Source organism: Pararhizobium sp. (assembly GCF_035497515.1).
Taxonomy (GTDB): Bacteria; Pseudomonadota; Alphaproteobacteria; order Rhizobiales; family Rhizobiaceae; genus Pararhizobium.
Genome location: NZ_DATJDJ010000120.1, coordinates 1 through 47,389, shown reverse-complemented (window position 1 = coordinate 47,389; position 47,389 = coordinate 1). Strand labels below are relative to the sequence as shown.

General features: G+C 62.1%; 39 protein-coding genes, 1 tRNA gene and 1 other annotated feature. Of the genes, 14 read left to right on the top strand and 26 right to left on the bottom strand.

Annotation, left to right across the window (positions count from 1 at the left end; genetic code table 11):
- Positions 1-473: 473 nt before the first annotated feature.
- Entirely contained in the window at positions 474-2,444 is a 1,971-nt protein-coding gene (locus VL202_RS12935; protein ID WP_325464520.1) for a M23 family metallopeptidase, read from the top strand.
- 37 nt (positions 2,445-2,481) lie between these two features.
- Here the strand turns inward: VL202_RS12935 and VL202_RS25965 are convergent, their stop codons facing one another.
- Together VL202_RS25965 and clpB are read right to left on the bottom strand one after the other, a co-directional pair.
- Positions 2,482-2,721, bottom strand: coding sequence for a hypothetical protein (locus VL202_RS25965; protein ID WP_414692851.1), 240 nt, complete (start codon positions 2,719-2,721; stop codon positions 2,482-2,484).
- A gap of 126 nt (positions 2,722-2,847) precedes the next feature.
- Entirely contained in the window at positions 2,848-5,454 is a 2,607-nt protein-coding gene (clpB, locus tag VL202_RS12930) for an ATP-dependent chaperone ClpB (protein ID WP_325464519.1), read from the bottom strand.
- Positions 5,455-5,714: 260 nt separating this feature from the next.
- Positions 5,715-5,770: a sequence feature (sul1 is cis-regulatory element that is thought to sense ions involved in sulfur or methionine metabolism; They are found in Alphaproteobacteria), on the top strand.
- 67 nt (positions 5,771-5,837) lie between these two features.
- Here clpB and VL202_RS12925 point away from each other — a divergent pair.
- The gene (locus VL202_RS12925; RefSeq protein ID WP_325464518.1) at positions 5,838-7,304 is read left to right on the top strand and encodes a SulP family inorganic anion transporter; all 1,467 of its coding nucleotides are present in this window, start codon (positions 5,838-5,840) and stop codon (positions 7,302-7,304) included.
- Positions 7,305-7,538: 234 nt separating this feature from the next.
- On the opposite strand, the gene VL202_RS12920 is transcribed toward VL202_RS12925, so the two are convergent.
- The 6 genes from VL202_RS12920 to VL202_RS12895 form a co-directional block, all read right to left on the bottom strand.
- Positions 7,539-8,927: an MATE family efflux transporter gene (locus tag VL202_RS12920; RefSeq protein WP_325464517.1), complete on the bottom strand. Its 1,389-nt coding sequence runs from the start codon at positions 8,925-8,927 to the stop codon at positions 7,539-7,541.
- 269 nt (positions 8,928-9,196) lie between these two features.
- The gene (locus VL202_RS12915) at positions 9,197-10,093 is read right to left on the bottom strand and encodes a DUF4167 domain-containing protein (RefSeq protein WP_325464516.1); all 897 of its coding nucleotides are present in this window, start codon (positions 10,091-10,093) and stop codon (positions 9,197-9,199) included.
- Positions 10,094-10,446: 353 nt separating this feature from the next.
- Entirely contained in the window at positions 10,447-11,310 is an 864-nt protein-coding gene (prmC, locus tag VL202_RS12910; protein ID WP_325464515.1) for a peptide chain release factor N(5)-glutamine methyltransferase, read from the bottom strand.
- Positions 11,307-12,389 (bottom strand): peptide chain release factor 1, encoded by a 1,083-nt coding sequence (gene prfA / locus VL202_RS12905; protein ID WP_325464514.1) that lies wholly within the window; start codon positions 12,387-12,389, stop codon positions 11,307-11,309. Before prfA ends, prmC begins: the two co-directional genes overlap by 4 nt.
- Before the next feature lie 232 nt (positions 12,390-12,621).
- Entirely contained in the window at positions 12,622-14,889 is a 2,268-nt protein-coding gene (gene ptsP, locus VL202_RS12900) for a phosphoenolpyruvate--protein phosphotransferase (RefSeq protein WP_325464513.1), read from the bottom strand.
- A 90-nt stretch (positions 14,890-14,979) separates the two neighbouring features.
- Positions 14,980-16,233: an aspartate kinase gene (locus VL202_RS12895; protein WP_325464512.1), complete on the bottom strand. Its 1,254-nt coding sequence runs from the start codon at positions 16,231-16,233 to the stop codon at positions 14,980-14,982.
- 393 nt (positions 16,234-16,626) lie between these two features.
- Between VL202_RS12895 and ppk2 the strand changes: the two genes are divergently transcribed.
- On the top strand, positions 16,627-17,529 hold the full coding sequence (gene ppk2 / locus VL202_RS12890) for a polyphosphate kinase 2 (RefSeq protein ID WP_325464511.1): 903 nt from the start codon (positions 16,627-16,629) through the stop codon (positions 17,527-17,529).
- A gap of 184 nt (positions 17,530-17,713) precedes the next feature.
- Here ppk2 and VL202_RS12885 read toward each other — a convergent pair whose 3' ends face one another.
- Positions 17,714-18,220 carry a helix-turn-helix domain-containing protein gene (locus VL202_RS12885; RefSeq protein WP_325464510.1) on the bottom strand — a complete coding sequence of 169 codons (507 nt, stop codon included), beginning with the start codon at positions 18,218-18,220 and terminating at the stop codon, positions 17,714-17,716.
- A gap of 90 nt (positions 18,221-18,310) precedes the next feature.
- On the opposite strand from VL202_RS12885, the gene VL202_RS12880 reads away from it, so the two are divergent.
- Together VL202_RS12880 and VL202_RS12875 are read left to right on the top strand one after the other, a co-directional pair.
- Positions 18,311-18,970, top strand: coding sequence for a glutathione S-transferase family protein (locus VL202_RS12880; protein WP_325464509.1), 660 nt, complete (start codon positions 18,311-18,313; stop codon positions 18,968-18,970).
- A 448-nt stretch (positions 18,971-19,418) separates the two neighbouring features.
- Complete coding sequence (locus VL202_RS12875) at positions 19,419-19,625, top strand: hypothetical protein (protein WP_325464508.1); 207 nt, start codon at positions 19,419-19,421, stop codon at positions 19,623-19,625.
- A 185-nt stretch (positions 19,626-19,810) separates the two neighbouring features.
- Here the strand turns inward: VL202_RS12875 and VL202_RS12870 are convergent, their stop codons facing one another.
- The 3 genes from VL202_RS12870 to VL202_RS12860 all read right to left on the bottom strand — a co-directional run bounded on the left by VL202_RS12870 (position 19,811) and on the right by VL202_RS12860 (position 23,592).
- Positions 19,811-21,130, bottom strand: a complete 1,320-nt coding sequence (locus VL202_RS12870) for a HAMP domain-containing sensor histidine kinase (protein ID WP_325464507.1) — start codon at positions 21,128-21,130, stop codon at positions 19,811-19,813.
- A 26-nt stretch (positions 21,131-21,156) separates the two neighbouring features.
- A complete protein-coding gene (locus VL202_RS12865; protein ID WP_325464522.1) occupies positions 21,157-21,819 on the bottom strand; it encodes a response regulator transcription factor in 663 nt (220 codons plus the stop codon).
- Positions 21,820-21,948: 129 nt separating this feature from the next.
- Entirely contained in the window at positions 21,949-23,592 is a 1,644-nt protein-coding gene (locus VL202_RS12860; protein ID WP_325464506.1) for a phosphoethanolamine--lipid A transferase, read from the bottom strand.
- A 243-nt stretch (positions 23,593-23,835) separates the two neighbouring features.
- Between VL202_RS12860 and VL202_RS12855 the strand changes: the two genes are divergently transcribed.
- The 3 genes from VL202_RS12855 (at position 23,836) to ubiG (ending at position 25,857) form a co-directional block, all read left to right on the top strand.
- Positions 23,836-23,997 carry a hypothetical protein gene (locus tag VL202_RS12855; protein WP_325464505.1) on the top strand — a complete coding sequence of 54 codons (162 nt, stop codon included), beginning with the start codon at positions 23,836-23,838 and terminating at the stop codon, positions 23,995-23,997.
- Between the two features lie 123 nt (positions 23,998-24,120).
- Positions 24,121-24,891, top strand: coding sequence for an SDR family oxidoreductase (locus VL202_RS12850; protein ID WP_325464504.1), 771 nt, complete (start codon positions 24,121-24,123; stop codon positions 24,889-24,891).
- A gap of 219 nt (positions 24,892-25,110) precedes the next feature.
- A complete protein-coding gene (gene ubiG, locus VL202_RS12845) occupies positions 25,111-25,857 on the top strand; it encodes a bifunctional 2-polyprenyl-6-hydroxyphenol methylase/3-demethylubiquinol 3-O-methyltransferase UbiG (RefSeq protein ID WP_325464503.1) in 747 nt (248 codons plus the stop codon).
- Positions 25,858-26,127: 270 nt separating this feature from the next.
- On the opposite strand, the gene VL202_RS12840 is transcribed toward ubiG, so the two are convergent.
- Genes VL202_RS12840 through VL202_RS12825 form a run of 4 tightly spaced genes read right to left on the bottom strand, consistent with a single transcriptional unit; the run spans position 26,128 to position 28,516 of the window.
- The gene (locus tag VL202_RS12840; protein WP_325464502.1) at positions 26,128-26,556 is read right to left on the bottom strand and encodes a DUF1178 family protein; all 429 of its coding nucleotides are present in this window, start codon (positions 26,554-26,556) and stop codon (positions 26,128-26,130) included.
- A complete protein-coding gene (locus VL202_RS12835; RefSeq protein WP_325464501.1) occupies positions 26,553-27,410 on the bottom strand; it encodes a carbon-nitrogen hydrolase family protein in 858 nt (285 codons plus the stop codon). The genes VL202_RS12840 and VL202_RS12835 overlap by 4 nt, the downstream gene beginning before the upstream one ends.
- Before the next feature lie 11 nt (positions 27,411-27,421).
- Positions 27,422-27,679, bottom strand: a complete 258-nt coding sequence (grxC, locus tag VL202_RS12830; RefSeq protein ID WP_325464500.1) for a glutaredoxin 3 — start codon at positions 27,677-27,679, stop codon at positions 27,422-27,424.
- Between the two features lie 48 nt (positions 27,680-27,727).
- Positions 27,728-28,516, bottom strand: coding sequence for a ComF family protein (locus VL202_RS12825; RefSeq protein WP_325464499.1), 789 nt, complete (start codon positions 28,514-28,516; stop codon positions 27,728-27,730).
- Positions 28,517-28,590: 74 nt separating this feature from the next.
- On the opposite strand from VL202_RS12825, the gene VL202_RS12820 reads away from it, so the two are divergent.
- Positions 28,591-29,481, top strand: a complete 891-nt coding sequence (locus VL202_RS12820; protein ID WP_325464498.1) for a methyltransferase domain-containing protein — start codon at positions 28,591-28,593, stop codon at positions 29,479-29,481.
- 4 nt (positions 29,482-29,485) lie between these two features.
- On the opposite strand, the gene VL202_RS12815 is transcribed toward VL202_RS12820, so the two are convergent.
- The 6 genes from VL202_RS12815 to VL202_RS12790 form a co-directional block, all read right to left on the bottom strand.
- Complete coding sequence (locus tag VL202_RS12815; protein WP_325464497.1) at positions 29,486-29,659, bottom strand: Flp family type IVb pilin; 174 nt, start codon at positions 29,657-29,659, stop codon at positions 29,486-29,488.
- Between the two features lie 108 nt (positions 29,660-29,767).
- A complete protein-coding gene (locus VL202_RS12810) occupies positions 29,768-30,088 on the bottom strand; it encodes a hypothetical protein (protein WP_325464496.1) in 321 nt (106 codons plus the stop codon).
- A 199-nt stretch (positions 30,089-30,287) separates the two neighbouring features.
- Positions 30,288-30,701, bottom strand: a complete 414-nt coding sequence (mutT, locus tag VL202_RS12805) for an 8-oxo-dGTP diphosphatase MutT (RefSeq protein WP_325464521.1) — start codon at positions 30,699-30,701, stop codon at positions 30,288-30,290.
- A 2-nt stretch (positions 30,702-30,703) separates the two neighbouring features.
- Positions 30,704-31,480, bottom strand: coding sequence for a GNAT family N-acetyltransferase (locus VL202_RS12800; protein WP_325464495.1), 777 nt, complete (start codon positions 31,478-31,480; stop codon positions 30,704-30,706).
- A 1-nt stretch (position 31,481) separates the two neighbouring features.
- Complete coding sequence (gene argJ, locus VL202_RS12795; RefSeq protein WP_325464494.1) at positions 31,482-32,723, bottom strand: bifunctional glutamate N-acetyltransferase/amino-acid acetyltransferase ArgJ; 1,242 nt, start codon at positions 32,721-32,723, stop codon at positions 31,482-31,484.
- 275 nt (positions 32,724-32,998) lie between these two features.
- Complete coding sequence (locus VL202_RS12790; RefSeq protein WP_325464493.1) at positions 32,999-33,865, bottom strand: peptidylprolyl isomerase; 867 nt, start codon at positions 33,863-33,865, stop codon at positions 32,999-33,001.
- 232 nt (positions 33,866-34,097) lie between these two features.
- On the opposite strand from VL202_RS12790, the gene secA reads away from it, so the two are divergent.
- The 3 genes from secA to VL202_RS12775 all read left to right on the top strand — a co-directional run bounded on the left by secA (position 34,098) and on the right by VL202_RS12775 (position 39,946).
- On the top strand, positions 34,098-36,809 hold the full coding sequence (gene secA / locus VL202_RS12785; RefSeq protein WP_325464492.1) for a preprotein translocase subunit SecA: 2,712 nt from the start codon (positions 34,098-34,100) through the stop codon (positions 36,807-36,809).
- Positions 36,810-37,244: 435 nt separating this feature from the next.
- Complete coding sequence (locus VL202_RS12780; RefSeq protein ID WP_325464491.1) at positions 37,245-38,666, top strand: lipopolysaccharide biosynthesis protein; 1,422 nt, start codon at positions 37,245-37,247, stop codon at positions 38,664-38,666.
- On the top strand, positions 38,663-39,946 hold the full coding sequence (locus VL202_RS12775) for a GNAT family N-acetyltransferase (protein WP_325464490.1): 1,284 nt from the start codon (positions 38,663-38,665) through the stop codon (positions 39,944-39,946). Before VL202_RS12780 ends, VL202_RS12775 begins: the two co-directional genes overlap by 4 nt.
- On the opposite strand, the gene VL202_RS12770 is transcribed toward VL202_RS12775, so the two are convergent.
- The 3 genes from VL202_RS12770 to VL202_RS12760 form a co-directional block, all read right to left on the bottom strand.
- A complete protein-coding gene (locus tag VL202_RS12770) occupies positions 39,915-41,576 on the bottom strand; it encodes an AMP-binding protein (RefSeq protein WP_325464489.1) in 1,662 nt (553 codons plus the stop codon). The genes VL202_RS12775 and VL202_RS12770 overlap by 32 nt on opposite strands.
- Positions 41,577-41,677: 101 nt before the next feature.
- Positions 41,678-41,902, bottom strand: a complete 225-nt coding sequence (locus VL202_RS12765; protein ID WP_325464488.1) for a hypothetical protein — start codon at positions 41,900-41,902, stop codon at positions 41,678-41,680.
- Positions 41,903-42,153: 251 nt separating this feature from the next.
- Positions 42,154-42,402: a hypothetical protein gene (locus tag VL202_RS12760; protein WP_325464487.1), complete on the bottom strand. Its 249-nt coding sequence runs from the start codon at positions 42,400-42,402 to the stop codon at positions 42,154-42,156.
- Between the two features lie 544 nt (positions 42,403-42,946).
- On the opposite strand from VL202_RS12760, the gene VL202_RS12755 reads away from it, so the two are divergent.
- Positions 42,947-44,080, top strand: a complete 1,134-nt coding sequence (locus tag VL202_RS12755; protein WP_325464486.1) for an efflux RND transporter periplasmic adaptor subunit — start codon at positions 42,947-42,949, stop codon at positions 44,078-44,080.
- Between the two features lie 3 nt (positions 44,081-44,083).
- Positions 44,084-47,227 carry a multidrug efflux RND transporter permease subunit gene (locus VL202_RS12750; protein WP_325464485.1) on the top strand — a complete coding sequence of 1,048 codons (3,144 nt, stop codon included), beginning with the start codon at positions 44,084-44,086 and terminating at the stop codon, positions 47,225-47,227.
- Positions 47,228-47,262: 35 nt separating this feature from the next.
- Here VL202_RS12750 and VL202_RS12745 read toward each other — a convergent pair.
- A tRNA-Leu gene (locus VL202_RS12745) sits at positions 47,263-47,347 on the bottom strand.
- Between the last annotated feature and the right edge of the window lie 42 nt (positions 47,348-47,389).

Genomic DNA, 47,389 nt, shown 5'->3' with positions numbered 1-47,389 from the left:
GAGCCCGAAGCGTTCCCGCCTGAAACCCAAATTCACCCTCAAGTCTCTTATGAAACTCCAGAGCGAGTTCGTTGGTCGCCAGCAGCGCCGCCGCCCTCGTTGGTGAGCGGTTTATAGTCCCACCCCTCAGCCATAGTCAACGGCTTTTTTTAAAAAAATGACAGTTTTTTGACAAGGCCTTGTGCCGCAAGGCTTTGCTGCATTGCGACAATCGCATTCGGCTGCCGATAAGCCCTTGTATGAAGAGGAAATCACGACTTCGCCCTCACTTCTTCACATTCGGCGCCCTAAACAGGCCGTCGCAGATGTGTTGCCGGTGCTTCGCTGGCGCTCTTGAGGTCTATATAGAGGGGCGCGGCCACAGCCGGTCCGTTCTGTTTGACTCAAGGGCATGAAAGATGCACATCTTCGCACAATATACCGAGGCCACAATAAGAAACGGCGCTTAACCTAGGGACTCCGCTCGAATTGGCATGATCACGGACAAGACCATGATACGGTCGCTCGGCAACGAGCCCCCGATCCTTGCGGATGGACGCAGGGCACCCGATCGGCGCGAGATTTCCTTGCGCTGGCTTTCGGGCACGTTCCTTACCGGCATCACCTCCAGCCTTCTGATGGGGGTGGCGCTGTTTGCGGCCCTCGACGGGCGCCAGCAGCTGGCCATTCCGGCGGAAGCCTATGCGGCGGTGATGGATCCGTCCGCCCGCGGAAGCCAGCCGACCGCCGCGGCCAAGCGCGGCAACCGTGTCCTGACGCCGAACATCGTCGCCAAGCCATCCGATCGCACCATTCTCGAGGTCTCGACGATGACCCGGGACGGCGACAAGGAAGTGGTGCGCCGCCAGCCCTTCGCCCATGTGAAGATGACGCTTGCCGCCAACCACCAGGCGGCCGAGAAATATCCCTCCTTCGATCCGCTGGCGATCTTTTCCAGCGACGAGGCGCAGGCCACACCGCCGGTCAGCCGCACCGGCACGATCTACGGTTCCGACGTCGAATCCGAGGTGGCCCTGAAGACGGTGGATTTCCCCCTGAAGGGATCGACGCTGAAGTTCGCCCCCTCCATGTCGATGGACGAAGTCGAGGAGAATGTCCGCACCAACGGTTCCGTTCTGACCGACGGCAATACCCAGCTCGCCTCGCTCTTCTATGTCGATCCGCGCCGCTTTGCCTCCGATGCCTCCGATCTTGATCTGATCCAGGGGCTGTCGGCCCGCGTCGTCGAAGAGAACATGACGGTCTCGGCCTTCGAGAACACCACCGGCCAGACGGCGGAATATGCCGACGATGTCATCCCCGTGCGCCGGGCGACGCCGATCGCCGCCGTGCTGATCAATGCCGGTTACGGCAAGGCCCAGGCCGAAAATCTCGCCGGTTACCTGCGGCCGGCGCTCGATGCGACGGAATTGGAAGAAGGCGACGTCCTGCGCATCGGCATCATCCAGAAGGGCGAGAACGAGAAAGCCAAGGTCGTGCGCGCCAGCGTCTATTCGCGCGGCGCCCATGTCTTCACCATGGCGCTCGACGACGGCGGCAATTTCGTCAAGGGCTACGAGCCGGCACCGCTTGCCGCCGTTGCCAGCGCCTTCGACGATACCGGCACGCCGGCGATCAATGCGGGTCGCGACCTGCCGCGTGTCTATGACGGCGTCTATCGGGCCGCCCTGTCCTACGGCATGAATTCCACCATGGTGGCGCAGATCATCAAGCTTCTGGCCAGCAATGTCGATTTCCAGGCGCAACTGAAGCCGACCGACAACCTGGAGGCCTTCTTCTCGGTCGCCGACGAGAGCGGCAACGCGACGGACGACAGCGAATTGCTCTATGTCAACGCCAAATTCGGCGATGCCCAGACGAAGTTCTATCGTTTTCAGGACCCGGAAGACAATTCGATCGATTATTACAACGAGCAGGGCAAGAGCATTCGTCAGTTCCTGCTGCGCAATCCCGTGCCGAACGGCACGTTCCGTTCCGGCTTCGGCATGCGTCGCCATCCGATCCTCGGCTTCTCGCGCATGCACACCGGCGTCGACTGGGCGGCTCCGCGCGGCACGCCGATCATTGCGGCCGGCAATGGAACCGTCGAAAAGGCCGGCTGGGATAGTGGCGGCTACGGCAACCAGACGCTGATCCGTCATGCCAACGGCTATGTCTCGTCCTACAATCACCAGAGCACCATTGCCAAAGGCGTCACCGTCGGCGCCAAGGTCGTCCAGGGCCAGGTGATCGGCTGGGTCGGCACCACCGGCCTGTCGACCGGGCCGCATCTGCATTACGAACTGATCGTCAACGGCAACCGCGTCGATCCGCTGCGCATCCGCCTGCCCGGCGGAAAATCCCTTGATGGCCCGGCTTTGGCGCAGTTCGAGGAAGAACGAACCCGCATCGACGAATTGCTGGCCAAGGACAACGGCACCGCGGAAGTGGCCGCGGCGCAGTAGCCGGCACGCACATCCACCTATGCACCCGGCTTTCCGCTCAATATCGGGCAGTCAACATTCCCCAATCGCATCGAGTTCGGTCATGCTCCCCGATTGGCAGGCTCATCGGACTTTCTCCGTGACCAATCCGGCAACCGCCCGGCACCGGGACGCCCAACGCATCAAGATGACTCTGCACCATGTCGGTGATCACCCGGCCGGGTGACGGCTCCACCATCACGAACTGCCTGACCGCAACGGCTGCAATTCCATCGAGGTGGCCGGCCTTACGCACCATGGGCAGCGCCCGATCGACACGCCCCGGGTAACAATCTGTCGCTTCCAGAAGAGAATTGCTCCAGTCATACCAGGCAGGACATAACAAAAGGCCGCCCCGAAGGACGGCCTCTCTGTGTGCCACTGATCAAGCGGCCACCTTCTCCGCCCCACCCCGCAGCTTGAAGTTCAGCCGGTCGGAACCGGAGAAAGCCTTGATGGTCGAGCCGTCGGGGAAATTGCCCTGAAGGATCTGCTCGGCCAGCGGGTCCTGGACGTATTTCTGCACGGCCCGCTTCAGCGGACGTGCGCCATAGGCCGGATCGTAGCCCTTGTCGGCGAGGAAGGCGCGGGCCTCGTCGTCGAGTTCGAGCGTGATCTTGCGGTCGGCAAGCAGTTGCTTCAGGCGTTCCAGCTGGATGTCGACGATCGCCCCCATCTCTGCGCGCTTCAGGCGGTGGAACAGGATGATCTCGTCGACGCGGTTGAGGAATTCGGGGCGGAAATGACCGCGCACGACATCCATCACCTGATCACGCACCTGGTCGCTGTCATCGTTTTCGCCAAGCTGGGACAGATATTCAGCCCCGAGATTGGAGGTCATGATGATCATCGTGTTGCGGAAATCGACGGTACGGCCCTGGCCATCGGTCAGGCGGCCATCGTCGAGAACCTGCAGGAGCACGTTGAACACGTCCGGATGCGCCTTCTCGATCTCGTCGAACAGCACGACCTGATAGGGCTTGCGCCGCACCGCTTCGGTCAGCGCGCCGCCTTCCTCGTAACCGACATAGCCGGGAGGTGCACCGATCAGTCGGGATACGGAGTGCTTCTCCATATATTCCGACATGTCCATGCGCACGAGTGCCGTGTCGTCGTCGAACAGGAAGCGTGCCAAGGCCTTGGTCAGTTCGGTCTTGCCCACGCCGGTCGGCCCGAGGAAGATGAACGAGCCGATCGGACGGTTCGGATCCTGCAGACCGGCACGCGAGCGGCGAACCGCGCGCGAAACGGCCTGAACCGCATCACCCTGGCCGACGACCCATTTGCCGAGTTCGTCTTCCATCCTGAGCAGCTTGTCACGCTGGCCTTCGAGCATCTTTTCCACCGGAATGCCGGTCCAGCGGGAAACGACGTGGGCGATGTTGTCGGGGGTCACGACCTCCTGCACCATCGGGTTCAGCGTGGAATTGTCCTGGCTTTCGGATGCTTCCAGCTCCTTTTCCAGCTTCGGGATCATCCCATAGGCAAGTTCCCCTGCCCGCTGGAACTCGCCCTTGCGCTGGGCAATGGCCAGTTCGTTGCGCGCTTCGTCAAGCTGCTTCTTTAGATCGGCTGCAAGGCCAAGCTTGGACTTTTCCGCCTGCCAGCGCGCCGTCAGCGCATCGGCCTGTTCTTCCAAGCCGGTCAGGTCGAGTTCGAGCTTTTCCAGCCGGTCCTTCGAAGCGCGGTCGGTTTCCTTCTTCAGGGCCTCGCGCTCGATCTTCAACTGCATGATGCGCCGGTCGAGTTCGTCCAATTCCTCGGGCTTGCTGTCCACCTGCATGCGCAGCCGCGAAGCGGCTTCGTCCATCAGGTCGATCGCCTTGTCCGGCAGGAACCGGTCGGTGATGTAGCGGTTGGACAGCGTCGCAGCCGCCACCAGCGCGGAATCGGAGATCCGCACCTTGTGGTGCTGCTCGTATTTTTCCTTCAGGCCGCGCAGGATCGAGATCGTGTCCTCGACATTCGGCTCGTTGACCATCACCGGCTGGAATCGGCGGGCAAGGGCCGCGTCCTTTTCGACGTGCTTGCGATACTCGTCGAGCGTGGTCGCGCCGACGCAATGCAGTTCGCCGCGTGCGAGCGCAGGCTTCAGCAGGTTGGACGCATCCATGGCGCCATCCGCCTTGCCGGCGCCAACCAGCGTGTGCATCTCGTCGATGAACAGGATAATTTCGCCCGATTCCGCTTGTACTTCGGACAGGATCGCCTTGAGCCGCTCCTCGAATTCGCCGCGAAACTTCGCGCCTGCAATCAGCGCGCCCATGTCGAGCGCCATCAGCTTCTTGTCCTTGAGGCTTTCGGGCACGTCGCCATTGACGATACGCGCAGCCAGGCCCTCGGCGATCGCCGTCTTGCCGACGCCGGGTTCACCGATCAGGACCGGATTGTTCTTGGTGCGGCGCGACAGGACCTGGATCGTGCGGCGGATTTCATCGTCGCGACCGATCACCGGATCAAGCTTGCCGTCGCGGGCATCCGCCGTCAGGTCGCGTGCATATTTCTTCAGCGCGTCAAACCCGGCTTCGGCGTTCGCCCCGTCGGCGGTGCGTCCCTTGCGGATGTCGTTGATGACCTGGTTGAGCTTGGCCGCGGTCACGCCCGCCTTCGACAGGATGCCGGACGTCGCGGCCGACGTTTCAATGATCAGCGCCTGCAGCAGCCGTTCGACCGTGACGAAACTGTCGCCCGCCTTCTTGGCAGCTTCCTCGGCCGTAGTGAACACCTTGGCCAGCGGTTGCGATAGCGAGATCGAGCCATTGCCGCCAGATACTTTCGGAAGCTTGGCAAGCGCGCCGTCATTGGCGAGCTTCGCATCCTTGGCGCTTCCGCCGGCACGTTCGATCAGCGATGCCGCCATGCCCTGGTCGTCGTCGAGCAGGACTTTCAGCAGATGTTCGGGAACGAACTGCGGGTGCCCTTGCGCCAGCGCAAAGGTCTGGGCGGATTGGAGAAAACCGCGCACGCGTTCGGAGTATTTTTCAATATTCATCAGTCTACCTCCGGAAATCGGTCAGCCCGTTCATGGCACTGCCGACGGTTGGATTGAGGCCCCCTGAAAAGGCGGGCCCGTGTCTCGTCGTTACGCTGTCAAAAGACAGCCACGACAACTTGAGAGGAATATGGGTGCAATTTTTTGCAAATTAAAGAGGCGTTTCACCGTCGCAGCGAAATAGAATTCCTCCGGCCCGACCCTTGAAAAATCCCGTGTTGCGTCGCCGCGAAAACCCGGTTTATAAACGACACACTCACCACGGACCCGGTGCAATTCCGGGTGGCTCTTCTGGCCGCCGATCCGCCAGACAACGCACACCGGCATGTCCCGATAAAATCGCGCCACCGAGCGCTTGGCCATGCGTTGCGAGATCTCACTTCATGTATTTTTCATCCATCCGTCGGGATTGGTCCGCCAATCCCATCCGCGAAATGCTCGCCGGCGCGGTTGCGACCTTCGCCCTGATCCCGGAAGTCATTGCCTTCTCCTTCGTCGCCGGCGTCGATCCCGAGGTCGGCCTGTTCGCCTCTTTCGTCATCGGCATCGTCATCGCGTTTACGGGCGGACGCCCCGCGATGATATCCGCCGCCGCCGGCTCGGTGGCGCTGGTCGCCGCCCCGCTCGTCCATGCCCATGGCCTGCAATATCTTCTCGCCGCCGGATTGCTCGCCGGTCTCTTCCAGATCATCTTCGGCCTGCTACGGCTCGGCGTGCTCATGCGGTTCGTGTCCAAATCCGTACGAACCGGCTTCGTCAACGCGCTGGCCATCCTGATCTTTGCGGCGCAATTGCCACATATCATCGGTGGCGACTGGATGTCCTACGCCATGCTGGCTGCCGGCCTCGCGGTCATCTATCTCGCGCCCCGGATCACGACGGCCATCCCCTCGCCGCTGATCTGCATCCTCCTTCTCACCATCGCCGCCGTGACACTGAATCTTCCGGTCTTGACCATTGCCGATCTCGGAAAGCTTCCGGATTCGCTGCCGGTCTTCGGTTGGCCGACCGTTCCCATGACCATCGAGACCCTGAAGATCATCGCCGGTCCGGCGCTTGCCATCGCCATGGTCGGCCTGCTCGAATCGATGATGACGGCCAGCGTCGTCGATGACCTGACGGATACGCCGAGCTCGAAGAACCGGGAATGCACGGGCCTCGGTATCGCCAATACCGCCGCCAGCCTGTTCGGCGGCATTGCCGGTTGCGGCATGATTGGCCAGACGGTCAGCAATGTGAAATATGGCGGGCGGGGACGGCTCTCGACCCTGTTTGCCGGCGCCCTGCTGCTGATCCTGATGGTCCTGCTCAAACCTTGGGTGTCGCAGGTGCCGGTGGCCGCCCTCGTCGCCATCATGGTCATGGTCTCGATCGACACATTCGACTGGTCGTCGCTGCGCGCTCTGGTCGTTCATCCGAGGATGTCGAGCGCCGTCATGCTGGTCACGGTCGTCGTCACGGTGTTCAGCGCCAACCTCGCACTGGGCGTCGCCGTCGGCGTCCTCCTGAGCGGCGTGTTCTTCGCTTTCAAGGTCGCCCGCCTGATGCGGGTGGAGACCCTGCCGGACGCGGCGGCGGCAATGCTGACCTATCGCGTTACCGGCCAGATATTCTTCGCGTCCGCCGACGCGTTCATCGAATCCTTCACCCTCGACGAGGCCGAAGGGATGCGCGTTCTTATCGATGTCTCGCAAGCCCACTTCTGGGATATCACCGCCGTAGCGGCGCTGGAAAAGGTCGTCCACCGCTTCAAGGCCAACAGCATCACCGTCGATGTCGCCGGCCTCAACGAGGCAAGCTCGACCCTGATCGGCAGCCTCGACAATGCGCTGCCATTGAAGGAAGCCTGACCCGCCATCCCCCGGACGCAAAGCTGCTTCCGGGGTCAGACTGCTTACAAGCCCACAAGTCGGTTATTTGACGAAGCGGAATTCCACCCTCCGTCATCCTCGCCCGCGTGGCGGGGATCCAGCGACCCGACGTCCGTCGGGTCAAAAGACTCTTTTTGCCCAAAGGCTTCGGCGGCTGCATTCCTGTGATAAGCACAGGATGAAGAGGATGGCAGTTCCGGGGTTTTCCATCTTTCATCCAACTGGCTCTGACGCCGGTGTACTCCGCCGGCTCCATCCGCCCCGCCCTTTCCACAGGACGATACCCGTCATACCGAGAAGCAGGATTTCCGCCGCCGGCGTGGCGAACCAGATGCCGCTTTCGCCAAATGTCCGGGAGAGGACGATAACCAGCGGCATGGTGAAGAGATAGGGCTTCGACAGTCCGAGAACTGCCGCCCTCCCCGCATCGCCGATCGCCTGGAAATAAGCCCCGACCATCATCAAGGGGCCCGACAGGAGATAGAGCGCCACCATCACCGGCATGATCCGTGCGACCTCGCCGATGACGCTCACATCCCCAACGAAGACGGAGCCGATCGGCCCTGCAAGGCTGATCAGCAGGGTTTCGACAGCGATGCAGTAAACCAGTGCGACAACAACGCCGAGGCGTAATCCCCGACCGGCCCGGCCCCAGTCAGCCGCTCCGGCATTGTTTCCGACAATGGCCTGCATCGCCTGGCTCATGCCGAGCAGCGGTAAATAGGCGAAGGTCATGACGCGGGTGATGATGCCATAGGCCGAAACGATTGAATCGTAGCGGCCGCCTGCCACCAGTTGCAGCGATCCGATGACCGTCGCCGAGACCAGAGCAAGACCGATAAACCCGAGGCTTTGCGGCGCCCCGAGCGCCAGCATCCGGCCCCCCTGGTTGATCAACACGGAAAGCTTCATCACGCCGAACTGCAACGGCGTGCGTCCGAACAGACGGAAAACGCAGATCAAGACGAGCGCCAGAACCTGGGCCAGCGCCGTTCCGCTGGCGGAACCAGCAACGCCCCATTCGAGACCAACGATCAGCAGATAGTTGAACGCCATGTTTGCCAGCGAAACCGCAAGGCTCAGGATCGCCATCAGTCCCGTCTTGCCCTCGCAGCGCAAGGCATCCGCGTTGACGGCCAGAAGGAACTGCATCGGGCAACAAAACACGATGATCGCAATGTAGACATAGGCCATATGCGCAAGGTGTTCGTCGCCATTGGCCACGAGCAAAACCAACGCCTTCCCGAAGGCGGCAAACAGGATCACCGCAACAAGGCTGATCGCCAACGCCAATCCATGCGCCGCCATGAAGGTCTGCTGTGCGTCAGCGAAACGCCCCGCTCCCAGATGGCGGGCCAGCACGCTGGCCATGCCGCTGGCGACCAGTGTCGAGAGCGCCACCAGCAGCATGAACACGGGAAAGACGATCGTCACGGCGCCGACGGCATCCGGGCCGACGTAGATTCCGAGAAAGACAGCATCGACGACGGTCAAAAGACCGTTCATGCTCATCACGAAAATGATCGGCAGCGCCGTGCGGGCAAAAATCGCGCCCAGCGGCGCGGTCAGGTAGGCGTTCTGGCTGAAAACGTCTTTCGACATCCAACTCTCCTCAACATCGCATTTCGCACTGAAGGAGGGGGCTCGCATTGCCCACCACACGAAATGCATTCGAGGGCGAGAGATCGTCAAGGCCGGACTTCACCAGGACTGACGTCCGCGAGCGGCAGGTATCCGGAAACCTGGGGAAGCACCTACAGGCAAGCCCAGGGCGGGTCAAGCCTGATGCAAAAGCAAAAACCCGGCCGCAAGAGCGCGCCGGGTTCGCATAGGATATTCTGGGTCACCACTATCCGGAAACCCGGCTTGGCTTATTCGCCAGCAGCCTCGGCCAGAGCCGACTTGTCGCCGCCCTGATCACCACCTTCTTCACCAGACGCGGCGGCTTCGTCACCACCGTCTTCGCCACGGCGTGGCTGGCGGCGGGGACGCGGTGCGGTACGACGGCGCGTCGGGGCGCGGCCGGTCGGTGCTTCCTCTTCCAGCGAAACCTCGGCGGGCGTGCCTTCGATCACCGGCTGTGGACCGGAACCGTCGATGACGGGCTGCGGTGCCATTTCGGGACGTGGCTGGGCCTGCGCGGGGCGCGGCTGGCGCGGACGGTCCTGTTGGCGCTGGCGCTCCGGGCGCGGCTGGCGTTCCTGATCCGGCTGGCGTTCCTCATCCGGCTGTGTCTGCCGGTCCTGGTCCTGCTGGCGCTCACCCTCCGGCTGGCGGTGCTGCCGCTGCTGGCGCTCTGCCTGTTGATTGTGACGTGGCTGCTGCTCGACCTGCTGGTCCTGGCCGCCCGCGTTTTCCTCGGTGTCGCCCTGATCCATATCGTCGCCGCGCTCGTTGCCGTCGCGATCCTGATAGTCGTTGCGATCGTTATACTCGCCGCCGCGGTCGTCGCGCTGGAAGCGTTCCTGCATCTGCGCCTGGGCGCTCGCAATGATGCGGTTGTAATGCTCGGCGTGCTGGAGATAGTTCTCCGCCACGACCCGGTCACCGGAACTCTGGGCGTCACGGGCAAGGTTGCCATATTTTTCGGCGATGTGCTGTGCGGTACCGCGGATCTTCACGTCCGGACCGGAGCTATCATAGGTCCGGGTCAGCGGGTTCGAGCCCTTCCGGTTATGATTGTTGTTATTGCCACCGCCATTGTTGCTACTGGTGTTGGTATTGTTATTACGCCCACGGCCGCGCTTGTTCTGCTGTCCTGGCCTCATCGTTCACTCACCTGGATTCTCTTGATATTGATGATCTTGTGGCTTCGTGGCCCACCAGAAATTCCTCAAAAGGATTCCGGATCAGGCAGACACGCGCCGCGACCCAACCGCCTCATGGCGGTACCGTCGCTGGTTAAAGTCAAACTAACAGGTACCCGCACCAGGCACTGTCGAACCTTAGCAACTCTTTTGTGAGAGCAATCCCTGCGGCTAGGTCTGACCGGAACGAATCTCTGATCTTAGACCTTTTACCCGGTGCGTGAGGGTGAACCTAGCCCGCTTCCTCTTTGATTCCAAGCCTTTTCTTCATGGTCTCTAAAAAGAACCCGCCATTTTCACCCGGTTTTGCTGGGTTAAAGCAACAGTTCGAACAGGATCGCCCTGTCATTTCCGCCAAGGTCGCGCACACGGTCGATGGCCCGAAAGCCCTTGTCGGCAAAAAGCTGGCCGACGACCTGCATCTGGTCGTAGCCAATCTCGACCCCGACGACACCGCCAGGCGCCAGATGCGCGGCTGCACCGGCTGCGAGCGTGCGATAGGCATCCAGCCCATCGACGCCACCGTCCAGCGCCAAAGCCGGATCGTGATCCTTCACTTCCGGCGCGAGCGACGCGACGACCTCGGTTCTTATATAGGGTGGATTCGACACAATGATGTCGAACGTGCCGTTAATTTGTTCGAACCAGTCGCTTTCGATCCCCGTGAACCGCCCGTCGAGGCCGTTCCGCTCCGCGTTCGCCCGCGCCATCTCCACCGCGCCCACGGCAAGATCGGAGCCGACGCCGGTCGCTTCCGGCACAGCGCTGAGCAGCGCCAGGCAGATCGCCCCCGTCCCTGTGCCGAGATCGATGATCCGGCAGGAACCCTTTTCAGCCAGAATCCCGCGGGCAATCGGGATCAGCCCCTCGACGATCATTTCCGAATCCGGGCGAGGCTCCAGCGTGTCCTTCGACATGCCGAGCGTCAGTCCGTAGAATTCGCGCCAACCGAGGATGCGATAGACCGGCTCATGCGCCGCGCGGCGGGCAATGGCGTCACGGACACGCTGCGCATCCGCGGCAGATACCGGTTCGCTGCCACGCGCCATCAAGGCCACGGCCGGCAGGTCGAGCAGACCGCCGATCAGCACGCGCGCATCGAGCGCCGCCTCGCCGATATGCGCCTGCAGGAACCGGGTTTTCGCCTCGGCAAACAGGCTGTCGAGTGTATCGCTCATCCCTGGATCTCGCCCAACTGCGCCAGCTGGTCCGCCTGGTAGTCCGCGAGCAGCGCGTCCACCACCTCGTCGATCTCACCCATCATCATCCGGTCGATCTTGTAGAGCGTCAGGTTGATGCGGTGATCGGTGACGCGGCCCTGCGGAAAATTATAGGTGCGGATGCGCTCGGACCGGTCGCCGGAGCCGACCTGGCTCTTGCGCGAGGCGGAGCGTTCGCTGTCCGCCTTCTGCCGCTCCATGTCGTAGAGCCGCGAGCGCAAAACCTGCATCGCCTTGGCACGGTTCTGGTGCTGCGATTTTTCCGATGAGGTGACTACGATGCCGGTCGGCAGATGGGTGATGCGCACCGCCGAGTCCGTCGTGTTGACGTGCTGGCCACCAGCACCGGAGGAGCGCATCGTATCGATGCGGATATCCTCGTTGCGGATCTCGATATCGATATCTTCCGCTTCCGGCAAAACCGCGACGGTCGCCGCCGACGTGTGAATACGCCCTTGCGTCTCCGTATCGGGTACGCGCTGCACCCGGTGGACGCCGGATTCGAATTTCAGCTTGGAGAACACGCCGCGCCCGGTCACGGTCGCGATGATTTCCTTGTAGCCGCCGGCATCGCCATCGCTTGCCGACAGCACCTCGACCTTCCAGCCCCTGTCGGAGGCATAGCGCTCGTACATGCGAAACAGGTCGCCGGCAAACAGCGCCGCCTCGGACCCGCCCGTACCCGCCCGGATTTCCAGGATGGCACTCTTCTCGTCGGCCGCGTCCTTCGGCAGGAGCAGTATCTGCATGTCTTTTTCGAGCGTTTCGATGCGCTCCTCGATTTCGGGCTTTTCCATCTCGGCGAGGTCGCGCATCTCGCGATCAGTGGTGCGATCGTTCATCAGCGTGTTGACATCGGCAAGCTCGGCCAGCGCCTTTTCATACAGCCGGATCTTCGTCACCACCGGCTGCAGCTCGGAATATTCCGACGCCAGCTTCACATAGACATCCGCCGCCGGCCCCTCCGACATCCGCGCCTCGATCTCGCCAAACCGGCGCTCCAGCTCGCGCATTTTTTCAACAGGAAGTGTGGCCAATGTCTGCTCCGTCGGGACTTCGGCAGAACAAGCGCCAGTCCGATTCAATTGAGTTTGAGGAAAGTTTATCCCCTCTGTCACTTCGTGACATCTCCCCCACAAGGAGGGAGATCATTCATTTCCCTTATCTCGTCAGGGGCGCAAAGCGGTAGCGGCTTATCTTCCCTCTTGTGGGGGAGATATCACGAAGTGACAGAGGGGGTGAGCCAGCCGCACGCTCCAATGCCTATCCCTAAACCGGCACCCCGTGTTCCGTCGCGAACGCCAGCAGCTTCTCCCGCAGCGGCGTCAGGTCCTTGTGGTCGTCCAGCGCCGCATCCAGCATGGCCGAGAGCTTATCGAGATCGACGGCGAGCAGCATCGCCTTGACCGGGCCGACCGCCGTCGGCGACATCGAGACGGAGCGGTAGCCGAGGCCGAGCAGCGCCATGGCGGACAGCGGCTTGCTCGCCATCTCGCCACAGAGCGTGACGGATGTTTCGTTGCGATCGCCGGCACGGATGATGTCGCGCAGGATGCGCAGGAACGGGCGGCCAAGCACGTCGAAGCGATCCGACACCCGCGCATTGCCGCGATCGACCGCCATCGAGAACTGGAACAGGTCGTTGGAACCGACCGAGACGAAATCGACTTCCTGCATCAGTTCGTCGAGCTGCCAGAGAAGCGCCGGCACTTCCAGCATGGCGCCGAACTGCAGCTTGCGCGGCAATTGCTCGCCAACCTTCGACTGGCGCTGGATTTCCTTCTGCAGCAGTTCGCGCACGGTGCGCAACTCGGCCACTTCCGTCACCATCGGCAGCATGATGCGCAGTTCCTGGCCGGCGGAGGCCCGCAGCATCGCCCGCAACTGGGTGCGCAACAGGCCGGGGCGGTCGAGCGACAGGCGGATCGCCCGCCAGCCGAGCGCCGGATTTTCCTCTTCCGCCGCACGGAAATAGGGCACGACCTTGTCGCCGCCGATATCGAGTGTGCGGAAGGTCACCGGCTTGCCGGCCGCCTGCTTGATGACATTGCGATAGAAGGCTTCCTGCTCCTCCATCTTCGGCATGGTCGAGGCGATCATGAACTGCAGCTCGGTGCGGAACAGACCGATACCCTCCGCGCCGGATTCGGCGAGCTGCGGCAGATCGACCAGCAGGCCGGCATTCATCTGCAGCTTGATCCGCTTGCCGTCCTTGGTCACCGGCTCGATGCCACGCAGCGCCCGGAACTGCGCCTGCCGACGGGCGCGCAGCCTGACCTTTTCCTCGTATGCCCGCTGCAGGTCCGCCATCGGCCGCAGATGCACCTGGGCGCCATCGCCATCAACAATGATCGCATCGCCGTTCTCGGCCAAGGCCACGACACCCGCCGCCTGCCCCACCACGGAAATGCCCATCGCGCGGGCGACGATCACCACATGGCTGGTCACGGCGCCGTCTTCCAGCACCAGGCCGCGAACATTCTCGCGCGGATAGTCCAGCAGTTCGGCCGCACCCATGGCGCGGGCGACGACGATGGCGTCGGGCGGGAAATCGCTTGCCGACAGCCGGGCACCATAGCCGGTCAGCTGGCGCAGCAGCCGGTTGGCGAGGTCGTCGAAATCGTGCATGCGCTCGCGCAGGTAAGGATCCGTCAGCCGGATCATCCGCGCCTTGGTCTCGCTCTGCACCCGCTCGACAGCGGCTTCGGCGGTCAGCCCGTTGCGGATCGCCTCTTCGAGCTTGCGCACCCAGCCACGGTCATGGGCAAACATCCGGTAGGCCTCAAGCACGGCCCGGTGCTCACCCTCCATCGACACGTCGCGGCGCGACAGCATGTCGTCGATGGAAATGCGCAGGGATCCCAGCGCCTCCGCCAGCCGGCCGAGCTCGTGATCGGTATCGTCGTTCAACAGATTGGTGACGACGATGCGCGGCTCGTGCAGCACGACATAGCCGAGGCCGATGCCTTCGCCGAAACTGTTGCCCTCGATCGTCACCGGACGCGACAGGTCGAGTTCCAGTCCCGGACGGGTGAGCTTCTTCAGTTCCCCGGTCGCCACCATCTCGGCGAGCACCATCGCCGTCGTTTCCATCGCCTCGACCTCGTCGTCGCGATAGGTGCGGCTCGCCTTGTTCTGCACGACGAGAACGCCGAGCGAGCGGCCGGTGCGCAGGATCGGTACGCCGAGGAAGGAATGGTAGACTTCCTCGCCGGTCTCCGGCAGGTAGGTGAAGGCCGGATGCGCCTGGGCGTCCGAGAGATTGAGCGGCCGGGCGGAAGCGGCGATCGTGCCGACAAGGCCCTGCCCCATCTGCAGTTGCGCGAGATGGACGGCATCCTTGTTCAGGCCTTCGGTGGCATAGAGTTCGAGCACGCCGTCGGAGCGCAGCACGTAAACCGAACACACTTCCGCGACCATGTTCTGCGCGATCTGGCGGACAATCTGGTCAAGTCGCTCCTGCGGCTCGAGCGGTTCCGCCATCAGTTCGCGCAACCGCTTGAGAAGGACGCGTGGACCCGCAGAGAGGTCTCTCATCGCGCAACGCCTCCGTATCTGAAATCATCAAGGGCAGATAGCAATCGCCCCGGCATTATCAAGCGCCGGAAGCGACCGCAACTGCGTCGCTTAACTCTTATCCAGACCGTAGACGGAATGCAAAGTACGAACCGCCAATTCGGCGTAAGCACCGTCGATCAGGATAGAAATCTTGATTTCCGAGGTGGTGATCGCCTTGATGTTGATGCCTTTTTCAGCAAGTGCGCGGAAAGCGGACGCGGCCACGCCCGCATGGCTGCGCATACCGATGCCGATGACCGAGACCTTCACCAGGCCCGATTCGTTCTGGATGACGTCGAAGCCGATCTTTTCCTTGGATTCGTTCAGAACCTTCAGGGCCTTGTCGACATCGCTGGAGGGGACAGTGAAGGTCATGTCGGTCTTCGAGCCGTCTTCAGAAATGTTCTGGACGATCATGTCGACATTGATGTGGCTTTCGGCGAGCGGCCCGAAGATCGCGGCCGAGACGCCGGGCCGGTCGGCCAGGCGCCTGAGCGAAATCTGTGCTTCATCCTTGGCATAGGCGATGCCGGTGACGACTTCCTGTTCCACGATCTCTTCCTCATCACAAATCAGCGTACCGGGCGGATTGTCGAAATCGCCCATGCCCGGCGCGTCGGGGTCTACGAAACTGGAGCGCACGAAGGTGCGGACCTTGAATACCATGGCAAGCTCGACCGAGCGCACCTGCAGGACCTTGGCCCCCAGCGAGGCCATTTCCAGCATTTCCTCGAACGCGATCTTCTTCAGCCGCTTGGCCTTCGGCTCGATACGCGGGTCGGTGGTGTAGACCCCATCGACATCGGTATAGATATCGCAGCGATCGGCCTTGATCGCGGCCGCGATTGCAACCGCCGACGTATCCGAGCCGCCGCGACCGAGCGTCGCGATCCGGTTGTCGGGGCCAAGCCCCTGGAAACCGGCGACGACAGCCACCTGACCCTCGCCAAAACGGCGGATCAGTTCGGAACCATCAATCTCGAGGATGCGCGCCGCGCCATGGGCATTGTCGGTCCTGATCGGGATCTGCCAGCCCTGCCAGGAGCGCGCATTGATACCGATATTCTGCAGCGCCAGCGCCAGAAGACCGGACGTCACCTGCTCGCCGGAGGCAACGACGGCGTCATATTCTCGGGCATCATGCATCGGCGAGGCATCGCGCGTCCAGGCCACCAGTTCGTTGGTCTTGCCCGACATGGCCGAGACCACGACAGCAACCTCGTGACCGGCATCGACTTCCCGTTTCACATGGCGGGCCACATTCCTGATGCGATCCATATCCGCGACGGACGTGCCGCCGAATTTCATCACGATGCGTGCCATATGCCTCTACCGGTATTGCCTGCTGCGCCAAGGGGTTCGCGCCAGTGAAAGAAGTTGGCGGTCTCTTAGCGAAATTGGGGGCGGGGTGCAATGGCGGAGGAACACGCACCGTTCACCTTGCCGCACGCGCCTGTAGCGATCAGGCGCGTGCGGCGCTGTGCCACTTCAAATGTGCTGCACAATCTTTAAATCGATTCCGATTGAAGGATTATGCAGTAGTTTCGTCGTGGCCTTTGACCTTGCTGAAAACGACATGCAATTTTTGAACCGTCGCAGTCAAAGTGCGGCTCAAATTGCTGTTTGGCTTTAACGCAATTCACAAATGTTCACGCCTGTCACACCCCCGTCATCAAACCCTGCTCCTGTCCCTGCGACCAACAGGAACGCGACCCGATGATCGACCAACTCGACCGCATCAAGGCGGAAATTGCTGACAGCTTTGACGAAGAGCTGGAAATGCAGATGGAAGAGGACCGTCTTGACGAGATGGTCGCCGAGGGCATGTCCGGTCCGGCCGAGCCGACGCTGGAGCGCAAGACCTATTTCCGCGAACTGTTCCGCCTCCAGCATGAACTGGTGCGCCTGCAGGATTGGGTCCAGCACAAGAAGCTCAAGGTCGTCGTCCTGTTCGAAGGCCGCGATAGTGCCGGCAAGGGCGGCGCCATCAAGCGCGTCACCCAGCGCCTCAATCCGCGCGTCTGCCGCGTCGTCGCGCTGCCCGCTCCGACCGAGCGCGAGCGCAATCAGTGGTATTTCCAGCGTTACGTACCGCATCTGCCGTCATCAGGCGAAATGGTGCTGTTCGATCGTTCCTGGTACAACCGCGCCGGCGTCGAGCGCGTCATGGGCTTCTGCACGCCCGAGCAGGTCGAGGAATTCTTCCGCGACGTGCCGGAATTCGAACGCATGCTGGTCCGCTCCGGCATCATCCTCATCAAATACTGGTTCTCGATCACCGACGAGGAACAGGAATTCCGCTTCCAGATGCGCATCCACGATCCGCTGAAACAGTGGAAGCTCTCGCCGATGGACCTGGAAAGCCGCATCCACTGGGAAAACTATACCAAGGCCAAGGAAGAGATGCTGGCCCGCACCCATATCGAGGAAGCCCCCTGGTGGGTCGTCCAGGCCGTCGACAAGAAGAAGGCCCGCCTCAACTGCATCGCCCATCTCCTGGCCCAGATCCCCTACGAGGATGTGCCCAAGCCCGAACTCGTCCTGCCCGACCGCATCCGCCACGACGACTACACCCGCCACCCCGTGCCCGCGGACATGTACGTGCCGGACGTATATTGATCGCAGCGGGTTCTGGCTGATCTCCCCCTTGCGGGGGAGATGTCAGCGAAGCTGACAGAGGGGGTGATGGCGGCAGATTCCGGTTATCGTTCGCCCCTTATCCTACCCCCGCGCCCGCAAACGAGGAGAGGGGCAGGATAAGGGGCTGTCACAACGATGCAACCTTTGGCATCCGAACACCGTCTTACCCCGTCGCGCGCCCCGCATTCCGCGCCACCATCGCCAGATACGCCGCCTGCAGTTCCGCAAACACCGAGCGCTCCGGCATTGGCGCACCGAGATGCAGCGCTCGCAACTCCTCCATGAACGCCTGCCACATCTGCGGCCCGCCGTTTTCCAGAAGCTCGGCCCGGATCGAGAGTTCTTCCGAGGCCGGGGTGTGCCGCCGTCCCCAGGCGCCCATCTGTGCCAGCAGTGGCACGAGCTGGATCGATGGCTCCGTCAGGCTGTAGATGCCCTTCTGCTTGTGGCTCGGATCGTCGGTGCGCGACAGCAATCCACCCTCCGTCAGCCGCTTCAGCCGGTCGGCCAGCACGTTCGAGGCTATGCCTTCTTCCGATTGCGTGAGAAGCTCGCGAAAATGCCGACGATTGCCGAACATCAGGTCGCGGATGACGATCAGGCTCCAGCGGTCGCCGAGCATTTCGAGAGTGAGATTGATCGGGCATCCCGACCGGTGTGCAGCGTCCATCGTCAACCTTTCGTCAAACTGCTTGCAACATAAGAGCGGTTAGACTACAAAACAACCAGTTGCATATTGAAATCAGTTTGGGAGGATACAATGACGTTGCAGCTCTTCGCCCACCCCTTCTCGTCCTACTGCCAGAAAGTGCTGACCGCGCTTTACGAAAACGATACACGCTTCGAAATGCGCGTGCTCGGACCGGACACGCCCGATGTCGCCGCCGAATGGTGCGCGCTCTGGCCGATGAAACGCATGCCGTTGCTGAAGGACGGCGATGAAACCGTGATGGAGGCAACGGTGATCATCGAATATCTCGGGCTCCACCATCCCGGCCAAACCCGCTTCCTGCCCTCTGATCCCAAGGCGGCGCTCAAGGCCCGGATGATGGACCGCTTCTTCGACAATTACATCATGACCCCGATGCAGAAGGTCGTGTTCAACCAGCTCCGCCCGGAAGCGGATCGCGATGCCTACGGTGTCACCGAAGCGAAGTCCATGCTCGACGATGCCTATGGCTGGCTGGACGGCGCAATGTCCGGTTCCGAATGGGCGGCCGGAGACACGTTCGGCCTTGCCGACTGCGCCGCCTGTCCCTCGCTCTTCTATGCCGACTGGGTGCACCCGATCCCGGACACGCTTGTCCATGTCCGCGCCTATCGTGCCCGCCTGCTCGCCCGGCCGTCCTTTGCCCGTGCCGTCGACGAGGCTCGCCCCTATCGCGACTTCTTCCCGCTCGGCGCCCCGGATCGGGATTGACACGTTCCTGATCGATGGGCGGGCCGAACATTTCGTCTTCAGACGGCGAATATACCCCAAACGGGTGAATCCAGCATCGTCGAATCACGCTAGTGTCGCCTCCGTGAATGCGGCGCGACCTGAACCACCCCGTCCTTCGCGGCGGGGTGGAGTCTGGCTGAAAACAACCATTTGGGCCAGTACAATCCCATAACACGCTGAAAATATGCGATAAGTTACTTCTCCCACTGATGGTCGCGTTCCTCGCGAGCCTACCGTAGCGCCCGTTTCCGCCCCTCCGCCGGCCGGCATTGGCCCTAGGTCCAACTATCTCTGGCCGCGAATTTGGTGGAACCTTCACGTGGAAAAACGTGCCGGTATTTGTAATCCGATTGACCTCGGAGACAAGGATGCCGCGATCGCTTGGCCCCAAAGAATTGCGTGATCGATTGGAACAGTGGAGAGTATCATGGCCATCAGGAACGTATTCCCAGATGATGTCTGGAACGCAGCGGTAAAGGCGCGGACAAGCGTTTCGGAAGAATATTTCGAGGATCATTCGGCGATCGTCATCGCCCGCGCCATCCTCGCGGAACGCAACCGGTGCGCGGACCTGATGGCCCGCAAGGATGCCGACCGGCAGATGTTCGTCAGCTCGGAAATCGCCCTGCGATAGGCCTGCGGCAGACGCCGGAGATAGACAGGGTGGCTTGGCCGCGCATACAGCGCCGCGCGTCAAATATGACGCGCAAAGGTCGCTGTAGCACTTTAAACATGCTGCATGATTTTCTCCTCAAATCGATTCCGATTTGAGGAATTATGCAGCAATGGCAGGGCGGCCACAGCGCTCCCGTCGCATGGTCAGGCTGCGGCCTCGGTAAAGCGCAGCACCACCTCGAAGCCATCCCCCCGGCCCGTCGCCGGAGACAGGACCTCGAAACCGACATTCATCTGCTGCAACAGCCGTTCCGCGATCGAAAGGCCGAGCCCGGAGCCGGGCGCAACCGTGCTGCCGCGGCCGAAGCGTTGGCGGATCGTCGCCATTTCGTCCGCCGACAGCAGCGTCGCGCCATTGACGATGCGCACGACGCCCCCCTGCTGCAAGTGAATATCCACCGGCTCCTCGCCGCGGCCATGCAGTACCGCGTTCTCGATCAGGTTGCGCAGCACGATGGCAAAGGCATCCTCGCTGTAATTGCCCTTCAGCGATGCACCGGCCTCGCGATGAAGCCGCAGGCGCTCCGGCCGGGTCACGGCGCGCTTGAAATCGGTGACCACCAGTTCCAGCACCCGCGCCAGATCGACGCTCTGCGTGCCGCCGCCAATGCCGGCTTCCGCGCGGGCCAGCTGAAGCAGTTTTTCCGTCGTGTGGCGCAGGCTGATCAGCGAGACCTCGATCTGCTGGGCGCGCCGTTTGCCGGGGCCATCCAGTTCGGCGATCAGCATCTGGGTCTGCGCCAGCGCGCCGGCGATCGGCGTGCGCAGTTCATGGGCGCTGTTGGCCGTGAATTCGCGTTCGGCATCGAAGGCCGATTGCAGCCGGGACAGCAGGCGGTTGACCGAGCGAGCGATCGGGCGGAGTTCTCGCGGCAGCGTGGTGGAAGGCACCGGCGCCATGTTGCCGCCGTCTTTTTCCTCGATTGCCTGTCGCAGGTCGTCGACGGGGGCCAGCGTCTTGCGCACGATCCGCCAGATCAGGAGAACACTAACCGGAATGAGCAGCAAGACCGGCAGGAACAGGGCAAGACTGCCCTCCACCAAGGCCTCTGAACGGTTTTCCAGCGCATCGGCCACCTGCACGAAGATTTTGTCGCCGGGAGCTGGCGCGGTGAAGAAGCGGTAGGCATCATTGGTGAAGAAGCCGCGCTTCAGCGGCACCTCGAAATGCTCGGCCGGCGCGTCATGCGATCGGAAGAGAACATCGCCGGCATCGTTGCGCACCTGGTAGACCAGATATTCCTCGCCCGCATCGTCAGTCCCGTCGCGCTGGGGATAGGCCTGCCCCTGGCGCCGGTCCAGGTCGTCGACGATCAGCGGCACCAGCCGCTCGGCCGTCTCCTGCAGCGAACCATCGAAGATTTCCCCGAATTCGTCGTGCATGACGGAAGCGCCAAGGCCGGCGGCAATCAGCCAGAAGGCGGTGGCAGCCCCCGTCAGCCAGAGGATCAGGCGCCGTGTCATGCTCTGCCCGCCGGGCTTCTCTTCCTTCACGCCGGCGCCCCGATCTTGTAGCCGACGCCGCGCACGGTGGCGACATGGTCGCGCCCGAGCTTCTTGCGCAGGCGGCTGACATAGACTTCCACCGTATTGCTTTCGATCTCGGATCCGAAGGCATAAAGCGCCTCCTCGATCTGGGACTTGGAAATGATCGCGCCGGGCCGGGCGAGCAGCGTATCCAGAACCGCCCATTCGCGGCCGGACAGGCTGATTTCCTCCTCGCCTGAAAACACCCGCCGGTCGGCCTGGCTGATCCTCAAGTCACCGAAACGGATGACCGGCGAAATATTGCCGCCATACCGCCGGATCACCGCCAGCATGCGGGCCGAAAGCTCGCCGAGATCGAAGGGCTTGACGAGATAATCGTCGGCACCACTGTTCAAGCCCTCGATCCGGTCGGAAATCTGGTCGTGGGCGGTCAGGATGATGACCGGGGTCGCGTTGTCGGAAGCCCGCATCTCCTTCAGGAGCGCAATGCCGCTGCCGTCCGGCAGGCGCAGATCGAGCAGGACGAGACCGTAGCTGACGGCCCGCAGCGATGCGCGGGCATCCTCGATCGTGAGCATCCAGTCGACGGCATGCCCGGCTGCCGCGACATGGTCGCGAACCGCCTCCCCCAGAATTTCGTTGTCCTCGACAAGCAGAACGCGCAAATCGACGATCCCTCCACCGGCCAGCATTGCTGGCACTCTTATTTCCTCTTTGACCGGCGCCGTCAAACAGGTTGACCCGGCAGCCAACCGCATTGCCTGCAGCAGCCCGCACACACCCCGGCCAAACCACTACGAAGCAGCATTCCCCCGACAGGACGCCAGGACATCCAGCGCCGGATCGTAGGCCTTGGTGGCGATGTTCATCATGCCGAGGACCGTATGGAACAGATTGTCGTGCGATTGCGGCTCGCTGGTCTTGGCGTTCAGGCAAGCGGCATCGATCCCGGTCCTGGCTTCCGGGCTTTGCCAGAGAACGAAGGGAACATGCGTCTGCTGCGAGGGCGCGATGAAATAGGGCGCACCGTGCAGATAGAGCCCGTGCTCGCCGAGTGACTCGCCGTGGTCGGACATGTAAAGCATCGCACCCGCCATCTTGCCTTGTCGTGCCTTCAGCATGTCGATGATCTCGGAGAGGACATGGTCGGTGTAGAGGATCGTGTTGTCATAGGCGTTGACGATCTCGTCATGCGAGCAATTGCCGAGCTCCGGCGTCCGGCAATCCGGCGTGAAGCGGCGGAAGGCATCCGGGTAGCGCTGGTAATAGCCCGGCCCATGGCTACCGATCTGATGAACCACCAGCACGCTGTCGCCTTTCACATTGTCGAGCCAGGAACCGAGCCGATCGAGATGCACGGCATCGATGCATTCGTGATTGGTGCAGAAGCGCGGGTCGTTGATATCGGAAAAGGACGTGTAGGCCGTGCGGCTGGCAATGCCCTTGCTGCCGGTATTGTTGTCCCACCATTCGGTCCTGACGCCGGCATGACCAAGCACGTCGAGAAGGTTCTCCGTCTCCATCGCCTTTTGATGTGTGTAGCCGGCACGGGTGTAGACAGAGAACATGCAAGGTAGCGAGACGGCCGTCGCCGTGCCGCAACTCGACGTATCGGAGAAGTAGCGCACGCCGCGTGCGGCAAGCTTCGGATTGGTCATGCGGCCATAGCCATTGAGCGAAAAATTCTCGGCCCGCGCGGTTTCGCCGGCGACGATGATGGTCACGCGCGGCTTGCCGGATGCAGTAGGCCCAACCACATGGGCGTCCGTGCCAAGCGGCTGGACGACGAGATTTTCCTCCGCCCCGCTCGCCATGACATACCGCACCGCACTGACGATCGGCGCGACCGGATTGAGCGTCTCCATCAGGTCGCGGTGCTCGCGGGTGGTGGCCGCCAGCGTGCGGACATTGGCGAGGCCGACAGCGATGAAAACCGCCAGGCAGGACAGGACAAGCGCGAGGTTCCAGCGGAATTTCTGTCCGAAAGGCCGATGCTGGATGCGCACCACCGCAATCAGCAGCGAAGGCACGATGCCGAAGATCGCCACATCCGTGACGAAACCCACCGTCAGCAGATGGCCGGCCTCCGATCCCGTCGTCTCCGCGGCGTTGCGGATCATGTCGACATCGATGATCGTGCCGAAGTGATCCATGAAGCGGGAGGACACGGCTGCGGCCATCACCATGAGGATGAACAGCGGCTTGGTCAGATATTTCACCGACACCGCGATGCAGACGGCCGAAAACAGCGCGAGCAGGCCGATCCCCATCGACACCATAGCGAAGCTCGGAATGCCGAGATAATCGATGGCCTTCGCCCAGAAGGTCCGGTTTGTCAGGAAAACGAGATAGACGGCCACGATCACGCTGAGCGTGACGCTGCCAATTGCGGGACGCACCAGGCGCGGCGCGGCGCTTGATAAAGTTTGGAATGCCACCTGTCATCTCCTGCGAAACATCGGACGGGCGGAGCGGCGCAAAGGGCGCGGCACCGATCCGGCGCCATCAGGCGCACGGGCTTCCCGTCTCCACGCCTGACATCTGTGACTGTTTTCTGACAGGAACCTGAATGGGGTTGGGAGATGGAAAGGATCGAAGAAAACGATCATCGCTCGTCCGACGGGCGTTCAGCCGGTTGTCAGGTTCAGCGGGCAAAGTGCGGCGACACTGGAGATTCTTGCTTGAAGGCGCGTCGCATTCCCCTTGGCCTGCTTTATGTCGGTGCCCTCGTCGTGGTCATCATCCTGATCCCGCTGTGCCGTCTTGCGGGCTCTGACGCCTCGACGCTGACGCACCGGAAATCGTCGGCCATGACCCTGCGTCTCGATAATCTGAAGCTCTGAAATAGAGTAAGCGACAGCTTACCTATCCCTCGCCACCACGGTCTGCCTGCGCAGGAATCGGGTGGCGGCTCCTCCTCCTTGCTGCGATTGAAGCTCCCGCACAATCCAAGAGGAGTTTCAGCCATGACCACATTGTCCACGAAGGTCGCCATCATCACCGGCGCCAGTTCCGGCATCGGCCGGGCGACGGCAAAACTGTTTGCCCGCGAAGGCGCCCGTCTCGTCCTGTCGGGCCGGCGTCGCCCGGCCCTCGACGACCTCGTCGCCGAAATCGAGGCCGAGGGCGGCGAGGCTCTTGCCGTCGATGGCGACGTCCGCGACGAGGGCCACGCCCGCGCGCTGGTCGATGCGGCGGTGGAGAAGTTCGGCGGCCTCGACATCGCCTTCAACAATGCCGGCACGACCGGGGAAATGGCGCCGATCGCCGATCTCTCGACCGCCGGCTGGCAGGAAACGATCGAGGCCAACCTGACCAGCGCCTATTTCGGCGCCAAATATCAAGTCCCGGCCATGGCGAAGCGCGGCGGCGGTTCACTGATCTTCACCTCCAGCTTCGTCGGCCATACCGCCGGCATGCCGAACACCAGCGCCTATGCAGCCGCCAAGGCGGGGTTGATTGGCCTGACGCAAAGCCTGGCGGCGGAACTGGGAACCAAGGGCATCCGCGTCAACGCCATCCTGCCGGGCGGCACCGATACCCCGATGAGCTTCACCAATGCGCCCGGCGCCGGGCCGGAAGTTCTCGCCTTCGTCGAGGGCCTGCACGCCCTGAAGCGCATGGCCAAGCCGGAGGAAATCGCCCGCTCAGTGCTCCACCTCGCCTCGGACGCCGCCAGTTTCACCACCGGCACCGCCATGCTCGTCGACGGCGGCGTCTCGATCAACCGCACCTGATCATTTCCGTTCAAAAACGGGGACGTGATTGTATCCGGAAGGTACGGCACCTTTACCTCTCCCCCCGTGGGAGAGGACACAAAATCAACATCTTAGCCAAAGGCTGCCGCGTGAACTCTCACGTTGCGCGCAAGCCAGCCGCCCCGCGACATCGCCAACCCTTGACTTTCGCGCCCGATCGTCCGACTTCAAATGCGACAATCCCGAGGAGTTCCCGCCATGAGCGAACAAGCCCGCAGCACCATCGATCAGGCCGAGGTCGACCGCTTTTCCGCGATGGCCGCCGAATGGTGGGATCCCAAGGGCAAATTCCGGCCGCTGCACAAGTTCAATCCCGTTCGCCTCACCTATATCCGCGATCGCGTCTCGGATAATTTCGGCCGAGACGCCAAGGCGCCACAACCGTTGAAGGGCCTGCGCATCCTCGATATCGGCTGCGGCGGCGGGCTCCTGTCCGAGCCGATGGCCCGCATGGGTGCCGATGTCGTCGGCGCCGATGCATCGGAAAAAAACATCATGATCGCCAGGACCCATGCCAGCGGCAGCGGCGTGCCAGTCGATTACCGCGCGGTCACGGCGGAATCGCTGGCGGAATCCGGTGAATCCTTCGATGTCGTGCTCAACATGGAAGTGGTCGAACATGTCGCCGACGTCGAGTTCTTCATCTCGACCTGCGCCTCCATGGTGCGCCCCGGCGGTTTGATGTTCGTCGCCACCATCAACCGCACGATGAAAGCCGCCGCCCTTGCCATCTTCGCCGCCGAAAACGTCCTGCGCTGGCTGCCGCGCGGTACCCACCAATATGAAAAGCTGGTGCGGCCGGAAGAACTTGAAAAGCCGATTACGGCCAGCGGCATGACGGTGACCGACCGCACCGGCGTCTTCTTCAATCCCCTCGCCAACCAGTGGAACCTGTCGAAGGACATGGACGTCAACTACATGATCGTCGCCAAACGACCGGCCTGATCGACGGCCAGGGAGAGTGCCGCGGAAGTACGGCAAATCCTATGTCCTGCGCATGAAGAACCGGATCAGCGTCACCGAGCTTGGCCGGCAACCGGTCTTCGGCGACCTGCACCTGCTCGTCCACGTCTTGGGCTGGCATCGGCACGAGCCTGCCCCGTGTGCGCCGCATCTTCCTGACACCCTATCCTTATTTGATTGATTACCACCTCGGCGAGAACGAAATCGTCGTCCAGACGTGCTCCTGACAGACGCGATCTGCCGGCCGCCATCTCAGTTGACGTCGTCGGGCAGCACCGGCAGCGGCGCGATCTCGATGCCTTCATCCAGCAGTTCGCGCGCCTCCTCGACCGTCGCCTTGCCGATCAGACCGCGCTGTTCAGCTTCACCATAGTGAATCTTGCGCGCCTCCTCGGGAAACTTGGCGCCGACATCCTCGGCATTCTCGCGGATCGACGTCACCAGTTCGCGGATCTTGGAAACCGCTTCCTTGCGCGCCTGGTCCATCATCAGGACCTTGGCCGCATCCTTGTTGCGCGCCGTCGAGACCGAGGGCGCCATCAGTTCCTTGCCGACGGAGACGGAGCCGCAGGCCGGACAGGAGACAAGCCCGAGATCCGCCTGACGATCGAAATCGGCACTCGAGGAAAACCAACCTTCGAAGGAATGGCCGTTGTCACAGGCAAGAGTGTATTTGATCAAGCGGCCACGTCCCCGGAGGCATCCGGCGACACCTCCTCCAACGAAAAGGACCGGCCATTCCTCAGGTTCGGAATTTTCGCCCGTGCCGCGGCAACAGCCGTCACGTCGATATCGGCCAGCACCACACCTTCGCCAGTGCCGCCGGCGGAAGCCAGCACCGCGCCCCAAGGATCGACGATCATCGAATGGCCGAATGTTTCGCGCCCGTCCTCATGCAGGCCGGCCTGTGCGGCGGCGATGACGAACATGCCGTTCTCGATGGCGCGAGCCCGCAAGAGGATTTCCCAATGGGCCTCGCCTGTCTGGCGGGTAAAGGCCGCCGGGATCGACATGACTTGTGCCCCGGCCACGGCCTGGGCGCGGAAGAGTTCCGGGAAGCGGACGTCGTAGCAGATGGCGCAGCCGAGCTTGGCGAACGGCAGGTTGACGAGCCGCGCGGTGCCGCCCGGCGTGTAGGCCGCACTTTCCCGCCAGCTCTCGCCATTGTCGAGATCGACGTCGAACATGTGGATCTTGTCGTAATGGGCAATCTTCCGGCCATCCGGGCCGAACAGGAAACCGCGATTGGCAATCTTGCCGTCGGCAAGACCGATCGCCGTCGAACCGACATGCAGATGGATGCCGAGTTCCGCCGCAAGTCCGGAAGCGGCGGCGACGATCAGATCCGTGCTTTCGTCGCGCAAGGCCGCCCGCATCGCCGCACGATCGCGCTGCAGGGCACCGGTCATTTCTGGCGTCTGCACATAGGTGGCGCCCTTCGCCGCAGCCTCGCGCACCAACCGGGCCATGGCGTCGGCATTGCGGGCGACATCGACGCCCGAGCACATCTGGATCGCGGCGGCCTTGAACGTCATGGGGCGTCTCCTTATGCGGCGAGCATGTCGTCCAGCTTGCCGGCACGCTCGAGAGCATGCAGGTCGTCGCAGCCGCCGACGTGAATATTGTTGATGAAAATCTGCGGGAAGGTGGTGCCACCATTCGACCGCTCGATCATCTTCTGGCGAACGTCCGGCGCGGAGGTCGCGTCATGCTCCTCGAAGGTCACGCCCTTCGTTTCCAGAAGTTTCTTTGCCGCGGAACAATATCCGCAGAACTGACGGGTATAAATAACGACCGAAGCCATAGTCTTGACCTGCTCCCTGGCCGGCCCTGTGCCGGCACATATTGAAAGTCATATAAGACCGGACATGGCTCTTGCAAAGGTTAAAACCGTCACATCCGCGGCACCGGCCTTCTTCAAGGCCCGCGTCGCGGCCGAAACCGTCGCCCCCGTCGTATAGACGTCATCGACAAGCACGATGCGCTTGCCGAACACGGCCGCCTTGCCGGCTTCTGTGACGGTGAAGGCGCCGCGCACATTGTCCTGGCGCTGCGCCGCGCCGAGCCCAACTTGCTGGACGGTGCGCTTGGTGCGGGTCAGGGCCGTTGCGAGATAGGGCTTTTCCGCACGCCGGGCGATCGACCGGGCGAGTTCGGCGGATTGGTTGAATTTGCGCCCCCAAAGCCGGAAGGCATGCAGCGGAACCGGCAGGATGGCGTCGCAGCTGTCTACATTCCCGTCGCTGGCGCGGATCATCCAGTCGGCCATCATCACCGCCAGATCGGTGCGGTCCCGGTATTTCAGGCCATGGACAAGCGAACGGGCAATGCCGTCATGGATGGCAACGGAGCGCAGCCGATCGAATACCGGCGGATTGGCGATGGCGTCGGCAGAGAGGATGCCGGCGTCCAGATCGTGGGAGAACGGAACGCCAAGGACCTCGCAATAGGGACGCTCGATCAACCGCAACGTCGCCCAGCAGGCGGGGCAGGCACCGCGATGCTGGCCGACCATCCGGCCACAGCCGCTGCAGACCGGCGGATAGACCGCATCGACCGCCACAGCCACCAGGCCGCGCAGGCTTCCGGTCAGGTCATCGACCAGTCGCCGCACCGGATTTTCCGTCCCTTCCACGCTCATGAGGTTGACTTTACGGCCAGCCGGGTTTCATTGCGATCAGATTTTTAAGCGATCAGATTTTTGGAAGCACTGCCGTGGATTTCGTTTTCGACCAGACGCTCATCGAAACCCGCCGCAAGCGGGCACTGCGCAACGGCGATCCGAAGGCCGCGTTCCTGCTCGAGATCGCCGCCCGGGAACTGGCCGAACGGTTGAGCGTCGTCGAGCGCCATTTTGACAAGGCCGTCGAACTGCATGGCTATACCGGTCTGGCGGCGCGCTTCATGGCCGAGAGCGGCAAGACCGGCGAAATCCGCCGCGTCGAGACGGACGCAGCGTTTGCTTCCGGTGACGAATCCATCTCCGTCTCCCCGCTCGAAACCGTTCCGCTTGCGCCGGAATCGGTAAACCTGATCGTCTCGCCGCTGTCGCTGCACCTGACCAACGATACGCCGGGCGTGTTCATCCAGGCGCGCCGGGCATTGAAGCCGGACGGCCTCTTCCTGGCCGCGATCCCCGGCAGCGGCACGCTGCAGGAACTGCGCGAGGTGCTGCTGGCCACCGAGAGCGAGTTGACCGGCGGTGCCAGCCCGCGCGTCATTCCCTTCGCCGATGTCCGCGATATCGGCGCCCTGCTCCAGCGTGCCGGCTTCACCCTGCCGGTCGCCGACACGGAAAGCTACACGGTGCGCTATGCTTCGCTGTTCTCGCTCCTGAAAGACCTGCGGTCGATGGGCATGACCAATCCGCTCGCGGCCCGAAGTCGCAAGCCGTTGACGCGGAAATTCTTCCTGAGGGCGGCTGAACTCTACGCAGAACGCTTCGGCGATCCCGATGGCCGCATCCGGGCGACCTTCTCGATCATCTATATTTCCGGCTGGGCGCCGCACGAAAGCCAGCAGAAACCATTGAAACCGGGATCGGCGAAACAGCGCCTATCCGACGCGCTCAGCACGCGGGAACTGCCGCTGAAGGACAAGGATTAAAAGATCAGTTCGGCGCGGTGGTGATCGCCGTGGTGATCTTGTCGAGCACCACCAGAAGCGAATCCGAGAAGCCGCCAAGCCCGACGATCATGCCCACGGAGATAAGGCTGGCCAAAAGGCCGTATTCGACGGCCGTGGCGCCTGACTTGACGTTGAGAAAACGGACGAATGTCTTCATGTGCTCCCAGCCTGTGCGGCGCAGGCCGTCTCGGCTTGCGCATAAAGTCGTTCGGGCCGAGGAGTCGATGCACGGGCCGCCGGGAAGGCGCCCCGCCCAGCCGAGGGATCAGCAGCCGCTCTTGCTTCCATTTCCGTCGATGATGCAGACGGCACCGGGCATTTCCTGCAGCACGCTGCGGCGCACCGTATAGCGCTTGGTCGTCGTGCTGCCCGGGATCGATCCCGTCGAGATATTGTCGTAGTCGATCGGCGCGTCGGCCAGCACCTTGTTCTCGCTCTTGGAGGTGAGCATCGGCGTCAGGATCAACGTCAGCGCAATGACGGCGGTACCGAACAACAGCGACAGATTGAGCGCACCGGTGCGCCGGCTCTGGCTCGTCACCAGATCCTTGTCCTGTACCGTTCTCCAGAAATCGTCGTCGACCATCACATGCCTCTTAAAAATGCAGGCGCTTCCTTGATGGCGGTTCACTCCCACCGCCTCAAACCATGCCGCGCCAATACACGATCGGCGCCCGTTACGGGAAACGTCCCGAAACACATAGACGCCGACACTGAACTGAGGCTGATCTTGAGCGAGGGTGATAAATGTTTGATTAATGAAATCGAAATTTCCGGCCGTTTGGTCAGAGCAGATCCATCAAATAGGGGATAAGCGGCTCGTCCGCCGGGGGCATGGGATAATCGCGCAAGGCTTTGGGCCGAACCCACTTGATCGCCTGTCCCTCCCGCCCATGGGCAGTGCCTTCATAACGCCGGCAGACATAGAGCGGCATCAGCAGATGAAAATCGTCATAGGTGTGGCTGGCGAAGGTCAGAGGCGCGAGGCAAGCGACCTTGGTCTGGATACCCAGCTCCTCGTCGAGTTCGCGGATCAGCGTCTCCTCCGGCGTTTCGCCGGGCTCCACCTTGCCGCCGGGAAACTCCCAGAGGCCGGCCAGCGACTTGCCCTCGGGACGCTGCGCCAACAGGATGCGGCCATCGCTATCGACCAGCGCGCAGGCTGCGACCAGCAGGATTCTCCGGCCCTGGCCGTCCATCGTCATGCCTCCGCCCGCCGATAACAATAGCGGTAGACATCCTTGAAACCGAACTTGCGGTAGAGCTGGATCGCCGGCCCATTGTCGGCCTCGACTGCAAGCCATGCGGTGCGGGCGCCGCGAAGACGGGCCCAGCGCAACGAGGCGTTGACGATCGACGAACCGACGCCCTGGCGGCGGACGTTGTCGGCCACGGCGACCTGCAGGATACCGGCCAGATCATTGTCATGCACGGCCAGCGATACGGCAATCGGCCCCTCTTCCGGAGATTCGAACAGGAACAGCCCGCATTCCGGCTTGATCGCGTTGATGACCTCACTGAGGCCAGCCTTCACCTGGCTGCTCTCGCCACAGATCTGCAGCCGGGCATCGACGAAACGGCCGACATCGCGCAGCGGCAGGTGCTCGATCGCTTCCGTCGTGTCGTTCGGCGGAATGTCGGCCATCATCACGACGGTCTCGGCAAGCATCGGCCAGCGGCGCTCATCCATGTAGGTTATCAGTTCCGGCGGCGTCAGCGGCGTCTGCCGCACGGTGAGCGGCCGGCCATAATCGCAAAAGCGCTTGGCCGCCCTCTCGAGCCGGATCGCGATATCGCGGCTGTCGGAGGGATCGAGCGGGTTGACGGAGTTGAGCCGCCTGGAATCATGTCCCGCCGTCAGTCGGATCAGCCAGCTTCCGTCATACTGCACCGATGCCGCCGGCCAGGCACGGAAGCCGACAGCTTCGAGACGCCGGACATTCGGCAGGTCAGCCTTCAAGATCGTGTCCTGCACCATATCAGCTCCGATAGTCGCCGTTGATCTCGACATATTCCTTCGTCAGGTCGCAGGTGTAAACCGTCGCCTTGCCGGAACCGAGGCCAATCTCGACACGGATGGCGATGTCTTCTTCCTTCATCACCGCTGTCGCCGCCGCTTCCGAATAGGTCGGGTCGCGCTCACCTTCGACGGCGACGCGCACATCGCCGAACCAGATCGCCAACCGGTCGCGATCGGCCATCTCGCCGGACTTGCCGACGGCCATGACGACACGGCCCCAATTGGCATCCTCGCCGGCAACCGCCGTCTTGACCAGCGGCGAATTGGCGATCGACAGACCGATGCGCTTGGCGGCAGCATCGCTTTCGGCGCCTTCGACCGTAACGGCAACCATCTTGCGGGCGCCTTCGCCGTCGCGCACCACCTGCAGCGCCAGATCGAGCAGGAGATCGTTCAGCGCCGAACGAAATCCCTCAAGCGCCGGATCCCCGGCATCGACAATCCTCGACTGTCCATCCTTTGCGGCCGCACCCGTAGCAAACAGCATCAGCGTGTCGGATGTGGACGTATCGCTGTCGACGGTGACGGAATTGAAGGTTGGGCCGGCGCCTTCCGAGAGAAGTGCCTGCAAGGTCTGCGGCGCGATATCGGCGTCGGTGACGACAAAGGACAGCATCGTCGCCATATCGGGAGCGATCATGCCGGCTCCCTTGGCGATGCCGTTGATGACGACGGGAACGCCGCCGATCTCGGCGGTTCGGGTCGATACCTTCGGATAGGTGTCGGTTGTCATGATCGCCTTGGCGGCCTCGAACCAGAAATCGCCCGTCGCATCCGTGGTCATATCCTTGAGAACGCCGGCAAACTTCGTCGCGTCCAGCGGCTCGCCGATGACCCCGGTCGAGGCGAGAAAGACTTCACCCGTCGAGCAGCCGACTGCTTCGGACGCGGATTGCGCCGTCAGCTCGGTCGCCGCGCGGCCCTTCTTGCCGGTGAAGGCGTTGGCATTGCCGGAATTGACGACGACAGCGCGGGCAACGCCACCGGAAAGGTTCTGGCGGCAGAAATCGACCGGCGCGGAGGGGCAGCGCGACCGGGTGAAGACACCGGCGACGGCGGCCGGCTCATCGAATACCATCAACAGCACGTCCGTGCGGTTCTTGTACTTGATACCGGCGGCGGCGGTCGCCATGCGCACGCCACGCACCGGCGGCATGTCGGCAAAGGATTTCGGGGCAAGCGGAGAAACGGAACCGGACATGATCAAACCTCAGATAAGAAAAACCACCTGGAACTGATTTGGATAAAGCAGGGGGTCCCATCCTCCGTCATCCTCGCCCTTGTGACGGGGATCCAGCGACCCGACGTCTGTCGGGTCAAAAGACTCTTCGCCCAAGGACTTGGGCGGCTGGATTCCTGTGACGAGCACAGGAATGACGGGGTTTTGGGTATCAGAAACCCCTCACCCCAGCCCTTCTTACCGCCTGCGGGGAGAAGGTGGCCAGCAGGCCGGATGAGGAGCCGAAAGCACGCCGCTTAGTTGGCGGTAGCAGCTTCCGCCTTGTTGGCTTCGTCATAGGCCTTCTTCAGGGCCGGGTCGGTGATATCGACCCCGGCTTCCGTCTTGGCCTTGGTCAGAAGCGCGATGTACTTGTCGCGCATGACAAGCTGCTTGACCTGCGGCTCGACCTGGTCGAGCGGCGGTGCGAGCTGCATGCGCTTGTCTTCGAGCAGGATGACGTGGAAACCGAACTGCGTCTTTACCGGAGCAGTCGTGTACTTGCCCTTCTCCAGCTTGAAGGCGGCTTCGGAGAATTCCGGAACCATGCGATCCTTGGTGAAGTAACCGAGGTCGCCGCCTTCGCTCTTGTTCGGGTCGGTGGACTTTTCCTTGGCCAGTTCGGCGAAATCCTTGCCGCCATCGAGATCCTTGATGACCGCCTTGGCTTCGTCCTCGGTCTTGACGAGGATATGGCGGGCCTTGACCTCTTCCTGCGCCGGGATCTTGGCGATTTCAGCGTCGTAACGGGCCTTGACCTCGTCGGCCGTCACGCCGTCGACAACGTGCTTCTTGAAGTAGGCATTGTGCAATTCGCGATCGGTCAGATAGGCGAGGCGCTTCTTGAAGTCTTCGTCGTTCTGCAGGCCTTCCTTGCCGGCATCGGCGGCGAGCAGCTTGACGTCGATCAGGCCGGAAAGAGCGGCCGCGCGCTTCTGCTCATCGGGAAGCTGGGCGAGTTGCGGATCGAGGCCGGTCAGGGCGAAGTCGAGTTCCGACTGGTGGATTTCCGCGTCGCCAACCTTGGCGATGACCGGATCCGCACCGTCAGCCGCAACCGCCGAACCCTGGGCGGCCATGACGGCGATCACGGCAACCGCCGCCAGCATTTTGTATTTCAACATCCTGGTACCTTCCACGCTGGATATCCGGAACCGTGGTCACGACCGGCCTGAAACGTTCCCAATCATCAGATTGTGGCCGTTCTGTAGCCTTTGCGCGCCTCAACTCCCGTTGACATAATTCGACCCCCCTCTTATCTGTCACGCAACCTCGCGTCCAGAACAGTTCCGGGCGTTTCATAGTATTTCGCGGATAATCGTCCGCATTGGCGACATAGAAGAAAGGACCATTCTTATGGTCAGTCTCGGCGGCCTCGCCCGCAAAATCTTTGGCTCCTCGAATGACCGCCGCGTGAAGGGCTACAAGGCCAAGGTCGATGCCATCAATGCGCTTGAGGCAGAAACGAAGGCGCTCTCGGATGAAGCGCTGGCAGCAAAGACCGTCGAATTCCGCAGGCAATTCGCCGATGGCAAGACGCTGGACGACCTTCTCGTCCCGGCCTTCGCAGTTGCGCGTGAAGCCGCGCGCCGTACCCTTGGCCTGCGCCCCTTCGACGTCCAGCTGATCGGCGGCATGATCCTGCATGAGAAGTCTATCGCGGAAATGAAGACCGGTGAGGGCAAGACGCTGGTGGCGACGCTGCCGGTCTACCTCAACGCGCTCGCCGGCAAGGGCGTGCATGTCGTGACGGTCAATGACTACCTCGCGACGCGCGACTCGGCGACGATGAACCGGATTTATCAGTTCCTCGGCATGACCACGGGCGTCATCGTCCACGGCCTCACCGACGATCAGCGCCGCGCGGCCTATGCCTGCGACGTCACCTATGCAACCAACAACGAACTGGGCTTCGATTATCTGCGCGACAACATGAAGTACGAGCGCAACCAGATGGTTCAGCGCGGCCACTTCTTTGCGATCGTCGACGAGGTCGATTCGATCCTGGTCGATGAAGCCCGCACGCCGCTGATCATTTCCGGCCCGCTCGACGACCGCTCGGATCTCTACAATACAATCGACAAGTTCATTCCGCTGCTGTCGGCCGAGGACTACGAGATTGACGAGAAGCAGCGCTCGGCCAATTTCTCGGAGGACGGTACCGAGAAGCTCGAGAACCTGCTGCGCGAAGCAGGCCTCCTGAAGGGCGAAACGCTGTATGACGTCGAGAACGTCGCGATCGTCCATCATGTCAACAACGCGCTGAAAGCCCACAAGCTTTTCCAGAAGGACAAGGACTACATCGTCCGCAACGACGAGATCGTCATCATCGATGAATTCACCGGCCGCATGATGCCGGGCCGCCGTTATTCGGAAGGCCAGCACCAGGCGCTGGAAGCGAAGGAAAAGGTGACCATCCAGCCGGAAAACCAGACTTTGGCTTCCGTCACCTTCCAGAACTATTTCCGCATGTACAAGAAGCTCGGCGGGATGACCGGCACGGCATCGACGGAAGCCGAGGAATTCGGCAACATCTATGGTCTCGAAGTCGTCGAAGTGCCGACCAACCTGCCGATCAAGCGTATCGACGAGGACGACGAGGTCTACCGGACGGCGGAAGAGAAATACAAGGCGATCATCGCCGAGATCAAGGATTCGCAGGACCGCCAGCAGCCGGTCCTGGTCGGTACGACCTCGATCGAAAAGTCCGAACTTCTGGCAAAGATGCTCGCAGACGCCGGGTTCCAGAACTTCCAGGTCCTGAACGCCCGCTACCATGAGCAGGAAGCCTATATTGTCAGCCAGGCCGGCGTGCCCGGTGCGGTGACCATTGCCACCAACATGGCCGGCCGCGGTACCGACATCCAGCTCGGCGGCAACCTTGAAATGCGCATCGAGCGCGAACTCGGCGAGATGGAACACGGCCCCGAGCGCGACGAAAAGGAAGCCGCGATCAAGGCCGAGGTGCAGCGGTTGAAGGACGTCGCGCTGGCCGCCGGTGGTCTCTACGTTCTCGCCACCGAACGTCATGAAAGCCGCCGTATCGACAACCAGCTGCGCGGTCGTTCCGGCCGTCAGGGCGACCCGGGCCGCTCGAAATTCTTCCTGTCGCTGCAGGACGACCTGATGCGCATCTTCGGCTCCGACCGCATGGATTCGATGCTGCAGAAGCTCGGCCTCAAGGAAGGCGAAGCGATCGTCCACCCCTGGATCAACAAGGCGCTGGAACGCGCCCAGAAGAAGGTCGAAGCCCGCAACTTCGACACGCGTAAAAACCTTCTGAAATACGATGACGTTCTGAATGACCAGCGCAAGGTGATCTTCGAACAGCGCATCGAGATGATGGATGCGACCGATATTTCCGAAACGGTTGCCGACATGCGCCACGAAGTCGTCGAGGACATCGTCGCCAAGCGCATCCCTGAAAAGGCCTATGCTGAACAGTGGGATGCGGCCGGCCTGAAGACCGACGTCCTGAACTCGCTCAACCTCGACCTGCCGATCGTCGAATGGGCGGCCGAGGAAGGGATCGACGAAAGCGATATCCGCGAACGCATCACCGCCGAGGCCGACAAGGCGGCAGCTGACCGTGCCGAGCGTTTCGGCCCGGACATCATGCTCTACGTCGAACGCTCCGTCGTCCTGCAGACGCTGGATCACCTGTGGCGCGAGCATATCGTCAACCTCGACCACCTTCGCTCCGTCATCGGCTTCCGTGGCTATGCCCAGCGCGACCCGCTGCAGGAATACAAGTCTGAAGCCTTCGAGCTGTTCCAGGCGCTCCTGGCAAACCTTCGCCAGGCCGTGACGGCACAACTGATGCGCGTCGAACTCGTGCGCGAAGCGGCCGAAGCGCCGCAGCCCGCACCGCCGCAGATGGTCGGCCACCACATCGATCCAGACACCGGCGAGGACGACTTTGCGGACAGCGTCAACCTCAATTTCGTCGAGCCGGAGAACCGCGATCCGCAGGATCCGTCGAGCTGGGGCAAGGTCGCCCGCAACGAAGCCTGCCCCTGCGGCTCGGGCAAGAAGTACAAGCACTGCCACGGCGCATTTGAGGTTTGATGCATCAAAATTGATTTCATAGGCGGTATCGCTTATTTCTGAAGTGGCAGACGGGATTGCAGTCCCGTCTGCCTTTGGCTTGTTTTACGAAGTGAACCTGGACAGCTATTGACCAGCCCGCCCGGGTTTTCCGCATCATGAGCGTAATGCGAGATGGTTTTTGCCACCACCTCCAGATTCGACAGCAAGGCCGTTGCCACAGCCAGGGAGCCCGTCTTCCCGGTTGCGCGGGCTGGCGTCACGCACGCTGCTTCTGCCATCGAATGCAACCGACAATAGCAGATCGCAATTCGTTGTCAGCGGTCTTGGAAACGTGAACTTATTGCCGGCGAAGCTGGGCAAAGCCTCATGACTTCGCATCCTGCACCCTTTGTTAACGCTGTTCTGGCAAGAGTTGCATTCTGTTTTGCGTAGCTTCGGGTATTTCCATTGTTCATGGCAGCGTGTCACACGGCTGGACGCATCTTGCCGCCCGCATTGAGGGACCGGCTGTCGCCGCTGCTTGAAAAGCTCGGACCGATCCTCACCGGCAACGACCCGAAACATCTGGCGCAGCGCATGGCGCTCGTCGCCTTTGCCATCCGCGTCGTCAGCGCCGCCATCGCCTTCGTTTCGCAGATCATCCTCGCCCGCGTCATGGGCGAGTTCGAATATGGCATCTACGTCTTCGTCTGGGTGCTGGTCGTTCTGTTCGGCAACCTCTCCTGCCTCGGCTTCCACACCGCCATCATCCGCTTCCTGCCGCAATACCATGCCCGCGACGCGGTGCCGGAAATCCGGGGGCTGACCACGACCGTCCGTGTTTTCGCGCTTGTCTCCGCCACCGGACTGGCGCTGACCGGCATTGGCGGCCTCTGGCTGTTCGGCGATTTCATCGACAGCTATTACCTCGTACCGCTGTATCTGGGCATATTCGCACTGCCGATGATTGCGTTGGGCGATGTCATGGACGGCACCTCGCGCGCCCATAGCTGGGCGGTGTCGGCGCTGAGCCCGACCTATATCATCCGGCCCGTCCTGATCCTCGGGCTGATGATGCTGGCAGTGGCGATCGGCGAACCGCATACGGCGAGAACGGCGATGGTCGCGGCAATGGCTGCGACCTATCTCACCAGCGTCACCCAGTTCTTCATCCTGACCTGGCGCCTGCGCCGGCGTTACATCAAGGGTCCAAGCCGCATCGAATTCGGCACATGGATCCGCGTCGCCTTGCCGATCTTCCTGATCGAAGGCTTCGGCTTCATGCTGACCAATTCCGATGTGGTGATCGTCGGGCTCTATCTCGATCCGGGAAGCGTAGCGATCTATTTTGCCGCCGCCAAGACGATGGCGCTTGTGCATTTCGTGATGTTCTCGGTCAAGGCGGCGGCAGCACCGCGCTTCTCCGCTGCGATGGCCGATCCTGATCGCCAGCAACTCGCGGTCATTGCGGTCGAGAGCGCCAAATGGTCGTTCTGGCCTTCGCTCGTGGTCGGCGTCATGGTTCTTGCCTGCGGCAATTTCCTGCTGTCGCTCTTCGGCCCGGCCTTTACCTCGGGTTACACGCTGATGGTGATCCTGTTTGCCGGTATCATGGCCAAGGCGCTGGTCGGCCCGGCGGAAGCCTTCCTCACCATGGCCGGCCGGCAGAAGCTCTGCGTCGCGCTCTACGCCACCGCGCTCTTCGCCAACCTGGTGCTGAACGCCACGCTGATCCCGATGTTCGGGCTGCCCGGGGCGGCCTTCGCAACAGCCGGCGCCATGGTCGTCGAGGCCATTCTCCTTCATGTCGCGGTTCGCCGCACCTTCGGCATCGTTCTCTTCGCCTTCGCGGATCCACATGCCCGAACCATCAAAGCAGAGGCTACCCGCTCATGACCGGCAACCCGCATTTTCCCGACGACGCCAACAGCCGGTCGGCCCGCATCCTCGGCGGCCTTGCGCCGCCGCCGCCAGAGCACCCCGTGGCCGACAATACCGTCGCGATCGGCCGGCCCGGCCGCCAGCTCTGCCTCTATCCGGCGCGTCAAGGCTATGACCTGCAGTCCGAACTCGACTTTCTATCCAACCGGGCGATGGAGCCGAATGTCTTCTTCACCGGCCGCTTCCTCGCGCCGGCGATGCCGCGTCTCGAGGATCGCGTCATCCGCCTCGCGCTGATCCGCGACAATGACGAACGTCGTAGCCGCATCCGTTTCCTGATGCCGTTCTCGATCGAGAAGCCGGGCTTTTCCATCGGCGCGCCGATCATCCGCGCCTGGTCCAATCCGTTCGGACCACTGGGTGTGCCGCTGCTGGATGCGGAGGATGCGGCAGAAACCATCGACAACTTCTACGAAGCCTTGACCAATCCCTCCGTCGGCCTGCCCGGCGTGCTGGTCCTTCCCGACATTCGGCTGAAGGGCAAGTTCGCCCAGCTCGCCCGCGCCGTTGCCATCGGCCGCAACCTGCCGTTGACCGTGACCGACACCTTTACCCGGCCAATGCTGGAAAGCCTGCTCGACGGGCAGACTTATCTGCGCCATGCGATCAGCCCGGCACATTTTCGCGAACTGCGCCGTCAATGGAACCTGCTGGAGACGCAAGGCCCCCTGTCCTACAATGTCGCCCGTCAGCCGGCTGACATCCGCACCCGCATGGAAGAGTTCCTGGCGTTGGAAGCCAGCGGATGGAAAGGACGCCAGCGCACCGCGATGGTTCTCGACCGTTACCGCGCCGCTTTTGCGCGCGAGGCGATCACCAATCTCGCCGAAGCCGACAGCGTCCGCATCCATACGCTCGATCTCGATGGCAAGGCGATCGCCTCGATGATCGTCTTCATGATGGCTGGTGAGGCCTATACCTGGAAGACAGCCTATGACGAGGGCTATGCCAAATATTCGCCGGGCAAGCTGCTTCTGGCGGAATTGACCGAATGGCATCTCGACGACGCCAATATCGTGCGCTCGGACAGTTGCGCCGTGTCCGATCATCCGATCATGAGCCGCTTCTGGGAGCAGCGCGAGGACATGGGCACGCTGGTCATCGGCCTGCACCAGAACCGCGACCGCGACGTTCGCCAGGTGGCTGCCCAACTCCACCTCTATCGCAACACCCGCAACATGGCGCGGATGCTGCGCGAAAAGATCAGGTCGCTGACCCCGCGCCTGTCGCGCTAGGAACCGTGTCTGCCGTAGCCCTGTCGCGCAGGATACGGCGGATGACCTTGCCTGAAGTCGTCAACGGCAAGCTCTCGAGGAACTCGATCTCGCGCGGATATTCATGCATGGACAGACGGGTCTTCACCCAGTTGCGGATATCGGCCTCGAGCGTCGGACTGGCCTCATGGCCGGTCTTCAGCACGATATAGGCCTTGACGATCTCGGTGCGCACCGGATCGGGCTTGCCGATCGCCGCCGCCAGTTGGACCGCCGGATGGCCCGACAGACAATCCTCTATCTCGCCGGGGCCGATGCGATAGCCCGACGACGTAATGACGTCGTCATCGCGCCCGAAGAAGGTGACGTAGCCCTCCTCGTCCTGAACGCCCTGATCGCCGGTCATCATCCAGTCGCCGATGAACTTGGCCGCCGTCGCCGCCTCGTTCTTCCAGTATCCGAGGAACATCACCGGGTCGGGCCGACGCACCGCCACCTGGCCCACGGTGCCGGCGGGAAGCACCCTGCCCTCGCTATTGATGATCGCGACCTCATGACCCGGCGCCGCCTTGCCCATCGAACCCGGTTTCAAGACTCCGAGATTGGCGGCGGAGGAGAGCACGATATTGCACTCCGTCTGGCCGTAGAATTCGTTGACCGGAATGCCGAAGGCCTCGCTTGCCTGCTCCCAGGTCTCGCGGCCCAGCGCCTCGCCCGCCGAGCCGATGGTGCGCAGGTTGAGCCGGTAGAGGGAACGCGGATTTTCGACCGATTTCATCAACCGCAGCGCCGTCGGCGGGATGAAGGCGTTGCGGACATCCATCTCATCGAGGATACGGAACGCCATGTGCGGGTCGAATTTCTGTCCCGGCGACGAGACGACGGGAACGCCAAGCAGCAGCGACGGCAACAACGCGTTGAGCAGCCCGCCCGCCCAGGCCCAGTCGGCCGGCGTCCACATCCTGTCACCCGGTTGCGGCAGGAAGGCGTGATGGAACTGGAAGCCGGGGATATGGCCAAGGAGCACCCGATGACCATGCAATGCGCCCTTGGGCGGACCGGTGGTACCGGATGTATAGATCATCATGGCCGGATCGTCCGGCGTCGTGTCTGCCGCGACAAATCCTGATGCGGGCGTATTGGCCAGCCTCTCGAACGCAACGGTAGCAGGTGCTTCCGCGTCGGTCAGAACGATGCATTTCAGCTCAGGCAGACGACCGCGAATCTCCGCGATCTTCTCGTAACCGTAGCGATTGGTGACGATGGCGGCGGCACCTGCATCACGCAGCCGATATTCCAGCGCCTCGATTCCGAACAGCAGCGCCAGCGGCAGGGCGATGCCGCCGAGCTTGTAGATGCCGGCATGGGCGATCGCCGTCTCGAAACTCTGCGGCAGCAGGATCGCCACCCGGTCTCCCGCGGCCACGCCCTGATCCAGCAATCCCTGCGCGAAGGAGGAGGAACGCGCGGCAAAGGCGCCATAGGTCAGCGACTGATGTCGGCCCGCCGGGCTGAAATGCTGCAGGCAGACCCTGTCCGGATCGCGGCGCGCCCACTCGTCACTGACAGCGACCCCGATGTTGAATTTTTCCGGCACGACCCAGCGAAAATCGCGGCGGAGGTGTTCATATGTATCGCTGATCGGAAGCATTGCCCGCTCGCAAAAATTACGCTGCAACGCAATAACACTTCCGTCATGGAAACTTCAACACTGGGCTTGTGAGGCCTGCCCTCGATCAGGGGAATCCGCAGTTACGAGGCAAAAGCCATTTCGCGGCAATTGCGGTCATTGAGCGCGCCGAGAAGCTCGTCCTGTGTTTTGTAGCCTGCAAAAAAGAGATCGATCACGGCACCGGCGGCGCTGATGCCTTCCTGGCTGCGCAGCCGGATGCTTCTTTCCGCACACCAGGAAAACAAGGCACCCGACAGAGCTTCGACATCATCGAATGCAGTGCAGGACGTAGCAGACTGGGACATGCTCCAAGCTCCTTGTGTGCCGTTTGGGGATGACTTTGTTCCAGACTGATCACTGCGGCGATGATTTGCAATCGCGATGCGGACTGGCGGTTAATATCCCGCTGGAGCCGTCCTGAATTGACGCAATTTGGTTTTCGCTACACACGGAATTCCCCGAATAGTTGCGATCACTTGAAAATATTCCCGAGCACGCAGTTCTCGACCTCACCTGCCCGGCGATTGTGGATCGAAAACACGGGCGAGACTGCGACTCAACGATCGGACTCCAACCGCAAGGTCTCGATCAGAGACCGGACTTTTCCAGTTGCATAGACAACGTCTTCACGCGGCATATGCACGGTGATCTCGACATCTTTCCATCCGGCGCCGTTTTCCCTGGCATGGATCACGGCAGCCCTCAGCGAGCGCAGGACGGCCGCCGGGCTATCTGCAACCCAAAACTGGACGGAGCATTCGGCATCCGCATAGCTGGTCAGCGCTTTGAGGGGATCGAAGGCCATATAGCTTTTCTCCTGTGAGTTCGTCGGCGAACAGGGTTGCGGGCGAGAACCCATACTTTTCTCGGGTCAATATACGATAATTGTGGCAATCGGGAAATTTCGCCGAATGTCTGTATAGTCAAGACGAACTGATTGTAACAAACAACAATCGGCATCCGCCTGTTATTTCAGGTATTACGCCGATCAGGCTCCCCCGCCCACCTGCGCCGATCAGAAGCCCCGCGGGCTTTTCGCGAGAATACGGTTGAGCAGGGAGGCAAGGCGGTAGCCGGCCTGTTTAACCGGCCTTCGACGATGGGCCAGTTATTCCTAGTATAGCTTTCCGGCAAGATGATCGCAAATGTTTGAAAATTACTTTTGTCCAAATTGGGGTGAATGACCCCGTTCCGAGTACTATTCTCTCGGCTCACAAGTAGTGATGCGAATTGCTTGTTCTTGCAAATAAAGCGGGTGATAAAAATTTGAACACCCCCGCAGATTGACACCTGCCGTTCGCCGGACGAAGGTACAGTTGGTAGTGCCGGGACGGTTGAGGGAGAGATCGATGTCAGGTTACGCATTTTTCAAAACCATCTTGATCGTTTCAGCCATTGCATTGCCCCGCACCGCAGCCGCCCAGAGCGGCGAAAAGCCGGCAGCAGCGCCCTCCGTCACCGTAACCACCGTCATCGAAAAGGACATCCGGCCGACGATTTCCTTCACCGGCCGCATCGAGGCCGTGGACAAGGTCGAACTGCGCGCCCGTGTCGACGGGTTCCTGGAAAAGCGGCAGTTTACCGAGGGTCAGGACGTCAAGGCAGGCGACCTGCTCTTCGTCATGGAAAAGGGGCAGTACGAAGCGGCCGTCGTTCAGGCCGAAGGTACGATCACGTCGGCACAGGCCGGACTGGCGCTGGCCAATATCGAAGTCGAGCGGCAGACGGCGCTCGTCGCCAAGAACGCCTCCCCCCAGAACCAGCTGGATCTTGCCACCGCCAAGCAGAGCGAGGCCAAGGGCAGCCTGACGCAGCTGAACGCGGCACTCGACAAGGCCAAGCTCGACCTCAGCTACACCGAAATCCACGCGCCGATTGCCGGTCGCATCGGCCGCGCGGCCTATTCCGTCGGTAATTTCATCGGCCCCTCGAGCAACGTGCTTGCGACCATCGTCAGCCAGGATCCGATCTATGTGACCTTCTCGGTGTCGCAACGTGAAATCCTGGCGATCCGCGACAAGCTCGGCAGCAAGGGCTCGATGGGCGACAATGTCAATGCGGCACTCGTCCATGTCGAGCTTGCCGATGGCAAGCGCTATGGCGAGACCGGCAAGGTCGACTTCGTGGATGTGACCGTTGATCAGGGCACCGACACCGTGCCAATCCGTGCCAGCTTCCCCAATCCGCACCGGCTGCTGATCGACGGCCAGCTCGTCAACGTCATCGTCGAAGGCGGCACGGCTGAAAAATCCCTGGTCGTGCCGCAAGCGGCGATCCAGATCGACCAGTCCGGGCCGTTCGCGCTTGTCGTGACCGGCGACAACAAGATCGAGGTCCGCCGGATCGAACCGGGACAGGCCGAGGGAAGCGACCTATCGGTGATCAAGGGGCTTTCCGCCGGCGACAGGATCGTGACCGAAGGCATCCAGCGGGTTCGACCCGGGCAGGTCGTCGATCCCGTCGAAGCCAAGTCGGGGTCCTGAGCCATGCTGTCCGGTATCTTCATCGATCGGCCGCGGCTTGCGGTCGTCATCTCGCTCGTCATCAGCATTGCCGGCTTTGTCGCGCTGAGCGTCATCCCGATCGCCCAGTTTCCCGACATCGTGCCGCCGCAGGTTTCGGTAACGGTCAGCTATCCCGGTGCCAGCGCCGAAACCGTCCAGCAATCGGTTGCGCAACCGATCGAATCCCGCGTCGTCGGCGTCGACAACATGATCTACATGAAATCGACCAGCGGCAATGACGGCAGCTACACGCTGACCGTCAGCTTCGCCGTCGGCACGGATCCCGACATCAACGCCGTCAACGTACAAAACCGCGTCAATCTGGCCGAGGCGCAGCTGCCGCAGGAGGCGCGGGCGCAGGGGATCAGCGTCAAGAAGAAATCCTCGGCGTTGATGCAACTGATCGCAATCACCTCCAGGGACGGAAAGCAGGACCAGCTCTTCCTGTCGAACTACGCGACGATCAATATCATCGACGGCCTGAAGCGCATCACCGGCGTCGGCGACGTGACGCTGCTCACGCCCTCCGACTACAGCATGCGCATCTGGGTGACTCCGGAGAAGCTGACCAGTTTCGGCCTGACGCCGAGCGATATCGTCAACGCGCTGCAGAAGCAGAACGTCCAGGCCGCGATCGGCCGGATCGGCGCCCAGCCGGCACTGCCCGACCAGCAATTCCAGCTGACCATCCAGACGAAAGGGCGTCTCACCACCGTCGAGGAATTTGGAAGCATCGTGCTGCGGGCGCAACCGGACGGCTCTTTCGTGCGTATCCGCGATGTGGCGCGCGTCGAGCTGACTTCGAAATCCGCCGAGCAGATCGGCCGGCAGGACGGCACGCCGGCCGCCGTCATCGGCATCTACCAGTCGCCCGGCGGCAATGCGATCGCCACCGCCGAGGCGATCGACCAGCTGCTCGAGAAACTGAAACCATCCTTCCCGGATGGAGTCGAATACAAGGTGACCTACGATACGACGAAGTTCGTCGATGAAAGCATCCACGAGGTCATCAAGACGCTGATCGAGGCCTTCGTCCTCGTCATCATCGTCGTCTATCTCTTCCTCGGAAGTGTGCGTGCCACGCTCATTCCGCTGATCGCCGTGCCGGTCTCGCTGATCGGCACCTTCGCGGTGATGATGGCACTCGGCTTCTCGGCCAACACCGTGTCGCTGCTCGCATTGGTGCTGGCGATCGGTATCGTCGTCGACGATGCCATCGTCGTCGTCGAGGCGGTCGAGGCACAGCTGGAAAAGGACCCGAGCATGCCGCCGGCCGAGGCCGCGCGGCGCGCCATGGGCGAGATCACCGCGCCGATCATCGCGATTACGCTGGTTCTTCTGTCCGTGTTCATTCCGGTGGCCTTCATTCCCGGCATTTCAGGCGAGCTCTTCCGGCAGTTCGCGGTCGCCGTTTCCGTCTCCATGGTGATTTCCGCCATCAACGCCCTGTCGCTCTCGCCCGCGCTCTGCTCGGTGCTGCTGAAAGCGCACCATGGCCCGAGGCGCGGCCCTATCCGCTATGTCCTGCAGGGGATCGACTATGCCCGCGATGGTTATGCGTCGCTGGTCAGGCGTTTCGTGCGCTTCGCATTTCTCGGGCTCGTCCTGCTGGTCGGGCTTGGAGCCGCCACAGGCTGGCTGATGAAGGTGACGCCGACCGGCTTCCTGCCGTCGGAGGACCAGGGCGCCATCTTCGGCGAGATCGTGCTGCCGGACGGCGCGTCGGTGAACCGGACGAATGACGTCGCCAAGCGGGTCGAGGACATGGTTCGCAAGACCGAGGGTGTCGCCGGCGTCATGTCGGTTGTCGGCTACAGCCTGCTCGACGGCCAGGTGAAATCGAATTCGGGCCTCCTGGTCATCACCCTGAAACCCTTCGCCGACCGCCCGACGGTTGAACTGTCGGTCAACAGCCTGATCGCCAAGCTCACCAGCGAACTGCAGGCGCAGGTTCGCGATGCCAATATCATCGTCTACAACCTGCCGCCGATCATCGGGCTCGGCACCGGCAGCGGCTTCGAATATCAGCTTTTGAACCTGACCGGCGGCGGCGCGGCCGACATTGCCCAGGCGGCCCGCGGCCTTGTCTTCGCGGCCAATCAGGACCCGGCGCTTGCCCGTGTCTTTACCACCTACGCCGCCAACACGCCGCAGCTCTATCTCGACATCGATCGCGAGAAGGTGCAGACGCTCGGCATCGAGGTTTCCGATGTGTTCAACGTGCTGCAATCGGTTCTCGGCAGCGCCTATGCCAACGATTTCAACCTGTTTGGCCGCACCTGGCAGGTGACCGTGCAGGGCGAGGCCTCCGAGCGCTCGAAAATCGAGGATATCTACCGGATCAATGTCCGCAACAACAACGGGCAGATGGTGCCGATCCGGGCCTTTGCCCAGGCGCGGCTGATCCTCGGGCCGCAGATGATCGTGCGCTACAACAACTATGCCAGCGCCACGATCAACGGCGGCCCCGCGCCGGGCCGCAGTTCCGGCGAGGCCATCGCGGCGATGGAGGGCGTGTCCGCCAAGACCCTCCCGCCCGGTTATAGCTATGAATGGACGGGCACCGCGCTGCAGGAAATCGAGGCGAGCGGCAAGACCACGATGATCCTGGGTCTCGCCGTCCTGTTCGCCTATCTCTTCCTGGTTGGTCTCTATGAAAGCTGGACCATCCCGGTCGCTGTCCTGCTCTCGGTCACCGCCGCGGTTACCGGCTCGATATTGGCGCTGAAGCTCGCGGGGCTCGACAACAATATCTATGCACAGGTCGGCCTTGTCGTGCTGATCGCGCTTGCGGCGAAAAATGGCATCCTGATTGTCGAATTCGCGATGGAACGCCGCAAGCAGGGGCTGAGCATCCCGGAAGCGGCGGTGGAAGGCGCACGCGAGCGCTTCCGCGCCGTCATGATGACCAGCTTTGCCTTCATCGCCGGCCTCATACCGCTGGTGATCGCCGAAGGTGCGGGCATGCTCAGCCGCCGCGGCGTCGGCACCGCCGTCTTCGGCGGCATGCTCGGCTCGGCGCTGGTCGGCATCTTCCTGATCCCGATGCTCTACGTGAATTTCCAGTGGCTGCGGGAAAAGGTGAAGTCGATCGGCAGCAAAAAGGAAGAGCCAGCGGCGGAATAACGGGGCGCCGAGGTTCGGCTGTAAAAAGGAAACTGTGGTGCCCCGTGCCGGAATCGAACCAGCACTCCTCTCGGAACCTGATTTTGAGTCAGGCGCGTCTACCAATTCCGCCAACGGGGCACGGATACCTTTGAGGTAGTGAAATGCGTGTACAAGATGCGT

Excerpts from the sequence above, each read along its gene's own strand:
- VL202_RS12935 (WP_325464520.1), top strand. The coding sequence starts at position 474 with ATGATCACGGACAAGACCATGATACGGTCGCTCGGCAACGAGCCCCCG.
- VL202_RS25965 (WP_414692851.1), bottom strand. The coding sequence starts at position 2,721 with ATGGTGCGTAAGGCCGGCCACCTCGATGGAATTGCAGCCGTTGCGGTC.
- clpB (WP_325464519.1), bottom strand. The coding sequence starts at position 5,454 with ATGAATATTGAAAAATACTCCGAACGCGTGCGCGGTTTTCTCCAATCC.
- VL202_RS12925 (WP_325464518.1), top strand. The coding sequence starts at position 5,838 with ATGTATTTTTCATCCATCCGTCGGGATTGGTCCGCCAATCCCATCCGC.
- VL202_RS12920 (WP_325464517.1), bottom strand. The coding sequence starts at position 8,927 with ATGTCGAAAGACGTTTTCAGCCAGAACGCCTACCTGACCGCGCCGCTG.
- VL202_RS12915 (WP_325464516.1), bottom strand. The coding sequence starts at position 10,093 with ATGAGGCCAGGACAGCAGAACAAGCGCGGCCGTGGGCGTAATAACAAT.
- prmC (WP_325464515.1), bottom strand. The coding sequence starts at position 11,310 with ATGAGCGATACACTCGACAGCCTGTTTGCCGAGGCGAAAACCCGGTTC.
- ptsP (WP_325464513.1), bottom strand. The coding sequence starts at position 14,889 with ATGAGAGACCTCTCTGCGGGTCCACGCGTCCTTCTCAAGCGGTTGCGC.
- VL202_RS12895 (WP_325464512.1), bottom strand. The coding sequence starts at position 16,233 with ATGGCACGCATCGTGATGAAATTCGGCGGCACGTCCGTCGCGGATATG.
- ppk2 (WP_325464511.1), top strand. The coding sequence starts at position 16,627 with ATGATCGACCAACTCGACCGCATCAAGGCGGAAATTGCTGACAGCTTT.
- VL202_RS12885 (WP_325464510.1), bottom strand. The coding sequence starts at position 18,220 with ATGGACGCTGCACACCGGTCGGGATGCCCGATCAATCTCACTCTCGAA.
- VL202_RS12880 (WP_325464509.1), top strand. The coding sequence starts at position 18,311 with ATGACGTTGCAGCTCTTCGCCCACCCCTTCTCGTCCTACTGCCAGAAA.
- VL202_RS12875 (WP_325464508.1), top strand. The coding sequence starts at position 19,419 with ATGGCCATCAGGAACGTATTCCCAGATGATGTCTGGAACGCAGCGGTA.
- VL202_RS12870 (WP_325464507.1), bottom strand. The coding sequence starts at position 21,130 with ATGACACGGCGCCTGATCCTCTGGCTGACGGGGGCTGCCACCGCCTTC.
- VL202_RS12850 (WP_325464504.1), top strand. The coding sequence starts at position 24,121 with ATGACCACATTGTCCACGAAGGTCGCCATCATCACCGGCGCCAGTTCC.
- ubiG (WP_325464503.1), top strand. The coding sequence starts at position 25,111 with ATGAGCGAACAAGCCCGCAGCACCATCGATCAGGCCGAGGTCGACCGC.
- VL202_RS12835 (WP_325464501.1), bottom strand. The coding sequence starts at position 27,410 with ATGACGTTCAAGGCCGCCGCGATCCAGATGTGCTCGGGCGTCGATGTC.
- grxC (WP_325464500.1), bottom strand. The coding sequence starts at position 27,679 with ATGGCTTCGGTCGTTATTTATACCCGTCAGTTCTGCGGATATTGTTCC.
- VL202_RS12825 (WP_325464499.1), bottom strand. The coding sequence starts at position 28,516 with ATGAGCGTGGAAGGGACGGAAAATCCGGTGCGGCGACTGGTCGATGAC.
- VL202_RS12815 (WP_325464497.1), bottom strand. The coding sequence starts at position 29,659 with ATGAAGACATTCGTCCGTTTTCTCAACGTCAAGTCAGGCGCCACGGCC.
- VL202_RS12810 (WP_325464496.1), bottom strand. The coding sequence starts at position 30,088 with ATGGTCGACGACGATTTCTGGAGAACGGTACAGGACAAGGATCTGGTG.
- mutT (WP_325464521.1), bottom strand. The coding sequence starts at position 30,701 with ATGGACGGCCAGGGCCGGAGAATCCTGCTGGTCGCAGCCTGCGCGCTG.
- VL202_RS12800 (WP_325464495.1), bottom strand. The coding sequence starts at position 31,480 with ATGGTGCAGGACACGATCTTGAAGGCTGACCTGCCGAATGTCCGGCGT.
- argJ (WP_325464494.1), bottom strand. The coding sequence starts at position 32,723 with ATGTCCGGTTCCGTTTCTCCGCTTGCCCCGAAATCCTTTGCCGACATG.
- VL202_RS12790 (WP_325464493.1), bottom strand. The coding sequence starts at position 33,865 with ATGTTGAAATACAAAATGCTGGCGGCGGTTGCCGTGATCGCCGTCATG.
- secA (WP_325464492.1), top strand. The coding sequence starts at position 34,098 with ATGGTCAGTCTCGGCGGCCTCGCCCGCAAAATCTTTGGCTCCTCGAAT.
- VL202_RS12780 (WP_325464491.1), top strand. The coding sequence starts at position 37,245 with ATGGCAGCGTGTCACACGGCTGGACGCATCTTGCCGCCCGCATTGAGG.
- VL202_RS12775 (WP_325464490.1), top strand. The coding sequence starts at position 38,663 with ATGACCGGCAACCCGCATTTTCCCGACGACGCCAACAGCCGGTCGGCC.
- VL202_RS12770 (WP_325464489.1), bottom strand. The coding sequence starts at position 41,576 with ATGCTTCCGATCAGCGATACATATGAACACCTCCGCCGCGATTTTCGC.
- VL202_RS12765 (WP_325464488.1), bottom strand. The coding sequence starts at position 41,902 with ATGTCCCAGTCTGCTACGTCCTGCACTGCATTCGATGATGTCGAAGCT.
- VL202_RS12760 (WP_325464487.1), bottom strand. The coding sequence starts at position 42,402 with ATGGCCTTCGATCCCCTCAAAGCGCTGACCAGCTATGCGGATGCCGAA.
- VL202_RS12755 (WP_325464486.1), top strand. The coding sequence starts at position 42,947 with ATGTCAGGTTACGCATTTTTCAAAACCATCTTGATCGTTTCAGCCATT.
- VL202_RS12750 (WP_325464485.1), top strand. The coding sequence starts at position 44,084 with ATGCTGTCCGGTATCTTCATCGATCGGCCGCGGCTTGCGGTCGTCATC.